Source organism: Euryhalocaulis sp. (genome assembly GCF_013911995.1).
GTDB lineage: Bacteria > Pseudomonadota > Alphaproteobacteria > Caulobacterales > Maricaulaceae > Euryhalocaulis > Euryhalocaulis caribicus.
Genome location: NZ_JACESD010000022.1, coordinates 1 through 44,866 on the forward strand (window position 1 = coordinate 1; position 44,866 = coordinate 44,866).

The window sequence follows — 44,866 nt, forward strand, 5'->3', positions numbered from 1 at the left end:
ACGGCACGACGCTGGAGACGATTGATGGCGCGGTTTCCATCGACGCCTGCGTTCTGGAAGGCAACATCACGTCCGACGTGACGCTGACGGCTGACGCCGCTTACGCCATCTCCGGTCCGGTCTTCGTCGATGACGGCGCGACCCTCACGGTCGAAGCGGGCACGGTCCTGTTCGGCGCGGCCGGCTCCGACTACATCGTCGTTTCGACCGGCGGTCAGATCGATGCGCAAGGCACGGCCAGCGCCCCGATTATCCTGACCTCCCGTCAGGACATGGTGAACGGTTCGGACGACGACATCGACAATTCCGACGCCGTGGCGCTGGCCAGCGACCTCGACGCCGGCGTGAACAATGCCTCCGGTCAGTGGGGCGGCCTGGTCATCAACGGCCTGGCGCCGATCAATGCCTGCGACGGCAGCGCGACGGGCGGCTCCGCCGATTGTCAGAAGTCGGGCGAGGGTTCCTCCGGCCTGTTTGGCGGCGACGACCCCAACGACTCCTCGGGCACGCTCAACTATGTCCGCGTCCAGTTCGCCGGCTTCAACATCAATGACGAAGACCAGCTGAACGGCATCGCCTTCCAGGGCGTCGGCGCCGGCACGGAAGCCGACTATCTGCAGGTCATCAACAACGAAGACGATGGCGTCGAATTCTTCGGCGGCACCGTGAACGTCAAACACGTGGCGCTGCTGGGCAACAAGGACGACAGCTTCGACGTGACCGATGGCTGGGTCGGCAACGCCCAGTACGTCCTGATCCAGCAATCGGTTGACGCGGGCGACCGTCCGTTCGAGCTGGACAATAACGGCGACGACAACACGGCCCTGCCGCGTTCCAACCCGACCGTGTCCAACTACACGGTGGTTCAGAACCTCGACAGCGCCATCAACTCCTTCGGCATCCTGTTCCGTGAAGGCTTCGCGGGCGAGTTCTATAACGGCGTCGTGGTCGGTTCCCCGGCCGCCTGCCTGGACATCGATCAGGACGAGACCTTCGCCAATATCGGCGCCGCCGATGGCCGCGACCTGGTCCTGCAGTCGACGCTGTTCGATTGCGCCGAGCCGTTCTCCGATGACGGCAACAATGTCGACCTGGCGACCTTCTTCAATTCCTTCCCGAACAACGTCATCGACGGCAACACGCTGCAAAGCGGCTACCTGCCGGGCACGCGCGAGCGCAGCATCGGCGTGACGGACGTGAACGCCATCGACCCGTTCTTCGACGATGTCGACACGATCGGCGCGTTCAGCCGCACCGAGACGGCCTCCGACAACTGGGCCACGGGCTGGACGATCGGCTTCTTCGCGGACGCCGATGAGCCGGTCACCCAGGACTGCCCGGCCGGCACGACCGATAACGGCGAAGAAATCGACGGCCAGAAAGTCTGCTCGCTGGAAGGCAATATCGGCGACGATCTGACCCTGGCCGCCGGCCCGATGTACGAGCTGGTCGGCCCGGTCTTTGTCGGCACGGACGCCGGCGCGGATCCGTCCAGCCCTGTCGCTGGCGGCAACCCGGTCACCCTGACCATCGAGGCGGGCGTCACCGTGTTCGGCGCGGCGGGCTCCGACTACCTGGTCGTGACCCGCGGCTCCAAGATCCGCTCCAACGGCACCGCCGAAGCTCCGGTCGTTCTGACGGCCCGGGCGGACGTGGAAGACACCATCACCGACCGCGACAATGCGGGCGGTCTGTGGGGCGGCCTGGTAATCAATGGCCGCGCGCCGATCAACGCCTGTGACGGCGCGGCGACGGGCGGCACGGTCGACTGTCAGAAGTCGGGCGAGGGTTCCTCCGGCCTGTTCGGCGGCGCTTCCGCCAATGACGACTCCGGCAGCCTGTTCTACACGCAGGTCCGCTACGCCGGCTTCAACATCAACGACGAAGACCAGCTGAACGGCATCGCCTTCCAGGGCGTGGGCAACGCCACGGACGTCGACTTCATCCAGGTCGTCAACAACGAAGACGATGGCGTCGAATTCTTCGGCGGCACCGTGAATGTCAGCCACGTTGTCCTGCTGGGCAACAAGGATGACAGCTTCGACATGACCGATGGCTGGGTCGGCGGCGCTCAGTATGTCGTGATCTACCAGAACCCGAACGCCGGCGACCGCGGCTTCGAGATGGACAATAACGGCGACGACAACACGGCCCTGCCGCGCACCGCGCCGAAGATCGTGAACTTCACGACCATCTCCAACCCGGCCAGCGCCGTGAACACGCAGGGCATGCTGTTCCGCGAAGGTCTGGCGGGCGAGTTCTATAACGGCATCATCGTGGGTCACCCGGTGTGCGTGGACATCGACCAGTCCGAGACGGCGGCTCAGGCGGCCAGCGGCGATCTGGTCGCGGGCTCCATGCTGCTGGACTGCCCGACCACGTTTGATGGCGACTCCGACGGCATCGACGAAGCCGGCATCTTCGGCGGCTTCTCGAACATCTCCACGGCAACCAACACGCTCAGCGGCTTCACCTTCCGTGATGACCTGCCGGGTCTGGTTCCGGGCGACGCCGAACAGGATGTCCAGGCGGTTGATCCGGCCACGATCGACGCCTTCTTCGACAGTGTCGACTACATCGGCGCCGTCGAGAACGCTTCGGACGACTGGTACCAGAGCTGGACCTTCAACCCGGCCGACTAAGCAGCGCGGATTGCGCCCGGCGGTTCTCCGCCGGGCGCCTTTCCGTCTTTATTTTTCAAGTTTCGCCCTGGGGGGTTAGGGACGCCAAGATGTCCGACTATCGACTGAAATTCACCGCGGCCCTGTTGTCTTCGACCATGTTCGCGGCGGCCGGGCCCGCCTTCGCCCAAGAAGACACAGGCACCGACATTCAAGCGGCCCCGACCGACGAAATCGTCGTTCGCGGCGCTTATATTCCCGACGAAAAGCGCGTCACCTCGGAAATCACCAGCTTGCTCGACTCGCAGGATTTCGAGACGTCAGGCGACGCCGATATCGCCAGCGCCCTGACCCGCATCACGGGCATCGCGGTGGCCGACGACAAGTTTGCCGTCGTTCGCGGCCTGAATGACCGCTACTCCAACACGCTTCTCAACGGCGCGCTGGTCTCCAGTCCGGAGCCGCTGCGCCGCGCCGTGCCGATGGACCTTTTCCCGACATCCATTATCGGGTCCGCCACGGTTCAGAAAACCTACGCTCCTGAGTTTGGCCTGGATTTCGGCGGCGGCGTGATCGCGCTTGAAACCGTGGCGCTGCCCGACAGCCGCTTCCTGGAGATTGGCGTTTCCGGCAAGATCAATTCCGCGACCACGCTTCGCGATGGTCTGCTTTATAACGGCGGCGGCGACTCCGATTACAGCGGCTTCGATGATGGCCGGCGCAATCTTCCCGAGGCGCTGGAGCCTGTGTTTGCTGACACGAAAATTGATTCCAGCGTCGACCCGGCGGTGCGCCAGGGCATTGCGACCGGACTGGCCGACTGGACAGACTTCGTCGTCCAGAAGGGCGAGCTGGAGCCGAGCGGCGGCTTCTCGATCGAGGCCGGCGACCGCTTTGACCTGAACCCGGATTTCAGCCTCGGCGTCATCGCCGCCCTGGCCCACGATAATGAGTGGTCCAACAAGGAAGGCGTACGCCGCAATATCCGCCTTGGCGCGAACGGCATCGAGACGCGCGACGACTATGCCCGCTTCTCGACCGAGCAGAACATCAATCAGAGCGCGCTGCTGCAGGTTGGCGCGGACATTCTGGACAATCATACGGTCACGGCGACCGGGATGCTGGCGCGGGCCTCGCTCAAGGAGGCGCGCACCCTGCAGGGCTTCAACGCCTCCGAGGGCCGCAATATCCGCATCGACAATACCGAGTGGTATGAGCGCCAGGTCTGGCTGGGCCAGCTGCGCGGGGAGCACATCTTCCCGGCGCTGAACAATGCCTCGATCGACTGGCGCGCGTCCTATTCGGAAGCCATGCGCGATGCGCCGTACAACCGGCAGCTCTTCTATGAAGAAGGCGTCAATCCGGGAACCGGCGAGCAGGTCTTCCGCTATCGCGGCCGGACCGACGGCAACCTCACCGAATTTTCCAAAGTCGAGGACGACTCGACCGACGTCGGCATTGACGGCGTCCTGCCGGTCACGGTGTTCGACCGCGATGTCGAGCTGAAAGCCGGTTGGGGTTACTACGAGAAAAACCGCGACACCTTCCTGCGCCAGTACCGCTTCTCCGGCACGGTGCCGTCCTATCTTCTCTTCAGCCGCATCGACTCGATCTACAGCCCGGAAAATGTTCAGGCTGGCCTGTTCGACATCGTCGAAGTGGGCGGCGTCCTGTTCCCGGACAATTTCCGTGGCCTGCTGGAGATCGACTCCGGCTATGTCGGCGTCGACGCCCAGCTGACGGACTATATCCGCATCGCGGCCGGCGGCCGTTACGAACAATCGATCCAGGTGGTCGATACGTTCAATGTCGGCGAAGTCAGCGGCATCGAGGGCGGTTCGACCATCACCGATTTCGACTCGGCCATCGAGTCCGAATATTTCCTGCCCGCCCTGACCCTGACCTGGAACCCGCTGGAGAATACCCAGCTGCGTCTGGCCTACTCGCAGACCATTGCGCGGCCGCAGTTCCGGGAAACGGCGTTCTCGATCTTCCAGAACACGGAAACGGACGCCACCTTCCGCGGCAACCCGTATCTGACCAATTCCGAGTTCGAGAATTTTGACGCGCGGCTGGAGTACTATTTCTCCCGCGGCCAGTTCGTCACGCTCGGCGCATTTTACAAAAAGATCGACAACCCGATCGAGGAATTCAACATCTCGCTGGGTGAGACCTTCGCGTCGTCCTTCCTGAACGCGCCTTCCGCCGACCTGTACGGTCTGGAATTCGAATTCGAGAAGACGCTGCCGGTCAATGAATGGCTGGAAGGCTGGTTCGGGTTCACCAATCCCTGGCTTGAGTCCAAGGCGTGGAACTTCAAGACCAACTACACCTGGACCCAGTCAGAGGTCAGCGCCGACGGGGAAATCCGCATCGCGCTTCCCTCCGCCGGCGAGCCGGCGCTGGATGTCGTGGACGCGGCGAGCTTCATCGTGGACGGTCGGAACCTGCAGGGTCTCTCGGAGAACCTGTTCAACATCCAGCTTGGCTATGAAGACGACGAGGCGATGTCGCGCGCGACGCTGCTGGTCAACTTCACGGGCGAGCGGATCCGGGCCACGGAAAACCTCAGCTCCAACCTGCCTGCCATTCTGGAAGAGCCGCCGATCACGCTGGACTTCGTCTATAGCCGCGATTTCCTCGCGTGGGGCGGGGATTACACGGTCGGCTTCCAGGTCGACAACATTCTGGATGACGATTACGAGGCGTCGCAATCGGACGGCGCGACGTCTATCATCGTCGATCAGTACGATATTGGCCGGACTTTCTCGGTCAGCCTGAAGCGCCGCTTCTAGGGGCGGCCGAAACCGGCTTCGCAAGGATGCCGGGCAGTCGTATCAACGCATCAACCCCCGAAGCGCTCGCGCCTTGGGGGTTGATGGCGTTGCAATAACAAGAACGGGACTTGTTCTGTGAGCGCAGCCGAAGCTCAAATCAGCGAAAACGCACCGACCGCAGACCGTCAGCAGGAAGCCGCGCCGGCCCTGCGGCGCGCGGCGTTCGGCGCGGAGCTGGCGCTCGCCGTCCTGCTGGCCATTATTCTGGCCCGCCTGATCTGGACATTCGCCGCGCCAGACGCGTTTGCGCCGCAGACCAGCTCGGCCCTGTCGAGCGCGCAGCCGGCGATGCAGGCGCGCGGGGCGCAGGACTGGTCGGTTCTCTGGCGTTTCGACCCCTTCAACCGCAGCGCCGTCGCCGGGACGGCGCAGGTTGAGGACGCGCCGGAAACAACCCTGAACCTGAAGCTGAACGGCGTTCGCGCTGGGTTCAAAAGGGCCGATGGCGTGGCCTACGTGACGCTGCCCGACAACACGCAAGGCGCATTCCGGGAAGGGGAGTCCCTGCTCGATGGCGTTACGCTGGAACGTGTTTTCCCGGACCGTGTCATCATCCGCCGCAATGGCGTGCCGGAAAGCCTCTATCTGGATGGCGGCCGCAAACCCTTCGGGGGCCAGGCGGCATCGGCCGATAGCGAGCGGGTCCAGGCGCCCCGGACCGTCGATGTCGGCGGGCTTCTGGGCAGCGTCTCGCTGGCGCCGGCCTTCGAGGGCGCGCGGTTCCAGGGTTTCCGTATTGAATCCGCGGACGCCGCGCTTCTGGGTCAGTATCAGCTCCGGAACGGGGATGTTCTGGAAAGCGTCGACGGTCAGCGCCTGACTCAGGACGGGGATCCGGCGGCGCTGGCGCAACTCTTTGAACAGCAGGGTGAAATCGAGCTGACGATCAGCCGTGACGGCGACCGCCTCACGCGCCGGATCCAGCTGGGGGACGAAACCGAATGACACGTGAATTCTTCAAGCGGCTCGCCATGGCCGCGCTGATCGCCCTTTCGGGCGCTCAGGCCGCCATGGCCCAGAGCGAGCGCGGTCAGGTGCTCAATCTGCGCGAGGCGGACATCAAGACCTTTATCGAGGATGTCTCCTCGGTGACCGGTTACACCTTCATCGTTCATCCGCAGGTTCGCGGCAATGTCACCGTCACCTCCCAGTCGGCGCTGTCACGCGAGGAACTGTTCGACGTTTTCATGTCGACCATGCGGGTTAATGGCTTCGCGGTGGTGGGCGCAGGCAATGGAACCTATCGCATCGTCCCGGAAGAGCTGGCCGCGGGCGACGCCGGCGCCAGCACCGCGGCGGGGACCGACAATCAGTTCGCAACCACGGTGATCCAGCTGGACAATGTCGACGCGGTCGCAGCGGCCGACGCGGTTCGCCCGATCATCAATCCGCAGGGCGAGGTTACGGCCAATCCCGCGGCCAACACGCTGGTCGTGGTTGATTATGCCGGCAACCTCAATCGCGTGCGCCAGGTCGTCTATGAAATGGACATGGACCGCTCCAGCTTCGAGACCGTGCCGGTCCGCAACATGTCGGCGGTGGAAATGGCCGCGACCCTGCGCGACGTGCTGGGCACGGGCCGCGACGGCCGGCTGGCCGGCGGCGTAACCGTGACGCCGGTGCGCGCGGGCAACAGCGTGGTGATCCGGGGCGAGGGGGCGGAACTCGCCCGCGTTCGCGCCTTGATCGATGACCTGGATACGGAAAACATGCGGCGGGACACGATCCGCGTGATCCGCCTTCAGCACGCCAATGGCGCGGACCTCGTGCCCGTTCTGGAACAGATCGCCGCCTCGGTGGAAACCGTGGCGGAAGGCGGTCCGCCGACCCCAACCGGCGGGCCGCGTATTTCCTATGACGCCGGGACCAACGCGCTGGTCATAAGCGCGCCGACCGAAACCCTGCGAGAGATGGAGCGCATCATCGAAGAACTGGACGTGCGCCGCGCGCAGGTGCTGGTCGAGGCGATCATCGTGGAAGTGTCGGACAACGCGGCGCGTGAGCTTGGCTTGCAATTCTTTTTGGCGGGCAATGAAAACTCCGCCGTGCCCTTCGCGACCACCAGCTACACCCAGTCCGCGCCGAACATCCTGGCGCTGACCGGCGCGGCCCTGACCAACAGTTTCGCGCCCCGCAACAATAATAACGATGACGACGACGATGATGATGACGGCGGTTCCAGCGTCGATGACACGACCAGCCAGATCCTGCGCGAAGCGGCGCTGAACTCCCTTCTGGGGATCAATGGTCTGGCGCTGGGCATTGGCGGACAGAACGATGACGGCGTGATCTTCGGGGCCATCCTGAACGCTGTGGATGACGACACGGATTCCAATGTCCTTTCCACGCCGTCCGTCCTGACGCTCGACAATCAGGAAGCGCTGATCAATGTCGGGCAGGAAATCCCGATCTCGACCGGCGAGGTGCTGAGCGATTCCAACACCAACCCCTTCCGCACGATCGAACGCAAGGATGTCGGCGTGAAGCTGATCGTTCAGCCGCAGATCGGCGCGGGCGAGACGATCAAGCTGTTCCTGCGCCAGGAGGTTTCCTCGGTGCTGGGTTCGGCGAACGTGGTCAGCGGCGAGCTGATAACATCGAAGCGGGAGATCGAAACGACCGTGCTGGCCGATGACGGCGAGGTCATCGTGCTGGGCGGACTGATCGAGGATGACGAGCAGATTTCCATGTCCAAAGTGCCGGTGCTGGGCGACATTCCCGGTATTGGCCGCGCCTTCCGCACGGAAGGGCGCACCAAGCAGCGCACCAATCTGATGGTTTTCATCCGTCCGACGATCATCCGCAGCGCGGCGGATATGCGCGGCGCGACGGACCGCAAATACAACTATATGCGCAACGAGCAGTTCAACGCGACCGATGGAAAGTCGATCACCATGGACGACATGATGCGCGGCGTGATCGGCGCGGACGTCCAGCCGGTCCAGCCCGCGCAGCCGGTACAGCCGCGGTAGGGACGCCATGAGCGAACGCCTCGATCCTGTCCTCGCCTACGCCTTCGCCAAGGAGCGCGGCGTGGTGCTGCTCGGCATGGGCGAGCGCGCGCGAGTCGGTCTGCGCGATGGCGCGGACATGCGGGCGCTGCTGGAGGCGCGGCGCGCGCTGGGCGCGCCGCTGGACGTGGAAACCATGGCGCCGGTGGAGTTCGACCGCCAGCTTTCGGAAATCTATGCCGGCGCCGGAATCGAAGCGGCGGAACTTTCCGACGAGACAGAACAGACGGATTCTCTGGACAGTCTGATCGAGGATTTGCCCCAGACGGCGGACCTTCTGGACACCGGCGACAGCGCCCCGGTCATCCGCCTGATCAACGGACTGATTTCCGAGGCCATCAAGCGCAAGGCCTCCGATATCCATATCGAACCGTTCGAGGACCGCCTCGCCATCCGGTTCCGGGTGGACGGCGTGCTGCGGGAGGTCCTGTCGCCCGCCCGCCGCCTGGCGCCGCTTCTGGTGAGCCGTATCAAGGTCATGGCGCGGCTGGACATCGCCGAAAAACGGGTGCCGCAGGATGGCCGTATCTCCCTGACGCTGGGCGGGCGCGCCATTGATGTGCGCGTTTCCACGCTGCCGTCCCGCTATGGCGAGCGGGTGGTGCTGCGCCTGCTCGACAAGACCGAAATCCGTCTGGATCTCGGCGCGCTGGGCATGGGCGAGGAAATACTGGCCGGGTTCCGGAAAGCCCTGTCACAGCCGAACGGCATTGTCCTGGTCACCGGCCCGACAGGGTCGGGCAAGACGACCACGCTTTATGCCGCCCTGACCGAACTGAACGATCGCCAGAGCAATATCCTCACGGTGGAGGATCCGATCGAATACGGGCTGGACGGGGTTTCCCAGACGCAGGTCAATTCCAAGGTCGGGATGACCTTCGCGGCCGGCCTGCGCGCCATTCTGCGTCAGGACCCGGAAATCGTGATGGTCGGCGAAATCCGCGATGTTGAGACCGCCCAGATCTCGGTCCAGGCCTCTCTGACGGGCCATCTGGTCCTCTCCACGGTTCACACCAACAGCGCCGCGGCGGCCGTGACCCGGCTGCGCGACATGGGGGTCGAGCCCTTCCTGCTGGCCTCCACCATGACCGCCGTGATGGCGCAGCGTCTGGTTCGCCGTCTCTGCCCGGTGTGCAAGGAGGCCTACCAGCCGGACGCGAAAGAAAAATCGCTGCTGGGCATCCCGGCCGATGAGCCGGTGACGCTCTATCGCAAGGTCGGGTGCGGCCAGTGCGGCGGGCAGGGATATGAAGGGCGTCTGGGCATCTATGAGCTGATCATCATCAATGATGAAATCCGCAGCCTCATTCACGACGATGCGCGCGAACTGGACATCGAACGCGCGGCTTTCCGCCACTCCGACACCCTGATGCAGAGCGGCGTGAAGCACGCGCTGAACGGCCTGACGACGTCTGAGGAAATCCTGCGCACCTGCCGCCAGAGTGGTGAGTCCGATGGCGGCGTTTGAGTATGTCGCCGTGGATACGGAGGGGCGCCGGACCAAGGGCGTGATATCCGCCGAGACCGCGCGCGCGGCGCGCCGGGAATTGCAGCGCCGCAAGCTGATGCTGCTGAAGCTGGCCCCGGCGGCGGAAAAGCGGGGCGGTCTCAATCTCTCCGGCCTGCTCAATCGCGGCGGGCGGCTCGGCTCCGGCGAACTCGTGCTCGCCACGCGCCAGCTGGCGCTGCTGGTCAGCGCCTCAACGCCGGTGGAAGAGGCGCTGAACGCGGTCGCCCTGCAGTCCGATTCCGCCGCCATTCGCCGCACGCTTCTGTCGGTGCGCGACCGCGTGGTGGAGGGCCGCCGCCTGTCAGAGGCCATGAGCCTGGAAGGCCGCGCCTTCTCGCCGCTCTATCTGGCTGTTGTCTCGGCCGGGGAGGCGGCGGGCGCGCTGGGCGCGGTGATGGAGCGTCTGGCCGATTATCTGGAGCGCAGCCAGACCATGCAGCGCAAAATGATGGCGGCGCTGGTCTATCCATGCGTCCTGTTCGTGGTGGCGATTGCGGTGGTCACTGCGCTGATGGTCTTCGTGGTCCCGCGCGTGGTCGAGCAGTTTTCCACGCTGGGTCAGAACCTGCCGCTGCTGACCCGGATTTTGATCAACATATCGGGCGGCATGCGCGACTGGGGATGGCTGATTGCGCTGGCGCTGGCCGTGGGCGGTTTCGTTTTCGCGCGCGCCCTGAAGCAGGAGGATTTCCGGCGCGCCGTGGACCGGACGATCCTGAAACTGCCGCTGGCGGGCCGCCTGATCTGGGACGCAGGCGCAGCCCGTTTCGCGCGCACTTTCGCCACGCTGTCAGCCTCGGGCACGACCGTTCTGGATTCATTGAAGGCCGCCCGCGCCACCGCGCCCAACATGGTGCTGCGCGATGCGGTCACCGCGGCGGCCGCCGACGTGCAGGAGGGCGGGGCGCTCAGCACCGCCATGCGCAAGACCGGCGCCTTTCCACCCCTGATGGTTCACATGGCCGCCAGCGGCGAGAATAGCGGCGAGCTTCCGGCGATGTTCGACAAGGCCGCCGACTATCTGGAAAACGAATTCGAGACCGTCACCCAGGTGGCGATGAACCTGCTGGAGCCGGCCATCATCATCCTGATGGGCGGGCTCGTCACCCTGATCATCCTGGCCATCATGCTGCCCATCCTGCAGCTCAATACCTCGGCTATGTTCTAGCCTGAACTTTGGAGGCTCAAGCCCATGGAAAAGCTCATAAAAACGATCAAGAAGAAACGTGACGGCGAAGCGGGCTTCACCCTGACGGAGCTGATGGTGGTGATCTTCATCATCGGGCTTCTGGCGACCGTGGTGCTGATCAATGTTCTGCCCAGCAGCGACCAGGCCCGGGTGGAGAAGGCGCGCGCCGATATCCGCCTTCTGGAGCAAGCGCTGGAGCTCTACCGCATGGACATGCTGGTCTATCCCTCGACCGAGCAGGGACTTGAAGCACTGGTTGAAGTCCCGGACGGGGTGGAGCGCGCCGCGAATTATCGCGAGGGCGGTTATATTCGCCGCCTGCCCAATGATCCGTGGGACAGCCCCTATCAATATGTCTTCCCAGGCGAACACGGCCCCTACGATCTCTACACGACAGGCGCCGACGGCCAGCTGGACGGCGAAGGCCTCAACGCCGATATCGGGAACTGGAACTAAGTCGCTGATGTTGCGCGTGAATCGAAGATACTCGCACGAGGCCGGGTTCACGCTGGTCGAGATGATGGCCGTGCTGGTCATTGTCGGGCTGGCGTCTGCGCTGGTCGTCCTGACGCTGCCTGCGCCGGAAAGCGACGCCGAAAAATCGGCGGAGCGTTTTGCGGCGCTGGTGCAACGCGCGGCGGAAGAGGCGGTCATCTCCGGCAATGCGGTTGGCGTGCGCGTGGACGGCGCGGGATATGATTTCCAGCGCTGGCGGGGCGGGGCATGGATCGCCATGCCGGGGTTCCGCGCCGTGCAGTGGCCGTCGGGCGTTATCGTCAATGTCAGCAGCGACGCGCTATCCGCCGAGCGACTTGAAGTATTGGATGAAGATGACGCGCCGCCGCTGATCCGGTTCGACAGCACGGGCGGCTCCACGCCCTTCCGCGTTCAGATCAGCCGCGGCCAGCAGCGTTTCGTGTTTGAGGGCGATGGCGGCGGCGGTTTCATGCTGGAGCGGTCCGATGCGTGAGCGTAGCGAGGCCGGGTTCACGCTGATCGAGGTGATGGCCGCGCTGGCCGTGTTCGCTATCGCCGGCATCTCCCTGATGCATGTCAGCGCGGAGAACGCCCGCGCAGCCACCCGGCTGCAGGAGGTCACCTTCGCCCGCATTGTCGCTGAGAACGTGATGATCGAGACCGCCATGGCCCAGACCGAACCGGCGAGCGGCGCGGAAGAGGGCCAGGTGAGTATGGCCGGGGTCGACTGGACCTGGCGGCGCCAGATTCTTCCGACCGGCAATCCCGCCCTGCGCCGGGTGGAGGTGACGGTCAGCCTTGCCGGAACGGATCGGCAGGCGGCCGTGCTCAGCGGGTTCATCGGTCCATGACGGTCTCGCGCGAATCCGGTTTCACGCTGGTGGAGATGCTGGTGGCGCTGTTCGTGCTGTCGCTTCTCACAGCGGCGGGCACGGCGATGCTGATGCAGACGCTCGACGGCAAGGAGCAGGTGGAGGCGCGATCTGATGTGCTGCGCGAGATCGACCTCGCCCGGGCGACGCTGAAAAGCGATATTGGTCAGGCGGTCGTCCGTCCTGTGCGCGGCCTGTACGGCGCCCGGGCCGATCAGTTTTTTGCGGGCGGCGACCTGCGGGACGGGGATTCTCAGACCATTCTCTTCCTGGTCCGCCGTGGGTGGGAAAACCCCGGCGCGCTGGAGCGCCGGGGATCGCTTCAGGCTGTGGAATACCGCATTGAAGACGGCGCGCTGATCCGTATTGCCCGCACGCGGCCGGACGCCATGGAACGCACGCCCGAGCAGCGCCGCGTGCTGCTGTCCGGCGTGCAGGAGGCGAACCTGGAATTTGCCCGCGCGGGCCAGTGGTCGCCGGAATGGTTCGGCGGGGTCCGCGCCGCGCCGCAACTGCCTGAAATCGTGCGCCTGACCCTGACCCTGGAAGGCGTTGGCGAGGTCGATCAGCTTTTCATGACCGGCGAGGCGTTCTGATGCTCGTCGACGGCAGGAAGAACGAGCGCGGCGCCGCCCTCATAACGGTCATGCTGATCGTGGCGGTGATGTCGGCGGTGGCGCTCTCGGTCATGGACGACATCCGTTATTCGGTGCGCCGCGCAACCAACGTCCAGCTGCGCGATCAGGCGATGTGGTACGCCATGGGGGCCGAACGCCTGGCCGCCGCCGCCATTGAGCAGGATCGCCGCGCCAGCGAGGAACGCTCCATGCTGGCCGCCGGCGCAGGCCGGGATCTCTATTTCGATATCGAAGGCGGGGCAATTTCCGGCGCGTTACGTGATGCCTCTAACTGCTTCAATATCAATAGTTTGACGGAGAATGTTGAGGGTGGACGTAGCATTAGCGCGGCCAATGCCGCCCGCTACCAGCGCCTTCTCACGGCGCTGGAATTCAATAGCGGCGAAGCCGCGGCGCTGACGGCGGCGGCGGTCGACTGGATCGACACCGACAACGCCCCGCTGGGGGACGGCGCGGAGGATTCCTATTACGCCAGCCTTCCGGCGCCCCATCGCACCGCCAACACGCTGTTCGCCGAGGTTGAGGAGCTGCGCGGCGTGCGCGGATACGGGGAAGAAATTTTCCAACGCATCCGCCCGCATGTCTGTGCGCACCCGAGCGAGAGCGCCTCGCCGCTGAACGTGAATACGCTTCGCCCCGGACAGGGGCCTTTGCTGGTGATGGCGGTCGGCGCCGGGCTGGACGCGGAGGCGGCTGAAAGGGTGATCGCGGAGCGGCCCGATACAGGCTATGGCGATCTGGAGCAGTTCTGGGCGCGCGATGAAATTTCCCGCATCAAACAGGCTGAAGATGCGCGGGAGTTGATTGGCGTGCGCACGGACTATTACACGCTCAATGCCCGCGTCGTGCATTTCGGCGCGGAGTTCTCGCTGTCCACCCTGCTGGCTTCGCCCGGTGGCGGGGATGTCTTCGTGGTGACCCGCCGGTTCGGACAGGATTCATGACCCAGACCCTGTTCATTTTCATCGATCCGGGTTCCGGCGCGCCCGCCTATGCCGCGCTGGTCGATGCGGCCGGCGCCGCGCGCCGTCAGGCCGAAATCGCCGATTTCGATTTCACCGAACTGGAGGCTGAACGCACGGTCCTTGTTCTGCCCGGCGAAGCGGTGGTCACCCACAGGGCGCCGCTGCCGCCGGGCTCCGACGCGCAGGCCCGCGCCGCAGCCGGTTTCGCGGTGGAGGACATGGCGGCCCGGCCGGTGGACGAATTGCACATCGCCATTGGGCCGGAGGAAGGCGCCGGCCGCCGTCTGGCGATTGTAGACAAGGATGTGCTTCAGGGCTGGCTGGACGCTGCCGCGGCGTTGGGCGTGACGCCCGACAGCGTGGTTGCCGATTACGACCTTATCCCGCGCGAGGAAGGAGCGATCAGCGTCGCCATGATCGGCGGGCGCGTTTTCGTCACCGGACCGGGCACGGGGTTCACCGCGGACCCGGACCTTTCCGCCGCAATTCTGAAACAAGCGCTCGAAGGCGCGCGCCTTGGCCCGGTCTGGTCGGAGGATAGCGGCGCGCTTGGCCCGCTGGCGCCGGTTCTGGAAAACGCCGGTCAGGCGCCGCGCGATGACGGCGCGGACTATGCCGCGCTGATCGCCGCCGGCTTGCGCGGCGGCGCCTATACGGAGCTGCTGCAGGGCGCGTTCGCCCGCCGGGCGCCGTTCTTCGCCCAGTGGCGTGTTTTCACCCGCGCCGCGGCCTTGCTGGCGGCCGCCGTGCTGGGCTGTGTCGGCCTGCTGGCGGCGGAGGGTTTTGCCCTCAATCAGCGCGCCGATGAAATCCGCGCAGAGGCCGAGAGCGTCTTCGCGGAGGCCTTTCCGGAAGAAACGCGCATCGTCAATCCGCGCCTCCAGATGACCACCCGCCTGCGCGCTTTGCGCTCGGCCGGCTCCGGCGCCTTCCTCGATCTGGCGACGATCCTGACCGGCAGCCTGGAAGACGTTTCTTCCGCGCGTGTCCAGTCCATGCGCTATGACGCCGAGACCGGGGAGCTGGTCGCCGAGGTGGAATACGCCGCGTTCGAGGACATGGAGACGCTGCGCGCCAATATCGCCGCGCGCGGGGCGGAGCTGGAAGAGGGCGTGTCCCGACAGTCGCAAGGCCGCATCGCCAGTGAAATCGTCGTGAGGACGCCATGAACGCCGCGCTCGCCTGGTGGAAATCCAAGACCGCCCGCGAACAGCGCTTGCTGGCGGGCGCCGTGGCGGCGGTCCTGCTGGTCGTGATCTGGCAGTTCGTTCTGAATCCCGTGCTTTCCTACCGCGCCGAAGCGCGCCGCAACTATGCCTCCGCGGTGGAGCTGATGGACGAGATCCAGTCCGGGGCGCGCGAGGCTGCTGAGCTGCGCCGGAACGCCGCCGCGGCGCCCAGCCGCCCGGAAGGCCCGGTGCGCGCGCTGGTCACCGGCGCGGCGCGTGAAATGGGCCTGACCGTCTCCCGTACTCAGCCGGGCGAGGGCGGGGCGCTGACCCTCTGGCTGGAGGACGCCGATCCGGCTCTGCTCTATCGCTGGCTGGCGCGGGTGGAGCGTGATCTGGGCGTTCCGGTGGAGCAGGTCACCCTGCGCAAGAATGAAGGCCGCGCCACGGTCCGCGCCAATGTCCTGATCCGCGAGGGGGGCGCATGACGCGCTGGCTTGTCATTGCCGGCGCCTCCGCCCTGGCGTTTGTCGCCGCCCTGATCCTGTGGTTTCCGCTCTCTGCCGCGCTGGCGCTGACCGGCGCGCGCGATCAGGGGCTGGATTGGTCCCGCGCGGCCGGCACAATCTGGAACGGCTCCATTCAGGATGCGGAGCTCCAGCGCCGTCGTCTGGGCGATATCGAGGTCTCCTTGCGTTTCTGGCCCTTGCTGACGGGCCGCGTCAGCCTTGACGCCGGGCTTGCCGCGCCGGGCCTGTTCGGTTCGGGCGTGATCACGCTGGGGCCGGGCGACCGCCTGGCGGTGACCGGGGCCAGCCTGCGGGCCGATCTCGCCCGCGCCGAAGGAATCGATCCCCGGCTTCGCGGACGCCCCGGCTCCTTCACGCTCGATCTCGACCGGGTCGTGTTCAATGAAGCCGGCTGTGTCGAAGCCGCCGGACAGGCCTGGACGGATGCGCTGACGCATGGCGATCCTCGCGCCGACTGGCGGGGCCCGCCCCTGACCGGCCCGGCCGTATGCGAGGGGGAGGATCTGGTGGTCCGGCTTGATGGCGATGACGGCGAGGGCGAGTATCGGGTGCTGGCGCGTATGGGGGCGGACCGCGCCCTGACCGTCACAGCCCGCGTGCGCAGCCAAGAGCGTTCGCTGCGCGCTTTCCTACCGCTTCTGGGGTTCCAACGCGATGAGGACGTCTATGTCTATGCCTGGCCGCGCGAAGGCGCTTAGCGCCGCGCTTCTCTTTGCCGCCTGCGGCTGCGCCACGGCGGCTCAGGAAGTTGGAACGCAGCCGGCGCCGGCCTCTGCGACGGACTCCGCCCTGCAAACCGGCGCGGAATTTCCACAGGGCTCAGGCGACACGCTGACGGTCGGGGCCTTGCCCGCGCAGGAATTGAACGCCGGTCAGTGCGGCGTCTTTCTGTGGTCACGCCGGGCCGAGCCGGAATTTGTCTTTTTCTCGCGTCTGGAAGGGGGAACCGCGCTGATGAATGTCAATGGCGCCCTGGTCGCCTTTCAGCGCACGGAAAGCGTCACGGGCGGGGAGGGCGAAACCACGCAGGTCTTCCGCTCGCCCGGCGGCGTTTCGATCAATCTCTCCATGCAAACCGGGGAACAGATGCAGGGCGGGGTCCGCGTGCCGGCCGCCTCCATCCGCCTCACAAAAAAAGACGGCTGGGATCTTGTGATCCCAGCCGCCGGTCTGACTGCCTGCGAAACAGGCTAGGCGTTTATTCGCTTGCGCGTTGTTCCTCGCGGATCGCCTTGAATTCGCTGCCATCATACCATTCAGGCCAGCTTTCGGAATCCGCCAGGTTCTCGCCCAGCTGATACAGGATCTTCAGGTCGGCAACGATGCCGGACATGTCCCAGCTATCGTCGTACTCGTCAGCCACGCCGTGATAGGCGTTGGCGCGGTAGTCGGCCGCAGCCGCTTCGCCGGCTTCCGTGCCGCCTTCGATCAGGTCCTCGCCGCCTTCAGCGTACAGCATCGGCACGCCGCGCTTGGCCAGCGAGATATGGTCGGAGCGGTAATAATAGCCGGCTTCGGCGTTCGGGTCCGGAGTCAGCGTCTTGCCCATCGGCTCGACGACCTCGGCCAGCATGTCTTCCAGCTCGGAAGAGCCATAGCCGATCACCACCATGTCGCGGGATTCGCTGTCGGGCAGCATCGCGTCGATATTGATGCCCGCGACGATGTCCTTCAGCGGCACCACCGGGTTCTGCGCGAAATAGTCGGACCCGATCAGGCCGGATTCTTCCGCCGTGACCGCCAGGATCATGACCGAGCGCGCCGGCGGCGTTTCTCGTTTGGCGAATTTCTCGCCGATTTCAAGGATGCCCGCCGTGCCTGAGGCGTTGTCGACGGCGCCGTTATAGATCGTGTCCTCGCCGAAATCGGCCGGCTGGGCGCCCAGATGGTCCCAGTGGCCGGTATAGAGCACATACTCGTCCGGACGCTCGGAGCCGCGGATCACGCCGCCCACATTCTTGGACTCGCTGCGCTTGACGTCGGACACAACCGTGCCCGAAGCCGTCAGGCCTTCCATTGGCACGGGCGAGAACCCGCGCTCCTTGGCCTGTTCCTTCAGCTCTTCCAGGTCCAGCCCGGCGGCCGTGAACATTTCCTCGGCCTTTTCGCGGGTCACCCAGCCTTCCAGCTTGGCTTTCGGGTCTTCGGTTTCCAGCGAAAGCTGCGGCCCGGTCCAGGAGTTGCGGACCACCGACCAGCCATAGGAGGCCGGTTCGGTCTCGTGAATGATGATCGCCGCGTCCGGCCCTTGCCGGCCGGCTTCTTCGAATTTGTAGGTCCAGCGGCCATAATAGGTCATGGCGCGGCCATTGAAGAGTTCCGGATCCTCGGTCGCGAAGCCCGGATCATTGACCAGCATCACGACTGTTTTGCCGGACCAGTCCATGTCCGCGTAGTCGTTCCAGTCATATTCCGGCGCAACGGAGCCATAGCCGATGAAAACCAGTTCGGAATCCTCGAAAGAAACCTCGTTTTCCATCTGCTTGGTCCAGTAAACGACATCCTCGCCCAGTTGTAGGGAGATGTCGCCGTCCGGCCCGGCTATGGCGAAATCGGACTGTGCCGTATCCAGCGTCGCTTCCACCAGCGGAACGGTCTGGGTGTATCCGGCGTCGCTCATCGGCTCCAGGCCGATGCGCTGCATTTCCTGGGTCACCCACTCCACCGTGCGCTCGCCGCCCGGGGTCGCCGGAGCGCGGCCTTCAAAGGCGTCGCTGGCGAGAATTTCGATGCGATTGGCGACATCTTCGGCCGTGATTTCGGCGACGGAGTTGTCGACTTCGGCCTGGGCGGCCTGAACGATGGCCTCGGAATCGTCTTCCCCGGCGGCCATGTCCTCTTCCGCCATGCCGTCTTCGGTCATGGCGTCGCCGTTCATTTCGGCGGAATCGGCCGCATCGCCGGTTTCGGCGGCGGTATCTTCAATCTCTGTATCGGTCTGGTCTCCGCAGGCGGCCAGCGAAATCGCCAGAACCGACGCGGCGGCTAAAAAGCGCATTGGTGTCTCCCTCGAGTGTTATTTTTCTGCCGCATTGGAAGCGCGTTTCGCGGCGCGCCGCAAGGGCGGCGGCTTGTCGCGCTTCCGCGCGCCGGGGGTCTCCGGCGCGGCGCGGCGAGTCTATCCGTTATTCTCTGGGTCCTTGGCCTCGATTTTCATGTCCCCATCTTCCTCGGCCTCGATCGTTCCGGCGGGCGTTTCGATGGTCACGGTTTCCTCGTCCTCACAGGCGGCAAGGGCGAGCACGGCAAGAATCACGGGGGCGGCAATACGCATGATGTAGTCTCCATGAAATGAAAACGGCGGACCGGGAAAACCCGATCCGCCGCACGCAATCTGATCAGTTTTCGTTGACGTTGACGTCGCCGTCTTCCTCGACTTCGACCTCGCCGGCCGGGGTTTCGATCTCGGCCTCGTCTTCACAGGCGGCAACGCCGAGCATGCCAAGGGCGGCCAGCGCCGCGATATATTTCTTCATGGTCTTTTTCCCCTTGTTTTCACGCCATCGGGGCGCGGGTCGGGGCTTAAACGCATGAACGCGGTTTTTTATCCATCATCAGGCAGCGGAATATGTTCATGCTCGCCCGGGGGCAGGGTGAACGGCCCGCCTTCGGGGAAACCGTCCTGCGCCGCGGCGGTCCAGTCGCGCTTGGCCTGTTCGATGCGATCGGGCCGGGAACTCACATAATTCCACCAGATCTTGCGCTCGCCGACAGGCTCACCCCCCAGCAGCATCAGGCGCGTGCGGTCCTTCGCCAAAACGCGAACCGGCGCGTTTTCGCCCAGAACCGCCATTTCGCCTTCGCGCACGGCCGCGCCGTCAATTTCCACTTCCCCGAACACCACGTAGATCGCGCGTTCGGTATAGTTGTCCGGCGCGGCCAGCGTGGTTCCGGCCTCCATCTCCGCCTGCAGATAGAAAAGCGGGGAAAGATGCTGAACGGGTGATTCCACCCCGTAGGCTTCGCCCGCAATCAGGGTCAGCGCCGCGCCGCCATCGCTGGTTAGCGTGGGCAGTTCGTTCGGCGTGTGATGGAAGAAGCCGGGATCGGCTTCCTCGTGCTCGTCCGGCAGAGCCACCCAGCTCTGGATGCCATGCAGACGGTGACCGGCTTCGCGGTCCCCATCATCGGTGCGCTCGGAATGGGCGATGCCGCGGCCCGCCGTCATCCAGTTCACCGCGCCGGGACGGATCACCATATCCGTGCCCAGGCTGTCGCGGTGGCGCAGGCCGCCATCGAACAGCCAGGTCAGGGTCGCCAGATTGATGTGCGGATGAGGCCGGACATCGATGCCCTTGCCCGGTTCGAACACCGCCGGGCCGATATGATCAAAGAAGATGAACGGCCCGACCATGCGCCGTCTGGCGTAAGGCAGGACGCGGCGGACGGAAAACCCGCCCAGATCGCGGGGCCGGGCATTGATAATCAGGTCAATCGCCTTGCAGGGCGCTTCGCGCTCATCATCCGCCGGAACTTCTTCGGAATAACGGGACATGCCTGCCTCTCCTGCACAGCTAGATGGCGATAACCAACAGTCCCCCGAGATAGAACAGGAGAACCGCAAAGCTTTCAAATCCGATATTGGCGAATCCATGCGGCTGGCGGCGCAGCAGACCCATGAGAAGGATCGTCGTCATAACCACCGCCAGGACGCTCAGGAACACGGTGTCGGCGCCCATGACGTGATAGATCGAGCCTTCGCGATAAGCGGCGTCGGCGGCGCCGGCGAACAGCACGTCGAACGTATTGCCGCCCAGTATGCCGCCTACCGCCAGTTGCAGCGCCCCGCGCCGCACCGCCGCGATCGTCGTCACCAGTTCCGGGGTCGATGTCGCCAGCGCAGTAAAGACCGCGCCCACCAGGCTTTCCTGCAATCCGGCGGTTTCGATCAGGCCGATGCCGGTCTGCGCCACGGCAAACCCGGCGACCGCCGTGATCAGACCCAGAAACGCCACCTCGGCCGATAGGCGCACGATGCTGTGCTTGCCGTGATCGTCGTCAGGCCGGTCATAGCGCGTCTCGGTGGTCTGCTCCGCCTTCCACATCGGATATTTGCGGGCTTTCAGGGCCACGTCCTTGCTGAACAGATAGGCGGCGAACAGGAAGGGCGTGACCGGGTGAACGCCCAGAATGGAAACCTCCGGCCCGGACGCGGCCAGCAGCACCAGCGCGATCAGTCCGATCAGCGCCGCGCCGTCCACCAGATTGGCCAGCGATACCGCAGCATGCTCCAGATTGGCCCGGCGATAGGCGAAATCGGCGATGACCAGAAACGCCGTCTGCGCCGCAATGCCGCCCATGGCGTTGGAAACGGCCAGTTCCGGGTGATTCTGCGCCGCGGCGGCGACGGAGGTGACAATGCCGGGCAGGGACGTAATCGCCCCCATGATGATCGCCCCGGTCATCGCCTCGCCCAGCCCCGTGGCGTCGGCTAGCTTGTCCGCGGCCCCGGCCAGCCGCGACCCGGCCGCAAGAATTATGGCGGCCGCAGCCAGAAACAGCAGGATCAGGACAGGAAGGGGCAGGGCGGCGGGGTTTGGCATTGCCTTCCCAATGCGGGCGCGGAGGCCCTTGTTCCGGCCGGTTAACCGTCTGCGCCGCTTGTGAGGGGGGCAAGGCCCCGTTAGGTTGCGCGCGCCGCGTCGAAAGGGCGCGCGGCGGCTATAAAAAACCCGATGTCCGATCCCACCCGCACCTATCTCGATTTTGAACGTCCCATCGCCGAGCTCGAGGCGAAGATCGAAGAGCTCGAATCCGCCGCCGGCTCGAACGGCGAGGGCGATGACGGCGTCGATGTGGCTGATGAAATCAAGCGCCTGCGCGAAAAGGCCGCTGACCAGCTGCGCAAGACCTATGCGAATCTGACGCCCTGGCAGAAGACGCAGGTGGCCCGGCATCCGGACCGCCCGCACTTCCACGACTTCCGATCGAACCTGATCGAGGCCTTTACCGAGCTGTCAGGCGACCGTTCCTTTGGCGAGGATCCGGCGATTCTGGGCGGCACGGGCTGGATGACCAAACGCCCCGTGCTGGTGATCGGCCATGAGAAAGGCCGCGACACCCAGACCCGCCTGCATCACAATTTCGGCATGGCCCGCCCGGAGGGTTACCGCAAGGCGGTACGCCTGATGGATCTGGCCGAGAAATTCCAGATCCCGGTGGTCAGCTTTGTCGACACCGCCGGCGCCTATCCGGGTCTGGGCGCGGAAGAACGCGGACAGGCCGAGGCCATCGCCCGCTCGACCGAGCGCTGCTTGACGCTGGGCGTGCCGATGGTGACGGTCATCACGGGCGAGGGCGGCTCCGGCGGCGCCATTGCGCTGGCCGCGGCCAACACCGTCCTGATGATGGAGCACTCCATCTATTCGGTGATCTCGCCTGAGGGCTGCGCCTCTATCCTGTGGCGCGATCAGGCCAAGGCCAAGGACGCGGCGGAGGCCATGAAGATCACCGCGAACGATCTTCAGGACCTGCACGTCATCGACGACATTATCCAGGAGCCGATGGGCGGCGCCCATCGCGCCCCTTCTGAGACGATTCAGAGCGTCGGCAAGGCGATTGACCGGGCGCTGGCCTCGTTGGAAAACCGCAGCGCGGACGAGCTTCGCGAGCAACGCCGCGAACGCTTCCTGCGCATCGGGAGGGAACTCAGCTAGCCCTCTTAAGCGCCGTAGAGGCCCGCCCCGACGCCCAGCAGCGTCAGCACGCCCAGCACCGCGAACATCAAGGCGGCGAGGCCATGCACCAGCCGCACCGGGATCCGGTGTGCGGCGCGCTCGCCCAGCAGCACCGCCGGCGCATTGGCCAGCATCATGCCCAGCGTGGTCCCCGCAATCACGGCGGTCAGCGCCTCGAACCGGGCGGCCAGCGCCACGGTGGCGATCTGCGTCTTGTCGCCCATTTCCGCCATGAAAAACGAGACCAGCGCCGCCCCGAACGCGCCCATCGCGCCGCCATGCGTCTTCAGGCCGTCATCGGAATCCGGGATCAGCACCCATCCCGCCATGGCCAGAAAGGTCAGGCCCAGCAGCCAGCGCAGGACATCGGGTCCAAGGAACGCGGACACCGCCGCGCCAACCGCCCCGGCCAGGGCGTGGTTGAGGATTGTGGCGGCCAGAATGCCAAGCAGGATGGGAACGGGTTTGCGGAAGCGCGCGGCCAAGATGAAAGCCAGCAATTGCGTCTTGTCGCCAATTTCGGCCAGCGCGACGACGCCCGTGGAAACCAGAAACGATTCCATATCTTGAACTTTTCCGGGACGGGCGGAGCTTCGCGAATCCAATGACGCAAAGCGCTCCGCCCGTCCCGGCTGAAGCGCTCGGCGTCAAAGGTCTCGCCAAACCCGTTCGGGCCTGAACGCGCCACCGGCACAAAGCCGGAGTTTGTTGACGCGCTCTCCTCTCGCAAATCGGAGGACGGCTACTCCCCAATGACAGGGCGCTGTCTAACCGAATGCGGGGAGCGGCGCAAAGGGCAATCGCAACAATAAAAGGCCCGGCGCGGGGCCGGGCCTTTTAATCAGAGCAAGCAATGTGCGCTGTCCTAGGCGTCGGCCGAGACCGTCCCGTGGCAGTGCTTGTATTTCTTGCCGGAGCCACAGGGGCAGGGCGCGTTGCGCGGCACCTTGCCCCAGCTATCGGGGTTGTTCGGGTCCAGCCGCGCCTGTTTGGGCATGGTCGAGGCTGACGCCTGAGCTTCTCCATCCCCCATCTCGTTCCGGCCCGTATGCGGATCGATATGCTGGGCCTGCATTTGCGGCGGCTCGGGCGCCTTGGGCGGTTCCACGGAGACGCGGATGCGCATCAGCGTGCGCGTCACCTTCTCCCGCAGGTCCACGATCAGCGCCTCGAACAGATTGAAGGCCTCGGTCTTGAACTCGTTCAGCGGGTCGCGCTGGGCATAGCCGCGCAGGCCGATGACCGAGCGCAGCTGGTCCAGCTCCCGCAGGTGCTCGCGCCAGGATTCGTCGATCGTGCGCAGCAGCATCTGCTTCTCGACCCGGCGCATCAGGTCCGGCCCCAGTTCGGTGACGCGCTGGGCGTAGCGGGAATCCACCGCCTGAACCAGACGGTTCTGGATTTCCTCGTCGGCGATGCCTTCTTCCTTGGCCCATTCGGCGATCGGCGGCTCAATGTCGAAGACATCCTTGATCTCTTCGGTCAGTCCCGCGATGTCCCACTGCTCGGCATAAGCCTTGGGCGGGACGTAATGGGCGACCTTGTCCTCGATGACCTGGTGGCGCATGTCGCGCACGGCCTCGTCGACATTGTCCTCGGTCATGAATTCGATGCGCTGCTCGAAGATCGCCTTGCGCTGATCGTTCATGACGTCGTCGTATTTCAGCAGGTTCTTGCGGATCTCGAAGTTCCGCTCCTCGACCTTGCGTTGCGACGTTTCCAGCGCCTTCGACATCCACGGATGGGCGATGGCCTCGCCCTCCTTCATGCCGAACGTCTTCATGATGTTGTCCAGACGCTCCGGCGCGAAAATGCGCAGCAGATCGTCTTCCAGACAGACATAGAATTTGGATTTGCCGGGATCGCCCTGCCGGCCCGAACGGCCGCGCAGCTGGTTGTCGATGCGCCGGCTTTCGTGGCGTTCGGTGCCCAGCACGTACAGGCCGCCGGACTCCTTCACCACGCGCTTGTCTTCGGCGATGGCGGCGGCGATTTTCTCGCGCTCTGCCTCGATCTCGGCCTCGGTCGGCTCCTTGCCCTTCCCGGTCTGCTCCTCCATCCACTTTTCCAGCAGCATATCGGCGTTGCCGCCCAGCTGGATGTCGGTGCCGCGGCCGGCCATGTTGGTGGCCACCGTGATCGCGCCCGGTACGCCGGCCTGGGACACGATGAAGGCTTCCTGTTCGTGATGGCGGGCGTTCAGCACCGCGTGCTCGATGGGCAGCTTTTTCAGCATTTCCGCCATGGACGGGCGCTCGACCGCCGCGTCGGCCTTCTCGCCGGCCGCCTTGCGTTCCTCGGCGGTGCGATAGAGATGGCCCAGCGTCTGGCGGAAGAATTTCTTGTCGGAGAGCAGCTTGGACAGCACTTCCGACTTCTCGATGGACACCGTGCCGACCAGAACCGGCTGGCCCTTCTCGCGCCGCTCGATCAGGTCGTCGATGATGGCGGCGTATTTTTCCGGCGCCGTGCGATAGACCTCATCGTCATTGTCTTCGCGTTCGATCGGCTTGTTGGTCGGAATTTCGACCACGCCAAGGCCGTAGATATTCTCGAACTCCCCGGCCTCGGTCGCCGCCGTGCCGGTCATGCCGGCCAGCTTCTTGTAGAGGCGGAAATAGTTCTGGAAGGTGATGGAGGCCAGCGTCACGTTTTCTGGCTGGATCTCGACGTCTTCCTTGGCCTCGATGGCCTGATGCAGGCCTTCGGAGAGGCGCCGACCCTCCATCATCCGGCCCGTAAACTCGTCAATCAGGACAACCTTGTCGTCCTTGACGATATAGTCCTTGTCCTTGGTGTAGAGCTTGTGCGCGCGCAGCCCCTGCTGGACGTGATGCACGACCGAGACATTGGTCACGTCATACATGTCCGTGTCCGGCTCCAGCAGCTCGTGCTGGATCAGGATCTGCTCGATATGCTCGTTGCCCTCCTCGGTCAGCACGACCGAGCGCTGCTTCTCGTCCAGCTCGAAATCCTCGTCGACCAGCTCCGGGATCACCTTGTCGACCTGACGGTAGAAATCGCTGCGGTCGTCGGTGGGGCCGGAAATGATCAGCGGCGTGCGGGATTCGTCGATCAGGATGGAGTCCACCTCGTCGACAATGGCGAAGTGGTGGCCGCGCTGGACCATGTCTTCCAGCGCGTACTTCATGTTGTCGCGCAGATAGTCGAAGCCGAACTCGTTGTTCGTGCCGTAGGTGACATCCGCGGCGTAGGCGGCGCGGCGCTCGTGATCGACCATGCCGTGAATGATGCAGCCCACGGAAAGGCCCAGGAAATTATAGACCTGGCCCATCCATTCGGCGTCGCGCGAGGCGAGATAGTCGTTGACCGTAATGACATGCACGCCGGTTTCGGGAATGGCGTTCAGATACACCGCCAGCGTGGCGACCAGCGTCTTGCCCTCGCCGGTCTTCATTTCCGCGATATCGCCCTGATGCATCACGATGCCGCCGACCAGCTGTACGTCGTAATGGCGCTGGCCCAGCGTTCGCTTGGCGGCCTCGCGCACCGTGGCAAAGGCTTCCGGCAGCAGGCCGTCCAGCTTCTCGCCGTTCTTGTAACGCTCCCGGAACTCGGCCGTCTTGGCTTTCAGCTGATCGTCGCTGAGCGCCTCGAATTCAGGCTCCAGCCCGTTGATCTTGTCGATCGTCCCCTGCATGCGTTTGACAACGCGCTGATTGGAAGACCCGAAAAAGCGTTTGGCGAAATTGAGCATAGGTAGACGGATCGCAATTCTTTAGCGGCGCAGAGAGATGGAACGGTCTGGCCAGTGAAATGGGACCGGGCCGATCAGTATTAAAGCCCTTGAATTCAGGGTCTGATGGTCCGACTTGCACTCGGCGCTGACTTAAGAGCGGCCCCGTGCCCTGTCAACGAAGCCGCGCGGCGGCTAGATTGCCGCCAACCCGTGTCCAAGAGCGTCTAGAGGTATCATAAATGAGCATCCGCTCCGGCCTGTTCCTTCTGTTGGCCGCAATTGCGCTGGCCGCCTGCTCTGACGAGAGCAGTCCCGAAGCCTCCGTCGAGTTGCGCGATAACGTCACGCGTCTGGGCGATACTGTCGCAGCCGAAGTCGGGGAAACCCGCATCTATGTCTCCGATGTGGAGCGTGAGGCCGCCGCCCAGGGCGCCATTGCGCCGGGCGACCGCATCTCAACCGATTCCGACGCCTATTCCCGCGTTCTGGACGAGCTGATCGACCAGCGCCTGCTCGCCATGGAGGCGGCCCGCCGCGGCCTCGCCGACACGGATGAAGCGCGCCGCCGCCTGCAGACCGCGCGCGAACGCATTCTCGGCAATGTCCTGGTCGAGACCGCCGTGGACGAAAGCGTCACCGAGGACGCCATCCGCCGCATGTATGACGAGCAGGTGCGCCTGGTGGAGCTGGGCGACGAGGTTCGCGCGCGTCACATTCTGGTCGAGACCCGCGAGGCCGCCGACGAGATCAAGGCGCAGCTGGATGAGGGCGCGGACTTCGCACAGCTCGCCTTCGACAACTCCATAGACGAGGCGACGCGTCTGGATGGCGGCGATCTCGGCTATTTCACGTCTGACGCCATGGTCGCGCCTTTTTCCACCGCGGCTTATGCCACGCCGGTGGGTGAAACCTCCGACCCGTTCGAGACCGAATTCGGCTGGCATATCGTGAAGGTTGAAGACCGCCGGGCCCAGCAGCGCCCGAGTTTCGAGGAGCTGCGTCCGCGTATCGTGCGCTTCATGACGTTCGACGAAATCCAGAACCTGCTGGATGATCTGCGCGACAACACCGAAATCACCGTTCGCGACGCGCCGGCGGTCTCGCTGGAAGGCGATGCCGGGTCCGATGATGAACCCGTCACGCTTGAGCCTGCGCCGCAGCGGCAAGAGGACGCCGCGCCGGAAGATAACGCTGAACCGGCCCCGGAAGAGTGAGCGAAAAATCTCGCGATACTTTGGAATTGAAGGCTTTCGGGGAACCGGACCTTAATAATTCCAGTGATAGCGTCCGCCGCCCTGCATCATTGCCGCTTCTTCTTGTTTCTGCGGTGGCGTTGCTGGATGCGGATGGCCGGATACTCTTGTCCCGCCGCCCGCCGGGCAAGCCGCTGGCCGGGCTGTGGGAGTTTCCGGGCGGCAAGGTCGAGGCCGGAGAATCCCCCGAACAGGCGGCGATCCGGGAGCTTTACGAGGAGCTGGAGGTCGAACCATGCCGCACCTGCCTGCAGCCCTTCGCCTTTGCCTCCGCCCCGCAGGACGGGCGTCACATCCTGATGCCGCTGTTTCTCTGCCGCCAATGGGACGGCGTGGTGTTTCCGCGCGAGGGGCAGGAAATCGCCTGGGTGCGGCCCAAAAACCTGCTCAGCTACGACATGCCGGACGTCGACGTTCCGCTGGCCGCGGAGATCGAGGCCCGTCTGGGCTGATCGCCCGGTTTTCACGAAATGAATCCGGCGCGACAGCCATCGAGTACGGCCTCATCTGCGCCTTGATATTCCTGGCGATTGTCGGGGCGGTCACGCTGTTCGCCAATAACAGCACGGACATGTTCAATACCGTGGCGACCGAGATCGCCTCCTAAGGTTTCGGCTTGCCGGGACCGGCGGCCTCGCTCATCCTCTTCAAACCTTGGTTCTTTATCGGCTGCCGATGATAAGGTTATGCCCCACAAACGATCTGACTCTCAGGCAGATAGAATCGTTTCGGCGTTTCTGATCTCGCCGCTGGCTTTCGCGGCTTCGGTTGTCGTTGGGGTGTTCTTTGTCGATATCGGACTTTGGTGGCTGATTTGCGGGTTTGCTCTCTTGGCTTATTCAGCGGCAATGGCAGCTGGAATGCCCTCATACCTCTTATACAGAAAGCTGAAATGGAATGGCTGGGTGCACTACCTTCTATCAGCGATCTTTGTTTCAGGGGCTTTAGTTTATTTTTTTGTGGTTTACGGGGCGCCGCCGAGTGGAGAAGGCTTCGCCGATTATATATTCAATCCCGTCACAGTCTTTCTGATTTTCATATTTGTAGTAGGTCCGATTTCCACCGTCTCAGCCTTTTGGCTGATCGCGCGGCCTGACAAGATAGCAGCGTAATTTGGATGCTCTTATCCGTTCACGGCTTACGTCCCTTGGTGGGCGTATGTGGGCTTGCCTTCTCGTCGACCGTCATTTCCTCAGCGCCTAACGCGTCAGCCAACCGCACTGTGGCCGATCCCGGCGCTTTCGGCCTGGGCTGGTCAGGGGCCGGGGCCCAGCCGGAAATATTGGCGATCACGAAAGTCGCCGGCAGGCGGCCATCTTCCTCCGCGTAACGCTCGGCATAGAGCGCCAGCGCCCGCGCGAACACGGAGCGCTTAAGCGCCGGGGCGCGGTCGGACAGGGACGCTGTCTCGCCCATGCCGCGCAAATCATGGAACAGCCGCGCCGGGTCGCGATAGACGACCCGGCGGCGGTCCAGATCGGAAACCGGCATGGCGAAACCGGCCCGCTGCAACAGGCCGCCCGCGTCCCGCACATCGGCAAACGGGGCAATCCGCGCCGCCGCGCCGCCGGTAATCTCCAGCTCCGCCTCCGTGAGGCATTCCCTCAACTCGGCCAGCGTGCCCGCCGCGAACATAGACCCGATAAACAGCCCGTCCGGCTTCAGCGCCCGGCGAATCTGGATCAGCGCGCCCGGCAGGTCGTTGATCCAGTGCAGGCCCAGCGGCGCCAGCACCAGATCCAGGCTGTCTTCCGCCAGCGGCAGGGATTCTTCGTTCGCCGCAAAAGCCGGGCTGTTTGTCCGCATCGCCATGCGCGGCGACAGGTCCATTTCGGCCAGCCAGCCGATGCGGTCCGCCATCGGCCCGGCGGCCATTTCCTCGCCTGTCAGGCCCGCGCCGCCAATGGCCAGCGCCCGGTCGAAACTGCGCGTCGTGAAGGCCGCGCGCTCCAGCGAGTCCTTGACCGCCTCGCGGATCAGGAAATCATGGGCGTCTATACGTCCCGCCGCGCGGTCGCGGCGAAGGCGCAGAAGCGAACGGTCGAAGGGGGCGGGGCCGGACATGCCCGTCAGATATGCCGACAAGGCCTGGGGGAAAAGGGCGGCTCTGCTGCCCGGCGCCGCGGCGCGCGCCGCGCTGGACGCGCTATTGCCGCCGCTATCCCCGCTCAGCACGGAGCCGGTCAGCCGCGCCGGGGATGTCTCCGCCACGCTCTGGGGCGCGCTGGATTTTATCGAGGCGCCATTCTGCGACACCTGCGGAACCCCGTTTTCGTTCGAGGTGGAAGGCGCGGCCGTTTGCGGCGCCTGTGCGGCGCGGCCGCCCCGCTATGGCAAAGCGCGTTCGGCCCTGGCCTATGACGACGCCAGCCGGAAACTGGTCCTGGCGTTCAAGCACGGCGGCCGCCGGGACGCCTTGCCCGCCTTCGCGGACTGGATGGCCCGCGCCGCGGGGCCGCTGCTGGAGGAGGCGGATTATATCGCGCCCGTGCCGCTGCATTATTCCCGCCTGATCCGGCGGCGCTTCAATCAGTCCGGCGTGCTGGCGCGGGCGCTGGCGGCCAGAAGCGGCGCGGTGTTCGATCCCGACAGCCTCTATCGGCGCCGCCGGACCCAGACCCAGGCGGGCAAGACGCGCCGCGGCCGCCGCCGCAATGTCGCCGGGGCGTTCGCCGTACGTCAGTCGGCGGCGGATCGAATGCGCGGCGCGCGCGTTCTTTTGATAGACGATGTCCTGACCACCGGGGCCACGCTTGAGGCTTGCGCCCGCGCGCTTCGGCAGGCCGGGGCGGTTGAGGTGAACGCGGTGACTCTCGCGCGTGTGGCGAAGCCGCTGGACCCGTTGGCATAAACAAGAAGAGACTTACATAACGCCGCCATGAACACTGTAACGATATATACGCGCCCGTTTTGCGGCTTCTGCTCCCGCGCCATGCAGCTCTTGCGGGAAAAGGGAGCGCCGATCGAGGAAATCGACGCCGGCATGGACCCGGAAAAGCGCGCCGAAATGCGCGACAAATCCGGTGGCCGGAACACGTTTCCGCAGGTCTTCATCAATGGCGAGCATGTCGGTGGCTGTGACGATCTGTTCGCGCTGGACAAGAAAGGCGGGCTGGACGCGCTGCTGAAGGAATCGGCGTGAAGGCAGGCTTGATACAAATGCGTTCGGGCGGGGAGCCCGAAGCCAATATCGCCGCCGCTGAAAGCCTGATCCGGGAGGCCGCCCGCGAGGGCGCGCAGCTGATCGCGACGCCGGAGACGACCAATATCGTCCAGCGCGACCGCGAAAAGCTGTTCCAGCACATCAGGACGCAGGACGAAGACCCGGGCGTCGCGCATTTCGCGGCGCTGGCAAAGGAACTGGGCGTCTGGCTTCTGGCCGGCTCCTTCGCCCTGAAAATCGGCGAGGGCCGCGCGGTCAATCGCAGCCTCCTGTTCTCGCCCGTGGGCGCGCTGGAGGCGTCCTACGACAAGATACACATGTTCGACGTGACGCTGGGTTCCGGCGATAACTGGCGGGAATCAGCGACTTACCGGCCCGGACAGCAAGCGGTTATGGCCGATACCGGCGCCGCGAAGCTGGGCCTGACTATCTGCTACGACCTGCGTTTTCCCGCCCTCTATCGCGCGCTGGGACAGGCCGGGGCGGAGATTATAACCGCGCCCGCCGCCTTCACCGTGCCCACCGGGAAGGCGCATTGGGAAACGCTGATCCGCGCCCGCGCCATTGAAAACGGCGCCTATATTCTGGCCCCGGCGCAGGGCGGCGGGCACGAAGACGGCCGCGCGACCTGGGGACGCTCGACCATTGCCGGCCCGTGGGGCGAGGTGACGGCGAAGCTGGACCATGACGAACCGGGCGTGCTTCTGGCCGATCTGGATTTAGACGCGGTTCAGACTGTTCGGTCCAAAATCCCGTCCCTGCAGCATGACCGGGAGTTTTCGACCCCATGATCCGTTACGCGCTGGCCTGTGATTGCGGCCATGAATATGACGCCTGGTTTGGCTCTTCCGGCGATTTTGATGATCAGGCCGAACACGGCCTTGTCGAATGCCCGCTTTGCGGCGGCGCCGAGGTGCGTAAACAGGTCATGGCCCCGGCCATTGCGAAGTCAGGCGGCGCGAAAAAGCGCGAAAAAACGCCCGATTCAGCCGCCTTCGTGAAAGCGATGCGCGACCATATTTCCGAGAATTTCAAGGATGTCGGCGCGGATTTTTCAAAGGAAGCGCGCCGGATGCACGATGGCGAAAGCGACCAGAAGGCAATTTACGGAACCGCCACATCGCAGGAGACCGAATCCCTGCGCGAGGACGGCGTGCCATTCTCTCCGCTGCCCGCCGGCCTGACGCCGGACGGGGCGAAAAAGCTCAACTAGAAGACCCGCGCCACGCCCAGAATGACCCGCGCTTGGTTCTCGTCCTGCGTCAGGGGGCTGTCGGCGGCGTCGCCGATCAGGCGGTCATAGGTCACAACCCCGGTCAGCATCCATGTATCGGTGACCAGATAGGTGCCGAAAACCCCCGCGCCGACGGAGCGGAAACCCGCATCCGCGTCATAAACCGGCAGGCCGCTTCGCGCTGACTGCGCCGCAGTCACCCCGTAAAAGGCCTGATTATAGCCTTCGCTGCCGTATTCGGCGGTCAGGCTGGGGCGGACGATCATGCGTCCGGCGACCGGAAAGCCGAAACCGCCATTCAATTCCACCTGGGTTCCGGTGTCCGTGCCCGTGAACTGGTGCTTGATACGCGTCGTAAAGGACGGGCCGACGGGCAGATCCATCTCCCACGGGCGGTATTCCAGGCTGATTTCGGCGGCCGCGCCGCCATTGATGTCGCCCATCCCGGTCAGGATGTCGGCGTCTTCCTCATCCCGTCCGAAGGAATAATTGACCCCGGCGCCGGCGCGGAACGGGCCTTTTTCCAGCAGGTATGCGCCCGCGCCACGGATCGGATCAGCGTAGAAACGGTCCTTGTAGGTGATCAGGGCGAAGGGAAAGGCGCGTAATTCGTATTCGTCGGAGCCTTCATAGACAGGCCCGTACAGGCCGGCCGCGCCGCCCAGAATGAAGAAATCCTTGTTTTCCTGCTTCTTGATGAAGGATTCCGCGACCGGATGCAGGTCCATATCGGACTGGGCGGCGGCGGGCAGGGCGGTCATGGCGGCCAGTATTGCGGCCGCAGCGACGGTGCGGAGTGTCATGAAAGAGGGCTTCCCGGGTCTAGTCTTGCGGCGTCATACAATGCGCCAGACAGAGATAGGGTCCCGGTCCGCGCGGGAAAGCCGCAGCGAAATCTATTTTTCAGGGGCGGTTACGACCGTCATGTAATTGACGGATGTGTCGCCGGACAGCCGCCATTCGTCCGAAAGCGGGTTGAAACTGACCCCGACCGGCTCGCCAACCTCATAGCCTTCCGGCGCCAGGGCGGCCTCGATTTCTTCGGGTTTGACCAGCTTGTCGAACTGATGCGTGCCCTTTGGCAGCCAGCCCAACACGTATTCCGCGCCGAAAATGGCCATGACGAAGGCTTTTGAGGTGCGGTTAATGGTCGAAACCAGCATCAGACCGCCCGGTTTCACCACCGACGCGCTGGTTTTCAGGAACTGCGCGGGGTCGGAAACGTGCTCCACGACCTCCATATTCAGCACCGCATCGAAGGGTTTTTCGCCGCTTTCGGCCAGCAATTCGATCGTCCCGTGCCGGAAATCGACCTTCACGCCGGTCTTTTCGGCGTGCGCCTTGGCGGTTTTGACGTTCCGGATGGCCGCATCCACGCCAACGACCTCGGCCCCCAGCCGCGCCAGTGGCTCCGACAACAGGCCGCCGCCGCAGCCAATGTCCAGCAGGCGCAGACCTTTCAGCGGCTGATCGGCGTCTGCATCCAGGCCGAAATGGCGGGTCAGCGTGTCGCGAATATAGTTCAGGCGCAGCGGATTGATCTTGTGAAGCGGCTTGAACTTGCCGTCAGGATCCCACCATTCGTCCGCCATGGCGGAGAATTTTTCGATCTCTTCGGGATCGATGCTGGGCGAAGTGAGTTCTTCTACGGCTTCGTTTGCGTGGGCCATGGGGGAATTTTGCGTCCGTGTCGCTTTGCTGTATCCGACTTGAGCGCGGGTCATGCCCGTTTGACAATAATGCGCGACAGCCAGATGGCGAGGGCAAGGGAACCGCATGTCCCGGCTTGTGATGAAATTCGGCGGCACTTCGGTGGCCGGCCTTGATCGCATGCGCGTCGCCGCAAGCCGCGTGGCGCGTGAGGTTTCGGCCGGAAAATCCGTCGCCGTGGTGGTGTCCGCCATGGCGGGGGAGACCGACCGCCTGCTGGGTCTGGCGCAGGAAGCGGGCGCCGATGTCGCCGATCCGCGTGACGAAACGGACGCGATTCTGGCCACTGGCGAGCAGGTTTCCGCGGCGATGATGGCGCTGCTTCTGCGCGCCGAGGGCGTGAAGGCGCGCTCCTGGCAGGGCTGGCAGGCGCCGGTGCGGGCCTCCGCCTCTCACGGAAAAGCGCGGATCGACGGCCTGACGGACGATCTGATCGGACCGGCCATCGATTCCGGCGAAGTGGCGGTTTTGACGGGATTCCAGGGGGTCACGGAGAATAACCGGATCGCCACGCTGGGGCGCGGCGGCTCCGATGTCAGCGCGGTCGGGCTGGCCGCGGCGCTGGGCGGGGCGCAGTGCGATATCTATACCGATGTCGACGGCGTCTATTCCGCCGATCCGCGCATTGTCCGCCGCGCCCGGCGGCTGGACCGGATCAGTTACGAAGAAATGCTGGAATTCGCCTCCCTCGGGGCGAAAGTTTTGCAGACCCGCTCGGTGGAGCTGGCCATGGCGCGCAATGTTCCGCTGCGCGTGGTGTCCTCCATGACGCCTCTCGAGGCGGACAATCCGGGCACGCTGGTCTGCGCGGAGGACGAGAATATGGAACAGCGCATCGTGTCCGGCGTCGCCTATACGCGGGACGAAGCCAAGGTCAGCCTTCTGGGCCTTCCCCCGTCGCCGCAGGCCACCGCGCGCATCTTCGACCGCCTGGCGGACGCCGACGTGAACGTGGACATGATCGTCCAGAGTCCGGCGCGCAGCGGACAGGCCGCGAACATGGTCTTTACCGTCGGAATGGCGGAGCTGGACCGGGCGCTGGAGGCGATTTCTGCACACAAGGACGAAATCGGTTATTCTGAACTCGCCTCGGAGGCGAACGTGTCCAAGGTGTCGGTCATCGGACTGGGGATGCGCAGCCATTCGGGCGTGGCCCAGACGATGTTCAGCGCCCTGAACGAGCGAGGGATAGCGGCTCAGGCCATTTCGACCTCTGAAATCAAGATCTCGGTGCTGATTGACGCCGAGTATACCGAGCTGGCGGTGCGCGCCCTTCACGCCGCCTTTGGCCTGGACGCGGAATAGAGAGTCTTCCAAGGGCGGATAATGGCGAACGAAGCCGAATTGAAAACTCCTGCGCCCGAAGCGCCCGGCCCGGTCCGGTTGCTGCGCCAGATCCGCGACGTGATGGCGCGGAAAGGCGACGCACAGGAGCGGCTGGACAGCCTGGTGGACATCATTGCCGCCAATCTGCGCGCCGAGGTCTGCTCCATCTATCTGCGCCGCTCCGGCGGCTCGCTGGAGCTGTGCGCCACCGAAGGCCTGAAAGCCGAAGCGGTTCACGCCACGCGCCTGAACGCCGGCGAGGGCCTGGTCGGCTGGGTAGCGCAGACCGCGCGGCCGCTTTCCACGATCAGCGCGCAGGAGCATCCGGCCTTCTCCTACCGGCCGGAGACGGGCGAGGACGCCTATCAGACCTTCCTGGGCGTGCCGATCCTGCGCGGCGGCCGTCTGCTGGGCGTGCTGGTGGTGCAGAGCGTCGAAAAGCGCGGCTACCGCGAAGACGAAATCGAGACCCTGCAGACCATCGCCATGGTGCTGGCCGAGGTGATCGCCTCCGGCGACCTTCTGGACACGGTGGCGCTGGAAGGGATCGAGCTTCGGCCCTCCCGCTTTGAGACCCTGCAGGGGCGCGCCTTTGCCGGCGGCATCGCCATCGGCACGGCGCTGGTGCACAAGCCGCATGTCGGCTCCACCCGGCTGATCGCGGATGATCCGGACGCCGAGGAGCAACGCCTGCGTTTGGCTCTGGGGCAGTTGCAGTCGGACCTGGACCGCTGGGCGGAGCGGGATGCGCGGGTCGGCGCGGGGCTGACCGGCGAGGTATTCGACACCTACCGCATGTTCGCGCGCGATCCGGCCTGGACCGGCAAGCTGTTCGACGCGGTGCGGTCCGGCCTGACCGCCGAGGCGGCGGTGGAGCGCGCGCGGAACGAGCAGCGCGCCCGCCTGACCCAGACGCGGGACGCCTTCTTCAGCGACCGGCTGCACGATCTGGAAGACATCGCCAATCGCACGCTGCGCTATCTTTCAGGCGAGGATACGCAGGTCGAGCTGCCCGAGAACGCCATTCTGATCGCCCGCCATATCGGGCCGGCGGACCTGCTGGAATACGGCGCCGGGACGCTGAAGGGCGTGGCGCTGGAGGAGGGGTCGGCGTCCGGCCACGCGGCGATTGTGGCGCGGGCGCTGGGCATTCCGCTGGTCGGGCGTCTGGATGACGCACTGGACCGCGCCGAAGACGGGGACGTGGTGATACTGGACGGCGAATCCGGCGCCATTCATCTGCGGCCCTCCGATGAGGTTCTGGAATCCTACACCGCCCGCGTCGCCCTGCGCGGCAAGCGTCAGGCGGAATTTGCCCGGCTGCGCCACCGTCCCTCCCGCACCAAAGACGGGCAGGATGCGGAGCTGATGCTGAACGCCGGCCTGCTGGTCGACCTGCCGCAGATGGGGGCGACCGGGGCGGACGGGATGGGGCTGTTCCGCACCGAGTTCCAGTTCATGATCGCCGAGCAGCTGCCCCGGCTGGAAGCGCAGATCGAGGTCTATTCGCAGGTGCTGGACGCCGCCCGCGACAAGCCGGTGATTTTCCGCACGCTGGATCTCGGCGGGGACAAGATCCTGCCCTATGTCTCCTCGGAGCGGGAGCGCAATCCGGCGCTGGGCTGGCGCGCGATCCGCATGTCGCTGGATCGCAAGGGGCTGCTCCGCTACCAGCTCCGCGCGCTGATGACCGCCTCCGCCGGGCGGGAGCTGAACGTGATGTTCCCGATGCTGGCGACGGTCGGCGAATACCGCGCCGCGCGGGCCTTGGCCCTGAAGGAATTCGAATGGGCCCGGAGCCGCGGACGGCCCGTGCCGGACAAGCTGAATATCGGCGCCATGGTGGAGACGCCGGCCTTCGCCTGGGCCCTTCCGTCGGTCATGGGGGAGACGGATTTCGTGTCCGTGGGCGTGAACGATCTGTTCCAGTTCTTCTTTGCCGCGGACCGCGATCATCCGCGCCTGACAGACCGATATGACGCGCTGGATCCTTACTTCTTGACGATGCTGGCCCGAATCCGGGACATCTGCGCCGAACATGGCGTTCCGGCCGGCGTTTGCGGCGAGATGTCCGGCCGCCCGCTGGAGGCGATGGCGCTTATGGGCCTAGGTTTCCGGCGGCTTTCCATGCCGCCGAGCGGGTTCGGGCCTGTGAAGGCGATGGCGCTGCAGCTTGACGTGAAATCTCTGGCAGAGCGCTTGCAAGAGGTGATTCGCAGCGACAACGGCTCGACGCGGGAATTTCTGAAGGAATATGCCGCGCAGAGTAATTTTTCCGGGCTAACCCATTGGCAAATCGGGTGAAGCCTGTTAATAAAATCGTTGCGGTGAGGCTTTATAGTCACACCGTGCGCTGGGGGGAGCCGCAGGGGATGCGGTTCAGCGCGAAACAAGGGGTAGAAGGATCTTATGACCGCAATCGGGTTCTCGGACGAGTGGTTCGGAGACGAGGTCTCCGGCTTCGAGGACGAACATGTCGGGGCGCAACTCCGGCAGGCGCGTCTGGAGCGCGGCCTGGAACTGGCCGACGCGGCGACCGCGCTACGCATCAAGGAAGAATATCTCACCGCGCTTGAAGAAGCCGATCCGCTGGCGCTGCCGCCGCGGGCCTATGCGGTGAGCTTTGCGCGGAATTACGCGACCTTCCTGGGTCTGGATCCCTGCCATATTGCGGAAGGCGTCAAGAATGACTGCCGGTTCCGCGACGGTTACAAGCCCGAGCTGATTCAACCCGAAGCCCCGCCTGAGCAACGCCTTCCGCGCGGCTTGGCCGGCGCCATCGGCGTGTTCGCGCTCGCTGCGGTCGCCATGACTTGGTACGGCTATAACGCTCCGGCCAATTCGGCCAGCGAAGACACCCCGCCCGTGCCCGCCGCCCTTGCCGAGTGGAGCTTCGATGAAGCGCCGCAGGAGGCCGACGCCTCCATCTGGAACGGTCTGGCCGGCGAGAGCGCCGAACAGCAGGACACCGCGACTGAAGCCGCGACCGAAGGCGCCCCCTCTGAAGTCGCCGCTGCTGAATAAGACGCGGCGGCCGCATGGCGGCCCAACTCATCGATTGTTATATCAGGCCTGACTTGCGCGGCGGATGCCGCCGCGCGCCGAGTTCTGGTGTGAACCTGCTGTCATGACTGTCGAAGACGCCATGCATGTCCGCCCCTGGCGGGCCATCGAACGCCGCAAGAGCCGCCAGATCCATGTCGGGTCCGTTCCCGTGGGCGGGGACGCGCCGATCAGCGTCCAGTCCATGACCAATACGCGAACGCCCGACGTCGCCGGAACGGTGGCGCAGATTCGCGCGCTGGAGGACGGGGGGGCGGACATCGTGCGCGTGTCCTGCCCGGACGAGGACTCCACCGCTGCGCTGAAAGACATCGTGGCGCAGGTCAATGTGCCGATCGTCGCCGATATCCATTTCCACTATAAGCGCGGCATCGAGGCGGCGGAGGCGGGCGCGGCCTGCCTGCGTATCAATCCGGGCAATATCGGGTCGAAAGACCGGGTTCGAGACGTGGTGCAGGCGGCCAAGGATCATGGCTGCTCCATCCGCATCGGCGTGAACGCCGGATCGCTGGAGCGCCATCTTCTGGAAAAATATGGCGAGCCGTGCCCCGAAGCGATGGTGGAAAGCGCGATGATGCACGCCGCGATCCTGGAAGAGCATGATTTCCGCGAGTACAAGGTTTCCGCCAAGGCCAGCGATGTTTTCCTGACCGTGGCGGCCTATCAGGCGCTGTCGGAAGCGATGGACTGTCCGCTGCATCTGGGCGTGACGGAGGCGGGCGCCCGGCGCTCCGGCACCATCAAGTCCTCCATCGGGCTGGGATCGCTGCTGTGGGCCGGGATCGGGGACACGATCCGGGTGTCGCTGTCCGAGGACCCGGTCGAGGAAATCAAGGTCGGCTACGACATCCTTAAAAGCCTGAACCTGCGCACGCGCGGGGTGAATATCATCGCCTGCCCGTCCTGCGCCCGGCAGGGGTTCGAGGTGATCGAGACGGTGCGGACGCTGGAGGACCGGCTGGCCCATATCGCCGAGCCGATCTCCCTGTCGATCATCGGCTGCGTGGTCAACGGGCCGGGCGAGGCGGCCTATACGGACCTTGGCTTCACTGGCGGCGGCAAAGATTCCGGCATGCTTTACGTTTCCGGCAAGCCGTCCGCGAAACTCTCCAACGAGGAGATGATCGAGCGGATCGTCCAAATGGTCGAGGACAAGGCCGCCGAGATGCGCGCCGCAGGCGAAAGCGCAAAAAGCGCGGCTGAATAAGCGGTTACGGGCCTGCAGTCCGCTGGCTTTAAGTCGGCTTTCTTAAACCTATAGTCATTTCGAACCCGTTTTCTGGGTTGAATGCCGTAGTCCGACCAGAGCCCTGGATGATGAAGCAAAAGTTTTCAGACTATGCCGGCGAAATGTTCGACCGGCTGCCCGATGCAATCGCGGTGGCCGATCAGCAGCGCATCATCCAGGAGGTGAATCCCGCCTTTCTTGAACTTTTCCGCTATTCCGAGGAGGAGATCGTCGGCCAGTCCACCGCGGTCCTCTACGCAGATCCCGAGGATTTCAACCAACAGGGACAAAGCCGGTTCAACGCGGCGGCTTCGGCGGACAGCAGCGAATATATCATGCGGTATCAGACCGCGGACGGGGTGGTGTTTCACGGCGCCACGATCGGCGTTCCGCTGACCAATGGCGGCGACAAACATGTCGGCTTCATGGGGTCCATCCGCGATGTGACCGACCGTGTTTTGCGGCAACAGGGCATGTCGGCGATCCTTGAACTCGCCGCCAGCGCCAGCGATCCCGATTACAAGTTGCGCGAATTGCTGCGCCTGGGATGTGAGCATTTCGGGCTGGACCTTGGCATCATCAGCGCGGTCGACGGCGACCGCTACGAAGTGTTGCGGGTGTTCGACCCGACGGGCGAGATCCAGGCCGGGCAGGTCTTCGCGGTTGGAGAATCCTTCACGCGCGACGTGCTGAACAGCGCCGCCCCCCTGGCGTTTCACGATGCGCCGGAGACCGGGGCCGTGCAGCATCCCTGCTATCAGAATGCCGGCATTTCGGGATTTATCGGCGCGCGCGTGGTGCGGGGCGGCAAGGTTACCGGCACGATCAGTTTTTCATCGGCGAAGCCGCAACAGCCTTTCACCCATTCCGATTTCGACATCATGCGTCTGATCGCCGGCAAGGTGGGGCATGAGCTGGACCGGCTGGATCATGAGGAAGCGCTGGAGACTTCGCGCGATCAGGCTCTGAAAGCCGACAAGGTCAAATCCGAATTCCTGGCGGTGGTCAGCCATGAGTTGCGCACCCCCATGAACGCCATTCTTGGCGCCACGCAGGCGTTGCGGACCAGCGAGCTGGATGACTGGCAGGCCCAGCAGCTGGACATGATCGGGGAAGGCGGCGGGATGCTGCTGACCCTGTTGAACGACCTCCTGGACCTGTCGAAAATCGAAGCGGGCAAAATGACCATCGAGGTCATTCCGCTGGATCCCTCTGATCTTCTGGAGAAGGCGCAGAAACTCTGGGACGCGCGTGCGCGCGACAAGGGGCTGTCGCTTCATCTCAGCATTCATAATGCGCCGGACGCCGTGATGGGCGACCCCACCCGTCTTCGCCAGATCCTGTTCAACCTGATTTCAAACGCGGTGAAATTCACCAGCGAGGGCGAAATCGCCATCCGGGCGGATTTTGAGGAATCCGCCGCCGAGGAATGGCGGATGACATTGTCCGTCACCGATTCAGGGCCGGGCGTGCCTGCGGAGGCGCGCGAGCGGATATTCGAGGCCTTTGAACAGACCGATCACAGCATCAGCCGCAAATATGGCGGCACGGGTCTGGGCCTGCCCATCAGCCGCAAGCTGGCGCAGGCCATGGACGGCGACCTTGTCCTTGCCGATGGCGGCGAACAGGGTGCGACATTCACGCTGACGGTGCCGCTCAGGCGCGCCCGTCTGGAAGAGGCGGAAACCAAGGAAACCCTGCAGTCCAACACGCCGCGCGGATTGAAAGTCCTGGTCGTCGAGGATGTCGGCATCAATCACGCGATCCTGGAGGCGCTGCTGCGGACCCTGGATTACAGGATTACGCAGGCATGGACCGGTCTGGAGGCTCTGAACCTGGCGGAATCGCAGGATTTCGACCTCGTCTTGATGGATATGGGCCTGCCTGAACTGGACGGGCTTGAAACCACGCGGCGGCTGCGCGCGTCCGGCGGGATCAACGCGGATACGCCGGTGGTCGGACTGACGGCCAATACGCATGACGACGACAAAAAGAAATGCCTGAACGCCGGAATGGACGGCTATGCCGTGAAACCGATTGATATTCGCGCCCTGTTTGCGGAAATCACGCGCGTCGTTAAAGCGGGCGGGCGTCGCGCCATATCGGCCGGTCAGGCTAACGGCGAGGCCTCCTGACCGCAGCCATCACTGGCCGGCGAGGATCGGGAACGGGTTCATCGGTTCGCCCAGCCACCAGCTCTTGTCTTCGTCCAGTTCGCTGATCTGGAAGTGAAGGTGCGGGGCGCTGTCCGGCGCGTTGCCGCTGGTTCCGACATAGCCGATCAGATCGCCGCGCTCGACGCTCTGGCCTTCTTCCAGCGCGTCGGCATAGGCGTCCAGATGCGCGTAATAATAGGAATAGGTTTCGGTGGGATCGAACTGATAGATGGTCAGACCCCCGCGGTTGCTGTCGAAGAGCTTGACGATTGTGCCGTCATCGGCGGCCAGAACGGGCGTGCCGCGCTCGGCCATGATGTCGATGGCGCGGTGTTCGCGTCCGCCGGAACGCGGATCGTCATAATTGTCGCTCAACATGCCGGTCGGCACGCCGCTGACGGGTATGATCAGGGGGCGCGGAAAGTCGGAAGGCGGGGCGGCGACAGGCGCCGCCGCGGGCGCGGCGGGCTGGCGGCTGTTTGCCGGGGCGCCGGCCCGGGATTCCGGCGCCGCAACATCCGCTGACGGAGGTTCGGTCGCATCCAGACGTTGCGCCGCAATCGCCGTGATTTCAGGCGATGGCGCGGACGGATCCGGCGTCGTGGCCGTGCGGGTTAGAAAAATGGCGGCGTAGACAATCAGGATTACGCCGATCACGCCCCCGGCGGCCAGGCGGGCATATTCGGCAGTTCTGCTCATTCCATGCCTAACCCGCAGCCCCGCCAGAGAGTTCCGCCGCGTCAGGCGCTATCAGGCTTTGCGCCGCGCCGCGGCAACCGCTATTCGATGCGCCATGCCGCATATACCCGAATCCCGCCTCAATCAGGTCGTCGACCGTTTTGACGCCATCGAAGCCGAGATGTCCGCCGCCGCGGACGCCGACGCGATTGTCCGCCTGTCCAAGGAGCACGCCGAGCTGAAGCCGGTGGCCGATGCGGCGCGCGAGCTCTCCACGCTGCGCCAGCAACTGGAAGAGGCCGAGGCGCTGGCCAGGGACGCGGACGACGCGGAAATGAAGGAGCTGGCCGAGGCCGAGGCCGACGAGCTGCGCGACCAGATCCCGGGCAAGGAAAAGGCGCTGCAGCTACTGCTTCTGCCCAAGGACAAGGACGACCAGGCCTCCGTCATGCTGGAAGTGCGCGCCGGGACGGGCGGCGACGAGGCGGCGCTGTTCGCCGGCGATTTGTTCCGCATGTATCAGCGCTACGCGCAGGATCAGGGCTGGAAAGTGGAGATCGAATCCGAATCCGAGGGCGACGCGGGCGGATACAAGGAAATTATCGCCTCGGTCGAGGGCGCGGGCGTGTTCGGACGCCTGAAATGGGAATCCGGCGTACATCGCGTGCAGCGCGTGCCCGACACCGAAGCGGGCGGCCGCATCCATACCTCGGCGGCGACGGTGGCGGTGCTGCCCCAGCCGGAAGATGTGGAAATCGAGATCCGGCAGGAAGATTTGCGCGTCGACACGATGCGCGCGTCGGGCGCGGGCGGCCAGCATGTCAACAAGACCGATTCCGCGGTTCGGATGACGCATATTCCGACCGGCATCGTGGTCATGTCCTCCGAAAAGTCGCAGCACCAGAACCGCGCCCGCGCCATGCAGATGCTGAAAACCAAGCTCTATGACATGGAGCGCGAGGCCAAGGATTCGGAGCGCGCGGCGGACCGCGCCAGCCAGGTCGGCTCCGGCGACCGCTCGGAGCGCATCCGCACCTATAATTTCCCGCAGGGGCGGGTCTCCGACCACCGCATCAATCTGACGCTCTACAAGCTGGACAAAGTGCTGGAGGGCGAGGCGCTGGACGAGCTTCTGGACGCCCTGATCTCCGAAGACCAGGCGCACAAACTGGCCGCGATGGAGGGGGCGGAGGCCTAGCGGCGGACGCCGACCACGATGTCCTGCTGCGCCTGGCTGCCGCTCGGCTCGATACCCTTGATGTCAAAGTAATCCTGCCAGCGGGCGAGGACGTAGCCGGTGGCATGGCGCGTGTTGCGGTAATAGTCGGCGCGGTTGCCCAGCATGTCGGCAAACAGGGGCGGGATGTCGCTGTCCGAGATGCCGTGGCGGCGCATTTCCCGCGCATAGCGGATCATCTTTGGCAGGCGCGCGCGTTTGAGCGCGGATTCGGCGGCCACTGTGACAAGCAACAGGCCGCCGGGCTTCAGGACGCGGCGGTGTTCGGCCAGCCAGCGGAACTGGTCTTCTTCGCACAGGTGCGTGTAGACGGACAGGCCGATCACCGCGTCGAAGCTGGCGTCCGGGAAGGGCAAAGGCGGGTCCAGGCCGATCGGGGCGAACTGGACATCCGGTATGTTCGCAGCTGCCCAGGCGATGTTCTCCGCATCGATATCCACGCCGTGAATTTCCGCCTGCAGCATCCGGGGAAGGTGCTGGGTCAGACGTCCGGCGCCGCAGCCCCAGTCGAGGATTTTTTCACAATCGGTCAGCGATTTGGCTGCGTGGGCGCGCGCCGCGTGGTCGACATGCCAGAGGCTGGAATAACCGGAGAAAAAGTGACCGGCGCGCAGCAGGTCCTGTCCGCCCGCGCCTTTGCGCTCTGTGAAATGCGGATTGGTGCGCTCCACATTGCCGAAAGGCGGCGCGGACCAATCGCGCAAACACTCTTTCCAGTATGCCGGCAGGAAATAATTCATCCCGTGAAGGAAACCGGCGGAAGCGCCGTCCGGTCTTTGTGCGGAAAACAGGAAGCCGCGCGGGTCGGAGGGCGCGGCGGCCAGATCGGCCTCGCCCTGGAATCGCCAGGACGGGCGGGCGCGGTCGAAGGCAAAGTGAAGCGGGTCGGCCGGTTCGGACAGTCTTTCGCAGACGCACTTGAACGCCGGCTGTCCATTCACCGTCACCGCCAGGTCATCTTCCCGGCCCTCGGGCAATGAATACCAGCCGGTAAAGGCGACCACATCGTTCCGGACATGGGTGATGGTCTCGAAATTGATGTAGCTATATTCCGCGAAGAAGCGCCGGGCGTCCGCGAAGCTGGCCTCCGTGAATTGCGCCGATTGCCGGAAAATCGGCGTTTCTCCATCCTCGGTCATCACCGCCGCCTGAATGCGGTGATCAATGCCGGCCCGGAAAAACTCGGGGATGCGGAAACTGAATCCGGATGGCGTTTCCTGTTGTTTCACAGCGTCCATGAAGGACAGGTCGCGGTCCGGAAACAGTCCCGGCAAGGTGCGCCTGTTCACCAGATCGCCCGCCAGAACGATTCCGACGACCTTTTCGTCCACGCTTATCTTGATGCGAAGCGGTTTCAGCGGCGCCGAGGCGTCGATCACGACGCCGGATACGACATTGTCGTCTTCCATCCGAACATGGTGCAGAAGGGTGCCGTGACTCATGTTCAAGCGTGCCTGTTCGCGTCAGAAAGGGACTGGACGATTAACCCCCCGGTGGCGGCATGAAAACAGCAAATAGACAGAACCGCGTCGGGGCGTTGCGGCGTTCGCTGGCCTCGCGCCTGGCCGCGGCGGGAAACGACACGCCCGATCTGGACGCCCGCCTGTTGATCCAGCACGTCT

General features: G+C 64.6%; 42 protein-coding genes and 1 riboswitch. Of the genes, 30 read left to right on the plus strand and 12 right to left on the minus strand.

From position 1 onward, the window contains the following. The 15 genes from H2040_RS07550 to H2040_RS07620 all read left to right on the plus strand — a co-directional run. Positions 1–2,642: beta-helix domain-containing protein (locus H2040_RS07550; RefSeq protein WP_287156472.1), on the plus strand; the 2,642-nt coding region annotated here is incomplete at its 5' end. An 89-nt stretch (positions 2,643–2,731) separates the two neighbouring features. Then, a complete protein-coding gene (locus tag H2040_RS07555) occupies positions 2,732–5,416 on the plus strand; it encodes a TonB-dependent receptor domain-containing protein (RefSeq protein WP_287156474.1) in 2,685 nt (894 codons plus the stop codon). Between the two features lie 117 nt (positions 5,417–5,533). Then, positions 5,534–6,403, plus strand: coding sequence for a type II secretion system protein N (locus H2040_RS07560; RefSeq protein ID WP_287156475.1), 870 nt, complete (start codon positions 5,534–5,536; stop codon positions 6,401–6,403). Then, positions 6,400–8,430 (plus strand): type II secretion system secretin GspD, encoded by a 2,031-nt coding sequence (gene gspD / locus H2040_RS07565; protein WP_287156476.1) that lies wholly within the window; start codon positions 6,400–6,402, stop codon positions 8,428–8,430. The genes H2040_RS07560 and gspD overlap by 4 nt, the downstream gene beginning before the upstream one ends. Positions 8,431–8,437: 7 nt before the next feature. Continuing rightward, positions 8,438–9,937, plus strand: a complete 1,500-nt coding sequence (gene gspE, locus H2040_RS07570) for a type II secretion system ATPase GspE (RefSeq protein ID WP_287156477.1) — start codon at positions 8,438–8,440, stop codon at positions 9,935–9,937. Beyond that, positions 9,924–11,147: a type II secretion system inner membrane protein GspF gene (gspF, locus tag H2040_RS07575; protein ID WP_287156478.1), complete on the plus strand. Its 1,224-nt coding sequence runs from the start codon at positions 9,924–9,926 to the stop codon at positions 11,145–11,147. The genes gspE and gspF overlap by 14 nt, the downstream gene beginning before the upstream one ends. 24 nt (positions 11,148–11,171) lie before the next feature. Continuing rightward, on the plus strand, positions 11,172–11,624 hold the full coding sequence (gspG, locus tag H2040_RS07580) for a type II secretion system major pseudopilin GspG (RefSeq protein WP_287156479.1): 453 nt from the start codon (positions 11,172–11,174) through the stop codon (positions 11,622–11,624). 16 nt (positions 11,625–11,640) lie between these two features. Continuing rightward, the gene (gspH, locus tag H2040_RS07585) at positions 11,641–12,138 is read left to right on the plus strand and encodes a type II secretion system minor pseudopilin GspH (protein WP_287156480.1); all 498 of its coding nucleotides are present in this window, start codon (positions 11,641–11,643) and stop codon (positions 12,136–12,138) included. Then, positions 12,131–12,496: a type II secretion system minor pseudopilin GspI gene (gene gspI / locus H2040_RS07590; RefSeq protein WP_287156481.1), complete on the plus strand. Its 366-nt coding sequence runs from the start codon at positions 12,131–12,133 to the stop codon at positions 12,494–12,496. The genes gspH and gspI overlap by 8 nt, the downstream gene beginning before the upstream one ends. After that, on the plus strand, positions 12,493–13,113 hold the full coding sequence (gene gspJ / locus H2040_RS07595; protein WP_287156482.1) for a type II secretion system minor pseudopilin GspJ: 621 nt from the start codon (positions 12,493–12,495) through the stop codon (positions 13,111–13,113). The genes gspI and gspJ overlap by 4 nt, the downstream gene beginning before the upstream one ends. Beyond that, on the plus strand, positions 13,113–14,099 hold the full coding sequence (gene gspK / locus H2040_RS07600; protein ID WP_287156484.1) for a type II secretion system minor pseudopilin GspK: 987 nt from the start codon (positions 13,113–13,115) through the stop codon (positions 14,097–14,099). Before gspJ ends, gspK begins: the two co-directional genes overlap by 1 nt. Next, positions 14,096–15,289 (plus strand): type II secretion system protein GspL, encoded by a 1,194-nt coding sequence (gene gspL / locus H2040_RS07605; protein WP_287156485.1) that lies wholly within the window; start codon positions 14,096–14,098, stop codon positions 15,287–15,289. Before gspK ends, gspL begins: the two co-directional genes overlap by 4 nt. Beyond that, positions 15,286–15,777, plus strand: coding sequence for a type II secretion system protein M (locus H2040_RS07610; RefSeq protein WP_022697258.1), 492 nt, complete (start codon positions 15,286–15,288; stop codon positions 15,775–15,777). The genes gspL and H2040_RS07610 overlap by 4 nt, the downstream gene beginning before the upstream one ends. Further along, complete coding sequence (gspN, locus tag H2040_RS07615) at positions 15,774–16,517, plus strand: type II secretion system protein N (RefSeq protein ID WP_287156486.1); 744 nt, start codon at positions 15,774–15,776, stop codon at positions 16,515–16,517. The genes H2040_RS07610 and gspN overlap by 4 nt, the downstream gene beginning before the upstream one ends. Further along, positions 16,486–17,013, plus strand: coding sequence for a hypothetical protein (locus H2040_RS07620; RefSeq protein ID WP_287156487.1), 528 nt, complete (start codon positions 16,486–16,488; stop codon positions 17,011–17,013). The genes gspN and H2040_RS07620 overlap by 32 nt, the downstream gene beginning before the upstream one ends. Positions 17,014–17,017: 4 nt before the next feature. Here H2040_RS07620 and H2040_RS07625 read toward each other — a convergent pair whose 3' ends face one another. From H2040_RS07625 to H2040_RS07645, 5 genes are all read right to left on the minus strand, one after another. Further along, a complete protein-coding gene (locus tag H2040_RS07625) occupies positions 17,018–18,817 on the minus strand; it encodes a M28 family metallopeptidase (RefSeq protein ID WP_287156488.1) in 1,800 nt (599 codons plus the stop codon). A gap of 120 nt (positions 18,818–18,937) precedes the next feature. Next, positions 18,938–19,093 (minus strand): hypothetical protein, encoded by a 156-nt coding sequence (locus H2040_RS07630; protein ID WP_022697254.1) that lies wholly within the window; start codon positions 19,091–19,093, stop codon positions 18,938–18,940. Positions 19,094–19,157: 64 nt separating this feature from the next. Then, positions 19,158–19,295, minus strand: a complete 138-nt coding sequence (locus H2040_RS07635; protein WP_022697253.1) for a hypothetical protein — start codon at positions 19,293–19,295, stop codon at positions 19,158–19,160. 68 nt (positions 19,296–19,363) lie between these two features. Continuing rightward, the gene (locus H2040_RS07640) at positions 19,364–20,314 is read right to left on the minus strand and encodes a pirin family protein (RefSeq protein WP_287156489.1); all 951 of its coding nucleotides are present in this window, start codon (positions 20,312–20,314) and stop codon (positions 19,364–19,366) included. 19 nt (positions 20,315–20,333) lie between these two features. Continuing rightward, positions 20,334–21,362 carry a sodium:calcium antiporter gene (locus tag H2040_RS07645; protein WP_287156490.1) on the minus strand — a complete coding sequence of 343 codons (1,029 nt, stop codon included), beginning with the start codon at positions 21,360–21,362 and terminating at the stop codon, positions 20,334–20,336. Positions 21,363–21,494: 132 nt separating this feature from the next. Here H2040_RS07645 and H2040_RS07650 point away from each other — a divergent pair, with 132 nt between their 5' ends. Continuing rightward, positions 21,495–22,475 (plus strand): acetyl-CoA carboxylase carboxyltransferase subunit alpha, encoded by a 981-nt coding sequence (locus H2040_RS07650; protein ID WP_287156492.1) that lies wholly within the window; start codon positions 21,495–21,497, stop codon positions 22,473–22,475. A 5-nt stretch (positions 22,476–22,480) separates the two neighbouring features. Here the strand turns inward: H2040_RS07650 and H2040_RS07655 are convergent, their stop codons facing one another. Together H2040_RS07655 and secA are read right to left on the minus strand one after the other, a co-directional pair. Further along, positions 22,481–23,059 carry a TMEM165/GDT1 family protein gene (locus tag H2040_RS07655; protein ID WP_287156496.1) on the minus strand — a complete coding sequence of 193 codons (579 nt, stop codon included), beginning with the start codon at positions 23,057–23,059 and terminating at the stop codon, positions 22,481–22,483. A 25-nt stretch (positions 23,060–23,084) separates the two neighbouring features. Next, a riboswitch (yybP-ykoY riboswitch) is annotated at positions 23,085–23,259 on the minus strand. 102 nt (positions 23,260–23,361) lie between these two features. Beyond that, the gene (secA, locus tag H2040_RS07660) at positions 23,362–26,214 is read right to left on the minus strand and encodes a preprotein translocase subunit SecA (protein WP_287156498.1); all 2,853 of its coding nucleotides are present in this window, start codon (positions 26,212–26,214) and stop codon (positions 23,362–23,364) included. A 221-nt stretch (positions 26,215–26,435) separates the two neighbouring features. On the opposite strand from secA, the gene H2040_RS07665 reads away from it, so the two are divergent. The 4 genes from H2040_RS07665 to H2040_RS07680 all read left to right on the plus strand — a co-directional run bounded on the left by H2040_RS07665 (position 26,436) and on the right by H2040_RS07680 (position 28,561). Beyond that, on the plus strand, positions 26,436–27,410 hold the full coding sequence (locus tag H2040_RS07665) for a peptidylprolyl isomerase (protein WP_287156500.1): 975 nt from the start codon (positions 26,436–26,438) through the stop codon (positions 27,408–27,410). A gap of 89 nt (positions 27,411–27,499) precedes the next feature. Further along, entirely contained in the window at positions 27,500–27,901 is a 402-nt protein-coding gene (locus tag H2040_RS07670) for a (deoxy)nucleoside triphosphate pyrophosphohydrolase (RefSeq protein WP_022697246.1), read from the plus strand. Next, positions 27,901–28,056 (plus strand): Flp family type IVb pilin, encoded by a 156-nt coding sequence (locus tag H2040_RS07675; RefSeq protein WP_287156557.1) that lies wholly within the window; start codon positions 27,901–27,903, stop codon positions 28,054–28,056. The genes H2040_RS07670 and H2040_RS07675 overlap by 1 nt, the downstream gene beginning before the upstream one ends. 79 nt (positions 28,057–28,135) lie before the next feature. After that, positions 28,136–28,561 carry a hypothetical protein gene (locus tag H2040_RS07680; RefSeq protein WP_287156506.1) on the plus strand — a complete coding sequence of 142 codons (426 nt, stop codon included), beginning with the start codon at positions 28,136–28,138 and terminating at the stop codon, positions 28,559–28,561. A gap of 19 nt (positions 28,562–28,580) precedes the next feature. On the opposite strand, the gene H2040_RS07685 is transcribed toward H2040_RS07680, so the two are convergent. Continuing rightward, the gene (locus H2040_RS07685; RefSeq protein WP_287156508.1) at positions 28,581–29,513 is read right to left on the minus strand and encodes a methyltransferase domain-containing protein; all 933 of its coding nucleotides are present in this window, start codon (positions 29,511–29,513) and stop codon (positions 28,581–28,583) included. Between H2040_RS07685 and H2040_RS07690 the strand changes: the two genes are divergently transcribed. Genes H2040_RS07690 through H2040_RS07705 form a run of 4 tightly spaced genes read left to right on the plus strand, consistent with a single transcriptional unit; the run spans position 29,512 to position 31,825 of the window. Beyond that, on the plus strand, positions 29,512–30,300 hold the full coding sequence (locus tag H2040_RS07690) for a ComFC family protein (protein WP_287156510.1): 789 nt from the start codon (positions 29,512–29,514) through the stop codon (positions 30,298–30,300). The two genes, H2040_RS07685 and H2040_RS07690, sit on opposite strands and share 2 nt — an antisense overlap. A 27-nt stretch (positions 30,301–30,327) precedes the next feature. After that, positions 30,328–30,591, plus strand: a complete 264-nt coding sequence (gene grxC, locus H2040_RS07695) for a glutaredoxin 3 (protein WP_022697242.1) — start codon at positions 30,328–30,330, stop codon at positions 30,589–30,591. Positions 30,592–30,599: 8 nt separating this feature from the next. Then, entirely contained in the window at positions 30,600–31,403 is an 804-nt protein-coding gene (locus H2040_RS07700; protein WP_287156513.1) for a carbon-nitrogen hydrolase family protein, read from the plus strand. Then, the gene (locus tag H2040_RS07705) at positions 31,400–31,825 is read left to right on the plus strand and encodes a DUF1178 family protein (protein ID WP_287156515.1); all 426 of its coding nucleotides are present in this window, start codon (positions 31,400–31,402) and stop codon (positions 31,823–31,825) included. Before H2040_RS07700 ends, H2040_RS07705 begins: the two co-directional genes overlap by 4 nt. Here the strand turns inward: H2040_RS07705 and H2040_RS07710 are convergent. Beyond that, entirely contained in the window at positions 31,822–32,649 is an 828-nt protein-coding gene (locus H2040_RS07710; RefSeq protein WP_287156517.1) for a MipA/OmpV family protein, read from the minus strand. The genes H2040_RS07705 and H2040_RS07710 overlap by 4 nt on opposite strands. A 93-nt stretch (positions 32,650–32,742) precedes the next feature. After that, on the minus strand, positions 32,743–33,516 hold the full coding sequence (ubiG, locus tag H2040_RS07715) for a bifunctional 2-polyprenyl-6-hydroxyphenol methylase/3-demethylubiquinol 3-O-methyltransferase UbiG (protein WP_287156519.1): 774 nt from the start codon (positions 33,514–33,516) through the stop codon (positions 32,743–32,745). 106 nt (positions 33,517–33,622) lie between these two features. On the opposite strand from ubiG, the gene H2040_RS07720 reads away from it, so the two are divergent. The 5 genes from H2040_RS07720 (at position 33,623) to H2040_RS07740 (ending at position 41,308) form a co-directional block, all read left to right on the plus strand. Next, positions 33,623–34,861 (plus strand): aspartate kinase, encoded by a 1,239-nt coding sequence (locus H2040_RS07720; RefSeq protein ID WP_287156544.1) that lies wholly within the window; start codon positions 33,623–33,625, stop codon positions 34,859–34,861. A gap of 21 nt (positions 34,862–34,882) precedes the next feature. Continuing rightward, positions 34,883–37,186 (plus strand): phosphoenolpyruvate--protein phosphotransferase, encoded by a 2,304-nt coding sequence (gene ptsP, locus H2040_RS07725; protein WP_287156546.1) that lies wholly within the window; start codon positions 34,883–34,885, stop codon positions 37,184–37,186. Positions 37,187–37,291: 105 nt separating this feature from the next. Further along, a complete protein-coding gene (locus H2040_RS07730; RefSeq protein WP_287156547.1) occupies positions 37,292–37,906 on the plus strand; it encodes a helix-turn-helix domain-containing protein in 615 nt (204 codons plus the stop codon). A gap of 103 nt (positions 37,907–38,009) precedes the next feature. Then, positions 38,010–39,152, plus strand: a complete 1,143-nt coding sequence (gene ispG / locus H2040_RS07735; RefSeq protein ID WP_353844818.1) for a flavodoxin-dependent (E)-4-hydroxy-3-methylbut-2-enyl-diphosphate synthase — start codon at positions 38,010–38,012, stop codon at positions 39,150–39,152. A gap of 107 nt (positions 39,153–39,259) precedes the next feature. Beyond that, complete coding sequence (locus tag H2040_RS07740; RefSeq protein ID WP_287156548.1) at positions 39,260–41,308, plus strand: ATP-binding protein; 2,049 nt, start codon at positions 39,260–39,262, stop codon at positions 41,306–41,308. Between the two features lie 9 nt (positions 41,309–41,317). Here H2040_RS07740 and H2040_RS07745 read toward each other — a convergent pair whose 3' ends face one another. Beyond that, positions 41,318–42,028 carry a M23 family metallopeptidase gene (locus tag H2040_RS07745; RefSeq protein WP_287156550.1) on the minus strand — a complete coding sequence of 237 codons (711 nt, stop codon included), beginning with the start codon at positions 42,026–42,028 and terminating at the stop codon, positions 41,318–41,320. 94 nt (positions 42,029–42,122) lie between these two features. On the opposite strand from H2040_RS07745, the gene prfA reads away from it, so the two are divergent. Next, positions 42,123–43,205 (plus strand): peptide chain release factor 1, encoded by a 1,083-nt coding sequence (gene prfA, locus H2040_RS07750; protein ID WP_022697231.1) that lies wholly within the window; start codon positions 42,123–42,125, stop codon positions 43,203–43,205. Here prfA and H2040_RS07755 read toward each other — a convergent pair. Beyond that, positions 43,202–44,686, minus strand: coding sequence for a class I SAM-dependent methyltransferase (locus tag H2040_RS07755; protein WP_287156554.1), 1,485 nt, complete (start codon positions 44,684–44,686; stop codon positions 43,202–43,204). The two genes, prfA and H2040_RS07755, sit on opposite strands and share 4 nt — an antisense overlap. Positions 44,687–44,866: the final 180 nt, after the last annotated feature.

Excerpts from the sequence above, each read along its gene's own strand:
- H2040_RS07555 (WP_287156474.1), top strand. The coding sequence starts at position 2,732 with ATGTCCGACTATCGACTGAAATTCACCGCGGCCCTGTTGTCTTCGACC.
- gspD (WP_287156476.1), top strand. The coding sequence starts at position 6,400 with ATGACACGTGAATTCTTCAAGCGGCTCGCCATGGCCGCGCTGATCGCC.
- gspE (WP_287156477.1), top strand. The coding sequence starts at position 8,438 with ATGAGCGAACGCCTCGATCCTGTCCTCGCCTACGCCTTCGCCAAGGAG.
- gspF (WP_287156478.1), top strand. The coding sequence starts at position 9,924 with ATGGCGGCGTTTGAGTATGTCGCCGTGGATACGGAGGGGCGCCGGACC.
- gspG (WP_287156479.1), top strand. The coding sequence starts at position 11,172 with ATGGAAAAGCTCATAAAAACGATCAAGAAGAAACGTGACGGCGAAGCG.
- gspI (WP_287156481.1), top strand. The coding sequence starts at position 12,131 with ATGCGTGAGCGTAGCGAGGCCGGGTTCACGCTGATCGAGGTGATGGCC.
- gspJ (WP_287156482.1), top strand. The coding sequence starts at position 12,493 with ATGACGGTCTCGCGCGAATCCGGTTTCACGCTGGTGGAGATGCTGGTG.
- gspK (WP_287156484.1), top strand. The coding sequence starts at position 13,113 with ATGCTCGTCGACGGCAGGAAGAACGAGCGCGGCGCCGCCCTCATAACG.
- gspL (WP_287156485.1), top strand. The coding sequence starts at position 14,096 with ATGACCCAGACCCTGTTCATTTTCATCGATCCGGGTTCCGGCGCGCCC.
- H2040_RS07610 (WP_022697258.1), top strand. The coding sequence starts at position 15,286 with ATGAACGCCGCGCTCGCCTGGTGGAAATCCAAGACCGCCCGCGAACAG.
- gspN (WP_287156486.1), top strand. The coding sequence starts at position 15,774 with ATGACGCGCTGGCTTGTCATTGCCGGCGCCTCCGCCCTGGCGTTTGTC.
- H2040_RS07620 (WP_287156487.1), top strand. The coding sequence starts at position 16,486 with ATGTCTATGCCTGGCCGCGCGAAGGCGCTTAGCGCCGCGCTTCTCTTT.
- H2040_RS07625 (WP_287156488.1), bottom strand. The coding sequence starts at position 18,817 with ATGCGCTTTTTAGCCGCCGCGTCGGTTCTGGCGATTTCGCTGGCCGCC.
- H2040_RS07630 (WP_022697254.1), bottom strand. The coding sequence starts at position 19,093 with ATGCGTATTGCCGCCCCCGTGATTCTTGCCGTGCTCGCCCTTGCCGCC.
- H2040_RS07635 (WP_022697253.1), bottom strand. The coding sequence starts at position 19,295 with ATGAAGAAATATATCGCGGCGCTGGCCGCCCTTGGCATGCTCGGCGTT.
- H2040_RS07640 (WP_287156489.1), bottom strand. The coding sequence starts at position 20,314 with ATGTCCCGTTATTCCGAAGAAGTTCCGGCGGATGATGAGCGCGAAGCG.
- H2040_RS07645 (WP_287156490.1), bottom strand. The coding sequence starts at position 21,362 with ATGCCAAACCCCGCCGCCCTGCCCCTTCCTGTCCTGATCCTGCTGTTT.
- H2040_RS07650 (WP_287156492.1), top strand. The coding sequence starts at position 21,495 with ATGTCCGATCCCACCCGCACCTATCTCGATTTTGAACGTCCCATCGCC.
- H2040_RS07655 (WP_287156496.1), bottom strand. The coding sequence starts at position 23,059 with ATGGAATCGTTTCTGGTTTCCACGGGCGTCGTCGCGCTGGCCGAAATT.
- secA (WP_287156498.1), bottom strand. The coding sequence starts at position 26,214 with ATGCTCAATTTCGCCAAACGCTTTTTCGGGTCTTCCAATCAGCGCGTT.
- H2040_RS07665 (WP_287156500.1), top strand. The coding sequence starts at position 26,436 with ATGAGCATCCGCTCCGGCCTGTTCCTTCTGTTGGCCGCAATTGCGCTG.
- H2040_RS07680 (WP_287156506.1), top strand. The coding sequence starts at position 28,136 with ATGCCCCACAAACGATCTGACTCTCAGGCAGATAGAATCGTTTCGGCG.
- H2040_RS07690 (WP_287156510.1), top strand. The coding sequence starts at position 29,512 with ATGCCCGTCAGATATGCCGACAAGGCCTGGGGGAAAAGGGCGGCTCTG.
- H2040_RS07685 (WP_287156508.1), bottom strand. The coding sequence starts at position 29,513 with ATGTCCGGCCCCGCCCCCTTCGACCGTTCGCTTCTGCGCCTTCGCCGC.
- grxC (WP_022697242.1), top strand. The coding sequence starts at position 30,328 with ATGAACACTGTAACGATATATACGCGCCCGTTTTGCGGCTTCTGCTCC.
- H2040_RS07705 (WP_287156515.1), top strand. The coding sequence starts at position 31,400 with ATGATCCGTTACGCGCTGGCCTGTGATTGCGGCCATGAATATGACGCC.
- H2040_RS07710 (WP_287156517.1), bottom strand. The coding sequence starts at position 32,649 with ATGACACTCCGCACCGTCGCTGCGGCCGCAATACTGGCCGCCATGACC.
- ubiG (WP_287156519.1), bottom strand. The coding sequence starts at position 33,516 with ATGGCCCACGCAAACGAAGCCGTAGAAGAACTCACTTCGCCCAGCATC.
- H2040_RS07720 (WP_287156544.1), top strand. The coding sequence starts at position 33,623 with ATGTCCCGGCTTGTGATGAAATTCGGCGGCACTTCGGTGGCCGGCCTT.
- ptsP (WP_287156546.1), top strand. The coding sequence starts at position 34,883 with ATGGCGAACGAAGCCGAATTGAAAACTCCTGCGCCCGAAGCGCCCGGC.
- H2040_RS07730 (WP_287156547.1), top strand. The coding sequence starts at position 37,292 with ATGACCGCAATCGGGTTCTCGGACGAGTGGTTCGGAGACGAGGTCTCC.
- ispG (WP_353844818.1), top strand. The coding sequence starts at position 38,010 with ATGACTGTCGAAGACGCCATGCATGTCCGCCCCTGGCGGGCCATCGAA.
- H2040_RS07740 (WP_287156548.1), top strand. The coding sequence starts at position 39,260 with ATGATGAAGCAAAAGTTTTCAGACTATGCCGGCGAAATGTTCGACCGG.
- H2040_RS07745 (WP_287156550.1), bottom strand. The coding sequence starts at position 42,028 with ATGAGCAGAACTGCCGAATATGCCCGCCTGGCCGCCGGGGGCGTGATC.
- prfA (WP_022697231.1), top strand. The coding sequence starts at position 42,123 with ATGCCGCATATACCCGAATCCCGCCTCAATCAGGTCGTCGACCGTTTT.
- H2040_RS07755 (WP_287156554.1), bottom strand. The coding sequence starts at position 44,686 with ATGAGTCACGGCACCCTTCTGCACCATGTTCGGATGGAAGACGACAAT.